56 protein-coding genes and 1 pseudogene (1 of these 57 only partly in view) are annotated in these 55,314 nt (G+C 69.6%); 15 read left to right on the top strand and 42 right to left on the bottom strand.

Translation table 11 applies throughout. The features are described 5' to 3' along the window. Positions 1–922, top strand: the 3' portion of a protein-coding gene (locus I6N91_RS06955) for an inorganic phosphate transporter (protein ID WP_198811881.1). The gene continues 89 nt to the left of window position 1, outside the view; 922 of the gene's 1,011 nt are visible here — the last part of the coding sequence; its start codon lies beyond the left edge, outside the window; its stop codon occupies positions 920–922. Between the two features lie 107 nt (positions 923–1,029). On the opposite strand, the gene pstB is transcribed toward I6N91_RS06955, so the two are convergent. From pstB to pstS, 4 genes are all read right to left on the bottom strand, one after another. Next, positions 1,030–1,809, bottom strand: a complete 780-nt coding sequence (pstB, locus tag I6N91_RS06950; protein WP_198811880.1) for a phosphate ABC transporter ATP-binding protein PstB — start codon at positions 1,807–1,809, stop codon at positions 1,030–1,032. A gap of 30 nt (positions 1,810–1,839) precedes the next feature. Further along, positions 1,840–2,943 (bottom strand): phosphate ABC transporter permease PstA, encoded by a 1,104-nt coding sequence (pstA, locus tag I6N91_RS06945; protein WP_198811879.1) that lies wholly within the window; start codon positions 2,941–2,943, stop codon positions 1,840–1,842. Continuing rightward, positions 2,943–3,875 (bottom strand): phosphate ABC transporter permease subunit PstC, encoded by a 933-nt coding sequence (pstC, locus tag I6N91_RS06940; RefSeq protein ID WP_198811878.1) that lies wholly within the window; start codon positions 3,873–3,875, stop codon positions 2,943–2,945. The genes pstA and pstC overlap by 1 nt, the downstream gene beginning before the upstream one ends. 179 nt (positions 3,876–4,054) lie before the next feature. Then, on the bottom strand, positions 4,055–5,173 hold the full coding sequence (gene pstS, locus I6N91_RS06935; RefSeq protein ID WP_198811877.1) for a phosphate ABC transporter substrate-binding protein PstS: 1,119 nt from the start codon (positions 5,171–5,173) through the stop codon (positions 4,055–4,057). 174 nt (positions 5,174–5,347) lie between these two features. On the opposite strand from pstS, the gene I6N91_RS06930 reads away from it, so the two are divergent. From I6N91_RS06930 to disA, 3 genes are all read left to right on the top strand, one after another. Beyond that, complete coding sequence (locus I6N91_RS06930; RefSeq protein ID WP_198811876.1) at positions 5,348–6,472, top strand: aromatic acid exporter family protein; 1,125 nt, start codon at positions 5,348–5,350, stop codon at positions 6,470–6,472. A gap of 87 nt (positions 6,473–6,559) precedes the next feature. Next, positions 6,560–7,942: a DNA repair protein RadA gene (radA, locus tag I6N91_RS06925; protein ID WP_159801925.1), complete on the top strand. Its 1,383-nt coding sequence runs from the start codon at positions 6,560–6,562 to the stop codon at positions 7,940–7,942. A gap of 239 nt (positions 7,943–8,181) precedes the next feature. Continuing rightward, positions 8,182–9,258 carry a DNA integrity scanning diadenylate cyclase DisA gene (gene disA, locus I6N91_RS06920; RefSeq protein WP_198811875.1) on the top strand — a complete coding sequence of 359 codons (1,077 nt, stop codon included), beginning with the start codon at positions 8,182–8,184 and terminating at the stop codon, positions 9,256–9,258. 30 nt (positions 9,259–9,288) lie between these two features. Here the strand turns inward: disA and I6N91_RS06915 are convergent, their stop codons facing one another. Further along, on the bottom strand, positions 9,289–9,924 hold the full coding sequence (locus tag I6N91_RS06915; RefSeq protein WP_198811874.1) for a hypothetical protein: 636 nt from the start codon (positions 9,922–9,924) through the stop codon (positions 9,289–9,291). An 84-nt stretch (positions 9,925–10,008) separates the two neighbouring features. Here I6N91_RS06915 and I6N91_RS06910 point away from each other — a divergent pair, with 84 nt between their 5' ends. Beyond that, positions 10,009–10,956 (top strand): A/G-specific adenine glycosylase, encoded by a 948-nt coding sequence (locus tag I6N91_RS06910; RefSeq protein WP_198811873.1) that lies wholly within the window; start codon positions 10,009–10,011, stop codon positions 10,954–10,956. A gap of 108 nt (positions 10,957–11,064) precedes the next feature. Here the strand turns inward: I6N91_RS06910 and dhaM are convergent, their stop codons facing one another. From dhaM to dacB, 23 genes are all read right to left on the bottom strand, one after another. Beyond that, complete coding sequence (gene dhaM / locus I6N91_RS06905) at positions 11,065–11,814, bottom strand: dihydroxyacetone kinase phosphoryl donor subunit DhaM (RefSeq protein ID WP_198811872.1); 750 nt, start codon at positions 11,812–11,814, stop codon at positions 11,065–11,067. Continuing rightward, complete coding sequence (gene dhaL / locus I6N91_RS06900; RefSeq protein WP_198811871.1) at positions 11,811–12,452, bottom strand: dihydroxyacetone kinase subunit DhaL; 642 nt, start codon at positions 12,450–12,452, stop codon at positions 11,811–11,813. The genes dhaM and dhaL overlap by 4 nt, the downstream gene beginning before the upstream one ends. Positions 12,453–12,454: 2 nt before the next feature. Further along, a complete protein-coding gene (gene dhaK / locus I6N91_RS06895) occupies positions 12,455–13,456 on the bottom strand; it encodes a dihydroxyacetone kinase subunit DhaK (RefSeq protein WP_133404363.1) in 1,002 nt (333 codons plus the stop codon). 219 nt (positions 13,457–13,675) lie between these two features. Further along, positions 13,676–13,858, bottom strand: a complete 183-nt coding sequence (locus tag I6N91_RS06890; RefSeq protein ID WP_120165832.1) for a CsbD family protein — start codon at positions 13,856–13,858, stop codon at positions 13,676–13,678. 130 nt (positions 13,859–13,988) lie between these two features. After that, the gene (locus I6N91_RS06885) at positions 13,989–14,498 is read right to left on the bottom strand and encodes an amino-acid N-acetyltransferase (protein WP_198811870.1); all 510 of its coding nucleotides are present in this window, start codon (positions 14,496–14,498) and stop codon (positions 13,989–13,991) included. 111 nt (positions 14,499–14,609) lie between these two features. Then, complete coding sequence (locus tag I6N91_RS06880) at positions 14,610–17,117, bottom strand: ATP-dependent Clp protease ATP-binding subunit (RefSeq protein WP_198811869.1); 2,508 nt, start codon at positions 17,115–17,117, stop codon at positions 14,610–14,612. A 98-nt stretch (positions 17,118–17,215) separates the two neighbouring features. After that, positions 17,216–17,542, bottom strand: coding sequence for an Lsr2 family protein (locus I6N91_RS06875; protein WP_120166428.1), 327 nt, complete (start codon positions 17,540–17,542; stop codon positions 17,216–17,218). A gap of 79 nt (positions 17,543–17,621) precedes the next feature. Next, positions 17,622–17,837 carry a hypothetical protein gene (locus tag I6N91_RS06870; protein WP_198812053.1) on the bottom strand — a complete coding sequence of 72 codons (216 nt, stop codon included), beginning with the start codon at positions 17,835–17,837 and terminating at the stop codon, positions 17,622–17,624. A gap of 4 nt (positions 17,838–17,841) precedes the next feature. After that, entirely contained in the window at positions 17,842–19,296 is a 1,455-nt protein-coding gene (gene lysS / locus I6N91_RS06865) for a lysine--tRNA ligase (RefSeq protein ID WP_198812038.1), read from the bottom strand. Between the two features lie 94 nt (positions 19,297–19,390). Further along, complete coding sequence (gene panC, locus I6N91_RS06860) at positions 19,391–20,323, bottom strand: pantoate--beta-alanine ligase (protein WP_198811868.1); 933 nt, start codon at positions 20,321–20,323, stop codon at positions 19,391–19,393. Then, positions 20,320–21,234: a Rossmann-like and DUF2520 domain-containing protein gene (locus I6N91_RS06855; RefSeq protein WP_198811867.1), complete on the bottom strand. Its 915-nt coding sequence runs from the start codon at positions 21,232–21,234 to the stop codon at positions 20,320–20,322. The genes panC and I6N91_RS06855 overlap by 4 nt, the downstream gene beginning before the upstream one ends. Continuing rightward, on the bottom strand, positions 21,221–22,933 hold the full coding sequence (locus I6N91_RS06850; protein ID WP_198812037.1) for a PH domain-containing protein: 1,713 nt from the start codon (positions 22,931–22,933) through the stop codon (positions 21,221–21,223). The genes I6N91_RS06855 and I6N91_RS06850 overlap by 14 nt, the downstream gene beginning before the upstream one ends. A gap of 53 nt (positions 22,934–22,986) precedes the next feature. Beyond that, complete coding sequence (locus I6N91_RS06845; protein ID WP_198811866.1) at positions 22,987–23,502, bottom strand: PH domain-containing protein; 516 nt, start codon at positions 23,500–23,502, stop codon at positions 22,987–22,989. After that, entirely contained in the window at positions 23,495–23,983 is a 489-nt protein-coding gene (locus I6N91_RS06840; protein ID WP_198811865.1) for a DUF3180 domain-containing protein, read from the bottom strand. The genes I6N91_RS06845 and I6N91_RS06840 overlap by 8 nt, the downstream gene beginning before the upstream one ends. A gap of 6 nt (positions 23,984–23,989) precedes the next feature. Continuing rightward, the gene (folK, locus tag I6N91_RS06835; RefSeq protein ID WP_198811864.1) at positions 23,990–24,520 is read right to left on the bottom strand and encodes a 2-amino-4-hydroxy-6-hydroxymethyldihydropteridine diphosphokinase; all 531 of its coding nucleotides are present in this window, start codon (positions 24,518–24,520) and stop codon (positions 23,990–23,992) included. Further along, complete coding sequence (gene folB, locus I6N91_RS06830; protein WP_198811863.1) at positions 24,517–24,894, bottom strand: dihydroneopterin aldolase; 378 nt, start codon at positions 24,892–24,894, stop codon at positions 24,517–24,519. The genes folK and folB overlap by 4 nt, the downstream gene beginning before the upstream one ends. Next, positions 24,891–25,808, bottom strand: a complete 918-nt coding sequence (gene folP / locus I6N91_RS06825; protein WP_198811862.1) for a dihydropteroate synthase — start codon at positions 25,806–25,808, stop codon at positions 24,891–24,893. The genes folB and folP overlap by 4 nt, the downstream gene beginning before the upstream one ends. Before the next feature lie 8 nt (positions 25,809–25,816). Then, positions 25,817–26,434 (bottom strand): GTP cyclohydrolase I FolE, encoded by a 618-nt coding sequence (gene folE / locus I6N91_RS06820; protein WP_120165842.1) that lies wholly within the window; start codon positions 26,432–26,434, stop codon positions 25,817–25,819. Positions 26,435–26,474: 40 nt separating this feature from the next. Beyond that, positions 26,475–28,550: an ATP-dependent zinc metalloprotease FtsH gene (gene ftsH / locus I6N91_RS06815; protein ID WP_198811861.1), complete on the bottom strand. Its 2,076-nt coding sequence runs from the start codon at positions 28,548–28,550 to the stop codon at positions 26,475–26,477. A gap of 171 nt (positions 28,551–28,721) precedes the next feature. Beyond that, positions 28,722–29,273, bottom strand: coding sequence for a hypoxanthine phosphoribosyltransferase (gene hpt, locus I6N91_RS06810; protein ID WP_159617316.1), 552 nt, complete (start codon positions 29,271–29,273; stop codon positions 28,722–28,724). 3 nt (positions 29,274–29,276) lie between these two features. Next, positions 29,277–30,383: a tRNA lysidine(34) synthetase TilS gene (tilS, locus tag I6N91_RS06805; RefSeq protein ID WP_198811860.1), complete on the bottom strand. Its 1,107-nt coding sequence runs from the start codon at positions 30,381–30,383 to the stop codon at positions 29,277–29,279. After that, positions 30,376–31,542, bottom strand: a complete 1,167-nt coding sequence (locus I6N91_RS06800) for a zinc-dependent metalloprotease (protein ID WP_198811859.1) — start codon at positions 31,540–31,542, stop codon at positions 30,376–30,378. Before I6N91_RS06800 ends, tilS begins: the two co-directional genes overlap by 8 nt. Before the next feature lie 70 nt (positions 31,543–31,612). Further along, positions 31,613–33,043 carry a D-alanyl-D-alanine carboxypeptidase/D-alanyl-D-alanine-endopeptidase gene (gene dacB, locus I6N91_RS06795; RefSeq protein ID WP_198811858.1) on the bottom strand — a complete coding sequence of 477 codons (1,431 nt, stop codon included), beginning with the start codon at positions 33,041–33,043 and terminating at the stop codon, positions 31,613–31,615. Positions 33,044–33,219: 176 nt separating this feature from the next. On the opposite strand from dacB, the gene I6N91_RS06790 reads away from it, so the two are divergent. Both I6N91_RS06790 and I6N91_RS06785 read left to right on the top strand, forming a co-directional pair. After that, positions 33,220–33,786, top strand: coding sequence for an inorganic diphosphatase (locus I6N91_RS06790; protein ID WP_198811857.1), 567 nt, complete (start codon positions 33,220–33,222; stop codon positions 33,784–33,786). Between the two features lie 65 nt (positions 33,787–33,851). Beyond that, on the top strand, positions 33,852–34,481 hold the full coding sequence (locus I6N91_RS06785; protein WP_198811856.1) for a hypothetical protein: 630 nt from the start codon (positions 33,852–33,854) through the stop codon (positions 34,479–34,481). A gap of 92 nt (positions 34,482–34,573) precedes the next feature. Here the strand turns inward: I6N91_RS06785 and I6N91_RS06780 are convergent, their stop codons facing one another. Then, positions 34,574–35,410, bottom strand: a complete 837-nt coding sequence (locus tag I6N91_RS06780) for an HAD family hydrolase (RefSeq protein ID WP_233091576.1) — start codon at positions 35,408–35,410, stop codon at positions 34,574–34,576. A 45-nt stretch (positions 35,411–35,455) separates the two neighbouring features. Beyond that, positions 35,456–36,736: a serine--tRNA ligase gene (gene serS / locus I6N91_RS06775; RefSeq protein ID WP_198811855.1), complete on the bottom strand. Its 1,281-nt coding sequence runs from the start codon at positions 36,734–36,736 to the stop codon at positions 35,456–35,458. A gap of 71 nt (positions 36,737–36,807) precedes the next feature. Here serS and I6N91_RS06770 point away from each other — a divergent pair, with 71 nt between their 5' ends. After that, entirely contained in the window at positions 36,808–37,905 is a 1,098-nt protein-coding gene (locus tag I6N91_RS06770; RefSeq protein WP_198811854.1) for a diacylglycerol kinase family protein, read from the top strand. A gap of 48 nt (positions 37,906–37,953) precedes the next feature. Here the strand turns inward: I6N91_RS06770 and I6N91_RS06765 are convergent, their stop codons facing one another. The 4 genes from I6N91_RS06765 to I6N91_RS06750 form a co-directional block, all read right to left on the bottom strand. Then, entirely contained in the window at positions 37,954–38,298 is a 345-nt protein-coding gene (locus I6N91_RS06765) for a hypothetical protein (RefSeq protein WP_198811853.1), read from the bottom strand. An 84-nt stretch (positions 38,299–38,382) separates the two neighbouring features. Next, positions 38,383–39,357 carry a DNA topoisomerase IB gene (locus I6N91_RS06760; RefSeq protein WP_198811852.1) on the bottom strand — a complete coding sequence of 325 codons (975 nt, stop codon included), beginning with the start codon at positions 39,355–39,357 and terminating at the stop codon, positions 38,383–38,385. 69 nt (positions 39,358–39,426) lie between these two features. Continuing rightward, positions 39,427–40,350, bottom strand: coding sequence for a prephenate dehydratase (gene pheA / locus I6N91_RS06755; protein ID WP_198812035.1), 924 nt, complete (start codon positions 40,348–40,350; stop codon positions 39,427–39,429). A 29-nt stretch (positions 40,351–40,379) separates the two neighbouring features. Further along, the gene (locus I6N91_RS06750) at positions 40,380–40,706 is read right to left on the bottom strand and encodes a rhodanese-like domain-containing protein (protein ID WP_198811851.1); all 327 of its coding nucleotides are present in this window, start codon (positions 40,704–40,706) and stop codon (positions 40,380–40,382) included. A gap of 143 nt (positions 40,707–40,849) precedes the next feature. Between I6N91_RS06750 and I6N91_RS06745 the strand changes: the two genes are divergently transcribed. Beyond that, positions 40,850–42,235 carry an amidase gene (locus I6N91_RS06745; RefSeq protein WP_198811850.1) on the top strand — a complete coding sequence of 462 codons (1,386 nt, stop codon included), beginning with the start codon at positions 40,850–40,852 and terminating at the stop codon, positions 42,233–42,235. Positions 42,236–42,255: 20 nt separating this feature from the next. On the opposite strand, the gene I6N91_RS06740 is transcribed toward I6N91_RS06745, so the two are convergent. Both I6N91_RS06740 and I6N91_RS06735 read right to left on the bottom strand, forming a co-directional pair. Beyond that, positions 42,256–42,423, bottom strand: a complete 168-nt coding sequence (locus I6N91_RS06740) for a hypothetical protein (protein ID WP_198811849.1) — start codon at positions 42,421–42,423, stop codon at positions 42,256–42,258. Positions 42,424–42,494: 71 nt separating this feature from the next. Continuing rightward, a complete protein-coding gene (locus I6N91_RS06735) occupies positions 42,495–43,046 on the bottom strand; it encodes a DUF4190 domain-containing protein (RefSeq protein ID WP_198811848.1) in 552 nt (183 codons plus the stop codon). 198 nt (positions 43,047–43,244) lie between these two features. Between I6N91_RS06735 and pgm the strand changes: the two genes are divergently transcribed. Then, positions 43,245–44,879, top strand: a complete 1,635-nt coding sequence (gene pgm / locus I6N91_RS06730; RefSeq protein ID WP_198811847.1) for a phosphoglucomutase (alpha-D-glucose-1,6-bisphosphate-dependent) — start codon at positions 43,245–43,247, stop codon at positions 44,877–44,879. A 97-nt stretch (positions 44,880–44,976) separates the two neighbouring features. Here pgm and I6N91_RS06725 read toward each other — a convergent pair whose 3' ends face one another. Next, on the bottom strand, positions 44,977–46,365 hold the full coding sequence (locus I6N91_RS06725; RefSeq protein WP_198811846.1) for an aldehyde dehydrogenase family protein: 1,389 nt from the start codon (positions 46,363–46,365) through the stop codon (positions 44,977–44,979). After that, on the bottom strand, positions 46,362–47,342 hold the full coding sequence (locus I6N91_RS06720; RefSeq protein WP_198811845.1) for an SDR family NAD(P)-dependent oxidoreductase: 981 nt from the start codon (positions 47,340–47,342) through the stop codon (positions 46,362–46,364). The genes I6N91_RS06725 and I6N91_RS06720 overlap by 4 nt, the downstream gene beginning before the upstream one ends. A 102-nt stretch (positions 47,343–47,444) precedes the next feature. Here I6N91_RS06720 and I6N91_RS06715 point away from each other — a divergent pair, with 102 nt between their 5' ends. Then, positions 47,445–48,773, top strand: coding sequence for a uracil-xanthine permease family protein (locus I6N91_RS06715; protein ID WP_198811844.1), 1,329 nt, complete (start codon positions 47,445–47,447; stop codon positions 48,771–48,773). Between the two features lie 55 nt (positions 48,774–48,828). After that, complete coding sequence (locus I6N91_RS06710; RefSeq protein WP_198811843.1) at positions 48,829–50,001, top strand: acyl-CoA dehydrogenase family protein; 1,173 nt, start codon at positions 48,829–48,831, stop codon at positions 49,999–50,001. Between the two features lie 45 nt (positions 50,002–50,046). On the opposite strand, the gene I6N91_RS06705 is transcribed toward I6N91_RS06710, so the two are convergent. Beyond that, positions 50,047–51,081 carry a PHP domain-containing protein gene (locus tag I6N91_RS06705; RefSeq protein ID WP_198811842.1) on the bottom strand — a complete coding sequence of 345 codons (1,035 nt, stop codon included), beginning with the start codon at positions 51,079–51,081 and terminating at the stop codon, positions 50,047–50,049. Between the two features lie 229 nt (positions 51,082–51,310). Between I6N91_RS06705 and I6N91_RS06700 the strand changes: the two genes are divergently transcribed. Genes I6N91_RS06700 through I6N91_RS06690 form a run of 3 tightly spaced genes read left to right on the top strand, consistent with a single transcriptional unit; the run spans position 51,311 to position 53,808 of the window. Continuing rightward, positions 51,311–51,730: a nuclear transport factor 2 family protein gene (locus tag I6N91_RS06700; protein ID WP_198811841.1), complete on the top strand. Its 420-nt coding sequence runs from the start codon at positions 51,311–51,313 to the stop codon at positions 51,728–51,730. Between the two features lie 4 nt (positions 51,731–51,734). Beyond that, positions 51,735–53,168, top strand: a complete 1,434-nt coding sequence (locus tag I6N91_RS06695; RefSeq protein WP_198811840.1) for a cytosine permease — start codon at positions 51,735–51,737, stop codon at positions 53,166–53,168. After that, positions 53,155–53,808 (top strand): cyclase family protein, encoded by a 654-nt coding sequence (locus I6N91_RS06690; protein WP_198811839.1) that lies wholly within the window; start codon positions 53,155–53,157, stop codon positions 53,806–53,808. Before I6N91_RS06695 ends, I6N91_RS06690 begins: the two co-directional genes overlap by 14 nt. A 22-nt stretch (positions 53,809–53,830) precedes the next feature. Here the strand turns inward: I6N91_RS06690 and I6N91_RS06685 are convergent, their stop codons facing one another. The 3 genes and pseudogenes from I6N91_RS06685 to I6N91_RS17080 form a co-directional block, all read right to left on the bottom strand. Further along, positions 53,831–54,451, bottom strand: coding sequence for a hypothetical protein (locus tag I6N91_RS06685; RefSeq protein WP_198811838.1), 621 nt, complete (start codon positions 54,449–54,451; stop codon positions 53,831–53,833). A gap of 34 nt (positions 54,452–54,485) precedes the next feature. Next, a complete protein-coding gene (locus I6N91_RS06680; RefSeq protein WP_198811837.1) occupies positions 54,486–54,776 on the bottom strand; it encodes a hypothetical protein in 291 nt (96 codons plus the stop codon). A gap of 52 nt (positions 54,777–54,828) precedes the next feature. Beyond that, positions 54,829–55,314 (bottom strand): annotated as a pseudogene (locus I6N91_RS17080) (hypothetical protein); the annotation flags it as partial.

The following is a 55,314-nucleotide window of genomic DNA, read 5'->3' as shown; positions in this document are numbered from 1 at the left end:
GACGGCGGTGCGCACCCGCGCTCTGACCCCAACGATCGCGGTGCTGCTGGCTGCGGCGTTCAGCCTCACCGGCGCGCTGCTGAGCACTTCGCTGGCGCTGTTCTTCACCGACGCGGGGCTGCGCCTGCCGCCGGGCACCACCGGCCTGGGGATCCTGCTGGCGGGACTGATCGGAGCCGGCTGCTGGGGCCTTTTCACGTGGTACCGGGGCAAGCCGTCGTCGTCGACCCATGCGCTGATCGGCGGAATCATCGGAGCCGGCGGCGCGTCACAGCTGATGAGTGGGGCGTCCGTAACGGGTTCGGAGCGGGTCTTTTTCTTTCAGATCGTCCTGCCGCTGCTGCTCTCCCCCGTGGTGGCATATCTCCTGGCATACGCCCTGGTGTTCGTGGCGACCTGGGCGCTGCGGCACAACTCGCCCCGCCGGGTCAACCGGGGGAACCGGATGGCCCAGTCCGTCCTCGCCGGCGCCTTCGCACTGGGCCACGGCCTCCAGGACGGGCAGCGCACCATGGCCGTCATCCTGCTGGCACTTGTCGCCGCCGGGGCCTCAAGCGGCGGGGAGATGCCGTTGTGGGTCCAGCTGTTCGCCGCGGCGCTGCTGGCCTGCGGCTCGGCCTTCGGCGGCTGGCGCATCACCCACACCCTGGCGAACCGGCTGGTTCGGATCGATCCGCTGCGCGGCATGAGCGCCCAGGGCGTGAGCACGGCCATGCTGTTCATCGGCGCCATCTCCCTCCAGGTGCCGCTTTCAAGCACCCACACGATGACGTCGGCGATCGTCGGGGCCGGGGCGAACCAGCGTTTCGCCTCCGTGCGGGGCACCGAGCTGCTGCGGATCCTCATCGTGTGGGTTGCCACGGCCGCCGTCGCCGGCCTGCTGGGCGCCATCTTCTTCCTGGCCCTGAGCCCGCTGCTCTAGGCTCCCGGCCCGGATCCCGGCGCCCGTCCGCCCGGGCCTTAACCGCATCGGCCCCACCGCCGTCCGGAGGGTTCCGGGCGGCGGTGGGGCCGAGGAGCGGGCCGGGCCTATCCGAAGCGGCCCGAGACGTAGTCCTCGGTGGCCTTGACGGTGGGCTTGCTGAAGATCGTCGCGGTCTCGCCGTACTCGATGAGCTTGCCGGGCTTGCCTGTGCCCGCGATGTTGAAGAACGCGGTCTTATCCGACACGCGGGCGGCCTGCTGCATGTTGTGGGTGACGATCACGACCGTGTAGTCGTTCTTGAGTTCGTTGATCAGGTCCTCGATGGCGAGGGTGGAGATGGGGTCGAGCGCCGAGCACGGCTCGTCCATAAGGATCACCTCGGGTGACACGGCGATCGCCCGGGCGATGCACAGGCGCTGCTGCTGGCCGCCGGAGAGTCCCGAGCCCGGGCGGTCCAGGCGGTCCTTGACCTCGTTCCAGAGGTTCGCACCGCGCAGGGACTTCTCGACGAGGTTATCGGCGTCGGACCTGCTGATCCGCTTGTTGTTGAGCTTCACGCCGGCCAGCACGTTGTCCCGGATGGACATAGTGGGGAACGGGTTGGGCCGCTGGAAGACCATGCCGATCTGGCTGCGGACGTTCACGGGGTCGACATTCTGGTCGTAGAGGTTGTCTCCGTCGAGGAGCACCTCACCCTCGACCCGTGCGCCGGGGATGACCTCGTGCATGCGGTTCAGGGTGCGCAGGAAGGTCGACTTGCCGCAGCCGGAGGGCCCGATGAAGGCGGTGACCGAGCGGGGCTTGATTTCAATGTTGACGCCCTCAACAGCAAGGAACTTGCTGTAGTAGACATTGAGGTCCTTGACGTCGATTCGCTTGGACATGTTTTCCTTATTCGTTTTGCCGCGAAAAGCTCAGCGGCTTGTCTTGGGGGCGAACATACGGGCGATCAGGCGGGCAGCGAGGTTCAGCAGCATGACCATCAGGATCAGCAGGAGCGCCGCCGCCCAGGCGCGCTGGGTGCTGGGATCGGTGTTGGTGGGGGAGGTCGGCGTGAGGATCTGGTAGTAGATCAGGGTGGGCAGGGTGCTCATCCAGCCGCTGAAGACGTTCCAGTTGATGGCGCTGGCAAAACCCGCCGTTACAAGGATAGGAGCCGTCTCGCCGATCACCCGCGCAATCGCGAGGGTTACGCCGGAGGCGATACCGGAGATGGCGGTGGGGATGACCACCTTCGTGATGGTGCGCCACTTCCGCACGCCCAGGGCGTAGGCCGCCTCACGCAGTTCGTTCGGCACGATCTTGAGCATTTCCTCGGTGGAGCGCACCACCACGGGGATCATCAGGACCGAGAGCGCGACGGCGGCCACGAAGCCCGTGCGGGTTCCGGGGCCGAACAGCAGCCCGAACAGGGCCGCGGCGAACAGGCCGGCGACGATCGAGGGGATGCCGGTCATCACGTCGACGAAGAAGGTGATGGCCCGGGTGAGCGGACCGCCCGTGCCGTACTCGACGAGGTACACGGCGGCGAGCAGCCCGATGGGCACCGAGATCGCCGTCGCCCACAGGGTGATCTGCAGGGTGCCGACCACCGCGTGGTAGGCACCGCCGAGCACGGGCGTGCCGTTGGCGACCGAGGCGTTGTCAACGGCGCCGGTCACCCCGTTGAGCGAGGTGAACAGGAAGTCGTAGGAGAGTCCGGGCAGGCCGCGCTCGAGCACGGTCCACAGCACCGACAGCAGCGGCAGGAGCGCCACGATAAAGGCCCCGTACACCAGGTAGGTAGCCAGCGAGTCGGTCGCCTTGCGTCCGCCTTCGACGACCGCGGTCACCGCGGTCGCAGCCAGGAGGAAGAACAGGGCGGAGAAGAGGCCCCAGGACACGGCGCTGAAGCCCACGAGGGAGGCAGCGGCCGCCCCGAAGACGAGGGCCGCACCGAGGACGAGCCACACGGCGTAGGAGGGCAGCTTCCCCTTGGTGAGGTGGGACTGCCGGCGGGCCAGGGTTGCGCTGGTCATTAGTTGGCCCCCGAGAATTCTTTGTGGCGGGTGATGATCCAGCGCGCCACCATATTGACGGCCAGGGTGATGACGAACAGCACGAGACCGGCGGCGATGAGTTCGCTGAGCCGGAGCCCGAAGGCCTCGGGGAAGTTGAGCGCGATCTCGGCGGCGATGGTCTGGTTGCCGGAGGCGATCAGGCTCGCGGTGAGCGCTCCGCCCGAAAGGACGAGGGCGACGGCCATGGTTTCACCGAGCGCACGGCCAAGGCCGAGCATCGCGGCGCTGATGATGCCGGGGCGGGCGAAGGGAAGGACCGCCATGCGGATCATTTCCCAGCGGGTGGCTCCCATGGCCAGCGCCGCCTCCTCGTGGAGGTTGGGGGTCTGGAGGAAGATTTCCCGGCTCAGGGAGGTGATGATGGGCAGCACCATGACGGCCAGGACGATCCCTGCCGTGAGCATCGTGCGACCGGTCTGGCTGGCGGGGCCCTCGAAGATGGGGATCCAGCCGAGGTTCTCAGCGAGCCATGCGTATCCCTTGGCCAGTTCCGGGGCGAGCACCGCGTAGCCCCACGCGCCGTACACCACTGAGGGGATCGCGGCGAGCAGGTCGATGACGTAGCCGAAGCTCTGTGCGAGGCGCCGGGGGGCGTAGTGGGAGATGAACAGCGCGACGCCGATCCCCAGCGGGGTGGCGATCAGCAGGGCGATGGCCGCGGCCACAACCGTTCCGATGACGATGGGGAAGATGTAGGTGGAGAACCCCTCCCCTCCGGTGATTTCGGCGGGGTCGGCGCCGGCCACGGGGAGCGCCTGCACCAGCAGGAACATCGCCACGCTGAAGAGGACGGCGAGGATGAGACAGCCGGCGGCGAGGGTGGCACCGGAGAAGATCTTGTCTCCGGACTGGCCCGCGCCGCGGGTCTCGGTCAACGTAGTGGTGGACACTGCTAAACCCTTCGGAACTGTTGTGCTGGAGTGCACTCGATGTCTCTTCTAGTGCCTTGGATAGTGTTCATCGTTCCTCCAGCCATTACAAACCGACCGCCCCAGCCGGTCTGTGCGTGAACAGCGGAGTGCCCCGCCCGGTCGTTGAACGACCGGACGGGGCAGCTGCGGAGGTGTGCCTAGGAGGCAACGGTGATCGAATCGATGGCTGTCAGGGCCTGTTCGCGGAGGGTCTCGGAGATCGGCGCGTTCCCTGCCGACTCGGAGGCATCCTGCTGGCCCTGCTCGCTGACCGCGTACGAGGCGAAGGCCTTGACCAGGTCAACCGTCTCCTGGTCCTCGTAGGTGGAGCAGTAGATGTGGTAGGACAGGAGGACGACGGGGTAGGCCCCGGACTCCTCGGTGTCGCGCTCGAGTTCGAGGGACATGTCGACCTCGGAGCGGCCCTCGATCGGCGTCGCGGCTTCGACGGCGAGCGCGGCGGCTTCGGAGCTCAGCTCGACGTACTCCTCGCCGACCAACACGTGGACCTGGCCAAGATCCCCAACGGCCGAGGCGTCAGTGTAGGTGACCGCGCCTTCGGTGGAGGAGGTCGTGGAGACGACGCCGTTGGTGCCCTGGGCGTTCTCGGCGACGATGGCCGACGGCCACTCGCCGGAGGCTTCATCGGTCCATACTTCGGGAGCCGCCTGGGCGAGGTACTCGGTGAAGTTCTCGGTCGTTCCGGATTCGTCGCTGCGGTGCACGACGGTGACCGCCGTGTCGGGGAGCTCGACGCCCTCGTTCTGCGAGGCGATTGCCTCGTCGTCCCAGGTTTCGATCTCGCCGCGGAAGATCGAGGCGATCGTGTCGGCGTCGAGGTTCAGCGATTCGATGCCGGGCAGGTTGAAGGCCACGGCGATCGGGGAGACGTAGGCGGGGATGTTGATCGCGCCGTCGGGGCCGCAGATCTCCTTGGACGCCTCGTACTCTTCGTCGTCGAGTGCGGCGTCGGATCCGGCGAACTGGACGCCCTGGGCCAGGAAGGCGTCGCGGCCGGCGCCGGAGCCGTCGGGCGAGTACTGGACCGTGGCGCCGCTCTGGGCGGTCTGGAAACCGGACTGCCAGGCCGTCATGGCGGCGTTCTGGGCGGACGAGCCGGCACCGGTGAGGGTGCCCGACACGGCGGCGGCGGTGGACTCGGCGGGGCCGGCCTCACCTGCGGGGGCGTTCGTGGCATTGTCCGAGCCACACGCGGTCAGAGCCAGGGCGGCCACGGAAATAACCGCCGCTGCACGGCCGAAGCGAAGAACCTTCACTTGATATTGCCCCTTCCAGGGTTTGAACGTCAGTGCGCAGGAGACACCCGGGAGGGGTGTACGCGTCCTTGTACATCCCTCACGGTAGGCAGGTCAGTTAACGAGACTGGCCCCAAAAGATGAACGGAAGGTGAACACGGCAGGTCCATTGGCCTCCTATGCGAAACTGAACCCATGCCCCGCCGAGGAATTTCCGCTGCAACAGCCTTCCTGGGCAACCGGAGCCGGGTCGGGTTCAAGCGAAGCTCCAACTCGGTCCTGATGGCGCTGCAGATTACGGTCTGCGCCGTGGGCGCCTACGCCTTCGCGGAGCAGGTGCTCGGCCACGACGGCCCCCTGTTCGCCGCGACCTCCTCAATGATCGCCCTCGGGTTCTCAAGCGATCCCCGCCTGCGCCGGGTGCTCGAGGTGGGGCTCGGATGCACCCTGGGCATCGCCCTGGGCGACGTGCTCCTCGCGCTGCTGGGGACCGGCATCTGGCAGGCGGCCATCGTCCTGTTCGTCTCGATCCTGCTGGCGCGGTTCCTCGACAGCGGCACCATCTTCACCACCCAGCTGGGCCTGCAGTCGCTGCTGGTCGTCCTCCTGCCCGCACCCGAGGGAGGGCCGTTCACCCGCAGCGCCGACGCCGTCGTCGGCGGGCTGTTCGCGCTGATCATCACGATGCTGGTGCCGCGGGACCCCCGCCGAGCGCCGAAATCCGAGGTGCAGGACCTCCTTGAGGAGCTGGCCGCGGTGCTGCGCGAGGACGCGGACGCGCTCTCCCGCAGCGACTCCACCCTGGCCTGGCATGCCCTGGTGCGCGCCCGGAACACCCAGCCACCCCTGGACGCGCTGATGAAGAGCCTGCGGGCAGCCCAGGAGGTCGCCCTGATCTCCCCCGTCCAGCGCCGGCACCGCGACGAACTTGGCTCCCTTGAGCGCTCAATCGAGGCGATCGACCTGGCGGTGCGCAACAGCCGCGTCTTCTCGCGGCGGCTGACCTCCGTGATCAACCACGCCGCGCTGAGCGATGAGGCCATCGCCTCCCTGAGCCACGCCCTTGAGGACACTGCGGATGCCGTCACAGTGCTCGCCCGAGGTCTTGCCGGTTCCCACCCCGCGGAGCGGCGGTTGAACCTCCGCTCCGCCCGCAACGACCTCGCGGCGGTCGCCACCCAGCTCCACCCGGCCAAGCTGAACGTGTCGCGGCTCGAGGGTGAGGGGCTGATCCTGCTGTTCCGCCCCCTCGTTGTGGACCTCCTCCAGGCGTCGGGACTCACCCACGACGAGGCGGCTGGGTACCTTCCCCGGCTCTGACCCGGAGGCGGCGCCGGTCCGAATGTCAGTGCGGGTCCGAATGTCAGTGCCGGCTCGAATGTCCGGGGGCGCCGCTAGGCTGAGGGGATGGCAACAAAGACAGCAGCTGCGCGCTCCGGACGCGGCACCACCCCCACCTACCGGTGTGCCGAGTGCGGCTGGACGACGGCGAAGTGGGTCGGCCGGTGCGGGGAGTGCCAGGCCTGGGGCACGGTCGAGGAGACCGGCCAGCCGGTGGCCCGCACCACGGCGGCGGCGGTTGTCACCCAGGTGGCCCAGCGCATCGCCGACGTCGATGCCACCACCGCCGCTTTCCAGGCCACGCGCATCGACGAGCTGGATCGGGTGCTCGGCGGCGGGCTTGTCCCCGGGGCCGTCATCCTGCTGGCCGGTGAACCCGGAGTGGGCAAGTCGACCCTGCTGCTTGACGTCGCGGCCCGGGTGGCCCGGCTGGGACGGGATGTCCTCTATGTCACCGGCGAGGAGTCAGCTGCGCAGGTGAAGCTGCGCGCCGAGCGGATAGCGGCCGTCGCCGACACCCTCTACCTCAGCGCCGAGACCGACCTTGGCCAGGCGCTGGGCCAGGTCGAGAAGATCCGCCCGGCCCTGCTGATCGTCGACTCCGTGCAGACCCTCAGCAGTGCGGCCGTCGACGGTTCCGCCGGAGGCGTGACGCAGGTTCGCGAGGTGGCCGCATCCCTGATCAACGCCGCCAAGTCAACGAATATGACCACCCTGCTGGTGGGCCATGTCACCAAGGACGGCTCGATCGCCGGGCCGCGCCTCCTTGAGCACCTCGTCGATGTTGTGTGCCAGTTCGAGGGCGAGCGGCACTCGCGCCTGAGGCTGCTGCGGGCGGTGAAGAACCGGTACGGACCAACCGACGAGGTCGGCTGCTTCGACCTGACGGACGCGGGCATCGAGGGGCTCGCCGACCCGAGCGGCCTTTTCGTCTCGCGGACCAAGGACCCGGTCTCGGGAACCTGCATCACCGTCACCCTCGAGGGACGGCGACCGCTGCTCGCCGAGGTCCAGGCGCTGCTGGCCGAATCGGCCAACGCGCAGCCGCGGCGGGCCACCAGCGGTCTTGACAGTGCCCGGGTGGCCATGCTGCTCGCCGTGCTTCAGCAGCGCGCCTCGCTCAGCCTGTCCAAGGACGACAGCTATGTGGCGACGGTCGGCGGGGTGAAACTCTCCGAGCCGGCCACCGATCTCGCCGTCGCCCTGGCCGTGGCGTCGGCCAAGACCAACCAGCCGCTGCCGGCCCGGCTGATCGCCTTCGGGGAGGTCGGGCTGGCCGGCGAGGTGCGGCCGGTGCCGGGAATCTCGCGGCGGATCCACGAGGCTGAAAGGCTCGGCTTCACCCACGCCGTCGTCCCGGCCTCCCCCAATGGACCCGGGCCGGTCCCCAAGGGCTTCACTGTGCGGGAGGTCTCTACCCTCACCGAGGCACTGGCACTGATCTTCTAGGCCGGTCCAGGCGCGCCGCTCTCACGGCTTCCTGCGCGGCGGCGCCGGGTCCCCGGACGTCCGCCGGGGCCGGCGGGAACTGGCCGCGGGCGAACACCGACACCGGAAAATCCGGGCGCGCCCACTAGTATTGTGATCGGCTGCGTGGAATTTCCGTGCCCGCCTCGGCCCGGCGCCACTTCCCGGGCCACCCCACCACGCGGTCCCCAACGGCGCGCGGACGCTGAAAGGATGGCACGATGCCCCGTAGCCCCGAGGACGCCCTCAAGGCCACCCTGGCCCGGGTCGCACCCGGAACGCAGCTGCGCGACGGACTCGAACGGATCCTCCGCGGCCGGACCGGTGCGCTGATCGTCCTGGGCTTCGACCGGACCATCGACTCCATCTGCTCCGGCGGCTTCGACATCGGCATCGACTTCTCCCCGACCCGCCTGCGCGAGCTCGCGAAGATGGATGGGGCCATTGTCTGCGACCGGGATGCGAGCAATATCCTGAGGGCCGCCGTCCAGCTCGTGCCGGACAGCACCATCCCGACTCAGGAGTCGGGCACCCGCCACCGGACCGCCGAGCGGGTGGCGATCCAGACCGGCGTTCCGGTGATTTCCGTCAGCCAGTCGATGCAGATCATCGCCCTGTACGTGAACGGGCTGAGGCACGTCCTGGAGGGGTCGGAGCCGGTGCTCGCCCGCGCCAACCAGGCCCTGGCAACCCTCGAGCGGTACCGTGCCCGCCTCGACCAGGTCACCAACTCCCTGTCGGCCCTGGAGATCGAGGCCATGGTCACCGTGCGGGACGTCGCCATCACCCTGCAGCGCCAGGAGATGGTCCGGCGGATCTCCGAGGAGATCTCCCAGTATGTCCTTGAGCTCGGGGTGGACGGACGCCTGCTGTCGCTGCAGGTGGAAGAACTCACGACGGGCCTCGGGCCGGGCAGTGAAATGGTCCTGCGCGACTACATGGATCCCAGCAGCAACGGCGCCTCCCCCGAGGAGCGGGTGGCCACCCTCCAGAATTTCAGCTCCACCGACCTGATCGACCTCGGGACAATCGCCAGCGTCCTCGGGTTCAACCCCTCGACCGATTCCCTCGACGCCGTCGTCCAGCCCAAGGGATACCGGCTGCTCTCGGGCATCAAGGCCGTGCCGCCCGCCGTAGCGACCCGGCTCGTCGACCACTTCGACGGCCTCCAGAACCTGATGGCCGCCAATATCGAGGACCTGATGGCGGTCGACGGCATCGGTGAACAGCGGGCCCGCACCGTGCGCGAGGGCCTTTCCCGCATCGCCGAGACGTCGCTGCTCGACCGGTTCATGTAGCCGGCCGGCCCGGCGCCAGTCCCGGTCGGGTTACTCGAGGACGAAGGTGGCCGGAGGGCTGGTCCGGCTCCCGAGTTTCGTGGTCAGGGTGTAGGTGCCGGGGCCGGGTGTTGCCTCGACGGCCTCGCATCCGGGCATGCTGCGGATCCGGTCCCAGGTGAAGGACGCCTTTTCCTCAGCACCGGGGGCGATGTCCTTCAGGAGGTCCTCCGAGCCGTCCTGGCAGTCGACCGACGAGAAGATTCGGTCTGAGGCGCTCGTGACCTGGAACTCCATCTGGGAGGTGCCGACATTGACCTTGCACGGCGCGTCGCCGTCATTGCGGACCACCAGGGTGAAGGCGGGTTTCTGCTCCCGCCCGTAGGTTCCCGCGTCGGTGACCGCCTCGACGGACACCGACTTCTCGTCGCATTTCGCCGCTGGGGCGGGTTTGGATGGCGCAGCGGAGGCCGTCTCCTGGGCTGCCGGGGCGGAACCGGCCTTCGCCGCCGGGGTGTTCCCGGCGAGGGCGTCGGCGACGAACTTGGCGCCGACCGCCAGCCCTGCGATCACGAGCAGTGCCAGAATTGCGGCTACCAGCCGCCGTCTGCGGTAAACGGCCGGGCTTGGTCGGCGCGGCGGGTACCCGGAGCTTCCGGAAAGGCGCTGACTGCCTGCTGATTCCATGGTCCAAGGCTAGGGATTCCGCGCCGATTGCCGGAGGCACCACGCCGGTCAGTAGAGTAGGAAGAATTGTTCTCAGGAGTTCGAATGTTTTCTCGGCGGGACCTTCCAGCCCTGCACCGGTCCGTCATTGAGTGGTTTGATTCAGCTGCCCGGGACCTTCCCTGGCGCAGCCCGGACCGCTCCGCGTGGGGCGTGCTGGTCAGCGAGGTGATGCTGCAGCAGACGCCCGTGGTGCGGGTGCTTCCCGTCTGGGAACAGTGGATGGCCCGCTGGCCCTCCCCCGCGGACCTCGCCGCCGCGGCCCCCGGTGAGGCGGTGCGGCACTGGGGACGGCTTGGATACCCGCGCCGCGCCCTGCGCCTGCATGCGGCGGCCGCGGCTCTCGTCGACCGCCACGGCGGGGCCGTCCCGGAAACCTATGGAGAACTGCTGGCACTGCCCGGAGTGGGAAGCTACACAGCCGCCGCGGTGGCGGCCTTCGCATTCGGGCAGCGCGAAAATGTCGTGGACACCAATATCCGCCGCGTGCACGCCCGCGCCGTCACCGGCAGCGCCCTGCCCGCGCGCTCCCTGACCGCAGCGGAAATGCGCCTTGCCGCCGACCTGCTCCCGGCGGAGCCCGCCGAGTCGGTGCGCTGGAACGCCGCAGTGATGGAACTCGGGGCGCTCGTGTGCACTGCGCGGAGCCCGGGGTGTGAGCAGTGCCCGCTGCGGACTTCCTGTGCCTGGCTTGCCGCGGGCCGCCCCGCCGCCGAGTATGTCCCGAAGGGCCAGGCGTGGGCGGGAACCGACCGCCAGGTCCGCGGGGCGGTCCTGGCGGTGCTGCGCGAGGCCGAAGGCCCGGTGGTTCGGGACGTGCTGCTGAGCGGGCCCGTCGACCTCGGGGTGGGCGGGGAGGGCCCCCTGTCCGCGGCGCTCTCCCGGCTGCACGGGCTGGGGGCACCCGAGAAACAGCGCGGGCGAGCCCTTGCGGGCCTGCTCGACGACGGCCTGGCCGAGGAGACAGCAGCCGGAATTCAGCTGCCCGCGTAGGAAATCCCGGCGCCGGACAGCGCCGGTCCGGTGGCGTGGGACCCGCCCTGGCGCCGGCCGCTGCCGACGCAGCCGGTCCTGACGCAGCCTGTCCCGATCCCGTGAGTCCTAGTGCTGCGGGTCCTGGTTCATTTCACCGAACCCGTCCTCCACGGCCGCTCCGATCAGTTCGATGGCCGCCTCCGCGTCAGGTCCCACCGCCCGGGCGCTCACCGTCTTGCCCTTGCCCAGCCCAAGGCTCATCAGGAGCATTACCGACTTGCCGTCGATGCCGTTGACTGTAACCTCCGCATCGAGGTCGGTCAGACCCCTGGCAAGGACCGCAGCAGGACGGGCGTGGAGGCCCATGTCGTTGGGGAGGACCCAGGATCCGCTGGCCGACGGCCCCTCGGGAGCCGGGGCCCTGGTGGCTCCGGGTGCGGCGGCCGACCGGCTCACGAAGGGTTCGAGGGCCTCGGGCCGGATGGAGACAACGGCCTCCTCGGCCGCGCGCAGGACTTCCTCGATCGAGCCGCCCGCCTGCGCCTGCACCGCTGCGGCAACCGCCCCCTCGACGAGGGCGGCGCTGGCGAGGCGCACCGTGGCGCGCTCGTCCTCATCGAGGAACTCGAGCGCCATTTCGGCGGTCATTACGGCCGAACCGAGGTCGGTGAGGATGACCACCCCGTCCCCCTGACCGGCTTTCGTGATGGCGTCCGCAACCTTTTCGAAGCTTGTCCCGATCCGTGCCGCCCCGCCGCCGGCGTCAGTTCCCCCGGCCGGGACCAGGCGGACGTCCGCGGCCATCTGGGCGGCGAGCTCGCATACCCCCTCCGCGATCTTGGCACTGTGGGAGACGATGACCAGGCCAACGCTCATCCGGGCTCCCCGGCGGCCTCGGCCGCGGCCGCGAGGATCAGGGCCGTCGACACGGCACCGGGATCGCGGTGGCCGGCGCTGCGCTCCCCGAGGTAGCTGGCCCGGCCCTTGCGCGCCACCAGCGGATCGGTGGCCACGGCACCGGCCTGCGCCGCGTTGGCGGCCGCGGCGAGGACCGCACCCGCCGCGGCACCGGCGGAGGCAGCCGTCGCCGCGGCCTCCACCGCCGGGGTCCACGCGTCGATCATTGTCTTATCGCCGCTTTCGGCCTTGCCGCGGGCGACGATTCCGTCCCGGGCGGCAGAAAGCATGGCCACGACGGCGTCGGGCTGTGCCTCCGCCGCGTCGCCGAGGGAGGTCGCCGCACGCAGCAGTGCCGTGCCGTACAACGGCCCGGATGCTCCCCCGACCGTTGACATCAGGGTCATCGCCGCGGCCTTGAGCACCTCGGCCGGAGTGGCCGGCGGCGGGCCGGCGTCGAGCTTGGCGACGACCGCGGCGAAGCCCCGATCCATGTTCTCGCCGTGGTCGGCGTCGCCGATCGCGCGGTCAAGCTCCATCAGCTTCGTCCGGTTCTCGGCGACCGCGCGCGCGGCGGCGCGCAGCCACTCCTGGGCCCATCCGGCGTCGAGCGCCACGCCTAGACCCCCCACCGCAGCGCGGCGGTGGAGACCGGGGAATCCCACAGGGTGATCATCTCGTCATCGAGCTTCAGCACCGTCAGCGAGGCGCCCTCCATCTCGAGGGCGGTGATGTAGTTGCCCACGAGGGACCGCTCCACCGTGACCCCGCGCTCCTTCAGGAGGGCGACGGCCTTGCGGTAGACGATGTAGAGCTCGCTGGCGGGGCTACCGCCCATGCCGTTGACCATCAGCAGGACCCGGTCCCCCGAGCCGAGGTTGAGGTCGGCCGTGATCGGCTCGAGCAGGCGCGTGGTGATGCCGTCGGCGTTCTCCATGGCGATGCGGTGCCGGCCCGGCTCGCCATGGATTCCAATGCCGATCTCGATCTCATCCTCGGCGAGGTCGAAGCTGGGGACCCCGGCGTGGGGGACGGTGCTCGGCGCGAGCGCGGCGCCCATGGAGCGCACATTGTCGATCACCCGCTGCGCCACCGCGGTGACCGCCTCGAGGTCGTCGCCGCGTTCGGCCGCGGCGCCGGCGATGCGCTCGACGAAGACCGTCCCGCCGACCCCGCGGCGCCCGGCGGTGTAGAGGGAGTCCTCGACCGCGACGTCGTCATTGACGAGCACGGAACGGACCTCAACGCCTTCGGCCGCTGCAAGTTCGGCGGCGGTTTCGAAGTTCAGGACGTCGCCGGTGTAGTTCTTGACGATGTGGAGCACGCCGGCCCCGCCGTTCACTGCTGTGGTCGCGGGCAGGATCTGGTCGGGCGTCGGCGAGGTGAACACCGCCCCGGGTACCGCGGCGTCGAGCATTCCGCGCCCCACGTACCCGGCGTGGAGGGGCTCATGGCCGCTGCCTCCGCCCGAGACCAGGCCCACCTTGCCTTGGACGGGCGCGTCCTTGCGCACGACGAAGAGCGGATCGGTATGGACGGTGACCAGGTCGGCGTGGGCGAGGCCGAAGCCCTCCACGGACTCGTTGACGACGGCCTTGGGGTCATTGATGAGCTTTTTCACGAGGGTACGCTCCTTCTCGGCTGGGCGAGGTTTTGGCCCGGCTGCCCCCTGTGGACCGCACCGGCCACGATGAACGATACCCGGTGGCAGGGCCCATTCCTATAGCGGTTTTTCCACTTCCCTGCCGTGAGATGCGGTTAAACAACCGCGGGAGAGGCCCCTTTGCTGGGCGCTCTCCCGTGGCCGGGCCGGATGCTGCGATCCGGGCCGTGCAGTTCTCTAGCGGTCGCCCTTCTTGAAGGCGTCCTTAATGTTCTCGCCGGCATCCTTCAGGCTTGCCTTGGTCTGGTCCTTGTGGCCTTCGGCCTCGAGGTTCTGGTCGCCCGTCGCCTTACCGAGACCTTCCTTGATCTTGCCACCCAGGCCTTCGCCTTTGTTTCCGATCTTGTCATCCAGTCCCATGATTAGACTCCTCTTCCCTCGGCATTCGGGCCCCGGTTCCGGGAAACCCAACCGCACCGCGAGCGATGCTAAGCACTCTTACTATATCGGGGTGGAGCCGCCCTGACCACCTCTAGCCGGACGGAACCGCCTAGAGCATGCGGATCATGCGCGTGTTTCCCAGGGTGTTCGGCTTCACCCGGGCCAGGTCGAGGAACTCCGCCACGCCTTCGTCGTGGGAGCGCAGGAGCTGCGAATACACCTCCGGGTCCACCGGCGACTGGTCCTTCATCACCTCGAAGCCGCGCTTGCGGAAAAACTCGACCTCGAAGGTGAGGCAAAAGACCCGCCGGACTCCGAGGTCGGCGGCATCGGCGAGGAGCCGCTCCACCAGGGCCGTTCCCACGCCGCGGCCCTTCGCCGATTCGGCGGTGGCGAGGGTGCGCACCTCGGCGAGGTCCTCCCACATCACGTGGAGCGCCCCGCAGCCGAGCACCGTGCCGTCGGGGTCTTCGGCGATGCGGAACTCCTGGAGACCCTCGTAGTAGGCCACCGTCTCCTTGGCGACCAGGACCCGCTCGTCGGCCAGCGGCGCCACCAGGGCGCGGATGGCGCCGACGTCGGAGGTGCGGGCGGGACGGATGCGGAAGGACGGGCTCACCCGCACCAGTCTACAAAGCGCCCGGCGCACCGGGGACCGATGCGGCCTGCCCCGGGCGCGCGAAAGGCCCGCCCCGGTCTCCCGGGGCGGGCCTTTCGATACTGCGGAATGTTACTCGGGGACGGTCGCCTCGATGGCGGGCGGGGCGTCCTCGATGGCCTTCGGCTCGCCGTGGCCGACGAAGGTGAACTTCGCGTCGACGCCTTCGCCCTCGACGTCGACCTCCACCCGCTCCCCCGACTTGAGGTCGCCGAACAGGATCTTCTCGGACAGCTGGTCCTCGATCTCGCGCTGGATGGTGCGGCGCAGCGGCCGCGCACCCATCGCGGGGTCGTAACCGCGCGTTGCCAGCAGCACCTTGGCCGCAGGAGTCAGCTCGATCGTCATGCCCTTGTCCGCCATGCGCTTGCCGAGGCGCTCGAGGAACAGGTCCACGATCTCCACGATCTCGCTCTGGGTCAGCTGCGGGAACACCACGGTGTCGTCGACGCGGTTGAGGAACTCGGGCCGGAAGTGCTGCTTGAGCTCCTCGGTGACCTTCGCCTTCATCCGGTTGTAGCTGGTGTTGGTGTCGGTGCCCGACTGGAAGCCGGTCATGACGCCCTTGGAGATGTCGCGGGTTCCAAGGTTAGTGGTCATGATGATCACGGTGTTTTTGAAATCCACCATGCGGCCCTGGCTGTCGGTCAGGCGGCCGTCCTCAAGGATCTGCAGCAGCGAGTTGAAGAGATCGGCATGCGCCTTCTCCACCTCGTCGAACAGCACCACGGAGAACGGCTTGCGGCGGACCTTCTCGGTCAGCTGCCCGCCCTCTTCGTATCCGACGTAACCCGGAGGGGCGCCGAAGAGGCGCGAGACCGTGTGCTTCTCGGAGTACTCGGACATATCGAGGGTGATCAGGGCATCCTCGTCGCCGAAGAGGAACTCGGCGAGCGCCTTGGCCAGCTCCGTCTTGCCGACGCCGGTGGGGCCGGCGAAGATGAAGGAACCGCCCGGACGCTTGGGATCCTTGAGGCCGGCCCGCGTACGGCGGATGGCCTGGGAGATCGCCTTGATCGCCTCGTTCTGGCCGATGACCCGCTTGTGCAGCTCATCTTCCATGTGCAGCAGGCGTGAGGACTCGGCTTCGGTGAGCTTGAAGACCGGGATGCCCGTGGAGTTCGCAAGCACTTCGGCGATCAGTTCCTCGTCGACCTCGGCGATGTCGTCGAGTCCGCCCGACTTCCAGCGGCGTTCCTTGTCGGCGCGCTGGTCGTGGAGCTTCTGCTCCTTGTCGCGCAGCGACGCGGCACCTTCGAAATCCTGGGCGTCGATCGCCGATTCCTTCTCGCGGCGCACGTCGGCGATCTTGTCGTCGATCTCCTTGAGCTCCGGCGGGGCGGTCATCCTGCGGATGCGCAGCCGGGCACCGGCCTCGTCGATCAGGTCGATCGCCTTGTCCGGAAGGAACCGGTCGGAGATGTACCGTTCGGCGAGGGTCGCCGCGGAGGCAAGGGCGCCGTCGGTGATCGAGACACGGTGGTGTGCCTCGTACCGGTCGCGCAGCCCCTTGAGGATCTCGATCGCCAGGGCCACGGAGGGCTCGGCGACCTGGATCGGCTGGAACCTGCGCTCGAGGGCGGCGTCCTTCTCGATGTGCTTGCGGTACTCATCGAGGGTCGTGGCGCCGATGGTCTGCAGCTCGCCGCGGGCGAGCATGGGCTTCAGGATCGATGCCGCGTCGATGGCGCCCTCGGCGGCACCCGCACCCACAAGGGTGTGGATCTCGTCGATGAACAGGATGATGTCGCCGCGGGTGCGGATCTCCTTGAGCACCTTCTTCAGCCGCTCTTCGAAGTCGCCACGGTACCGGGAACCGGCCACGAGCGACCCGAGGTCGAGCGTGTAGAGCTGCTTGTCGCGGATCGTCTCCGGGACGTCCCCGCGGACGATCGCCTGGGCAAGGCCCTCAACGACGGCGGTCTTGCCGACGCCGGGCTCACCGATCAGCACCGGGTTGTTCTTGGTGCGCCGGGAGAGGACCTGCATGACGCGCTCCATCTCCTTCTCGCGCCCGATCACCGGGTCGAGTTTGGATTCACGCGCGGCCTGGGTGAGATTGCGCCCAAACTGGTCGAGCACGACTGAACCCGCCGGAGTTCCCTCCTGCTGCTGGCCGCCGGCAGCGGCCGGCTCCTTGCCCTGGTAGCCCGACAGCAGCTGGATGACCTGCTGGCGGACCCGGTTGAGGTCGGCCCCAAGCTTCACCAGGACCTGGGCGGCAACGCCCTCACCCTCACGGATGAGGCCGAGCAGGATGTGCTCCGTGCCGATGTAGTTGTGGCCAAGCTGCAGCGCCTCCCGCAGGGAAAGCTCGAGCACCTTCTTGGCGCGGGGGGTGAAGGGGATATGGCCGGACGGGGCCTGCTGGCCCTGTCCGATAATCTCCTGGACCTGCTCTCGCACAGCACCCAGGGAAATGCTGAGTGACTCCAAAGCCTTGGCGGCAACACCCTCACCCTCATGGATGAGGCCAAGCAGGATGTGCTCGGTGCCGATGTAGTTATGGTTGAGCATGCGGGCCTCTTCCTGGGCCAACACGACAACTCGACGGGCACGATCTGTAAATCTCTCAAACATGAGACACACTCCTAGCTAACGCGTAACTCGATGCTACGTGTACCCGCACAGGAATTGGGGCGTGTTCGCCACAGGCGAGAATATGCGGAACGGCCCGCTCAGCGCTGGGCGGCGCGGTACGCCTCCACGATTTCGCTGTTCACGCGGCCCCGGGCGGATACGTTGTATCCGTTTTCCTTCGCCCATTCACGGATCTGCGCCGCTTCCTGGTTCCGGGCGGGGGCGGCACTGGCGCGCTGCTGCTTGGAGGAGCTGCTGCGCCGGGCCGAGGAGATGTAGGTTCCCAGCGCCGAACGCAGTTCCTTCGCGTGGGCCTCCGAGAGGTCGATCTCGTACTGGACTCCGTCGAGGCCAAACCGGACGGTTTCGTCGGCCTCGCCGCCGTCTACGTCGTCAATGAGGATGATTTTCACTTTCTGCGCCACCATGAGCTCCTGAATTAGTGCGTGTGTGCGAATATCCCCTAATTAGATTATGGCGCACGCTCAGGATGCCGTCAAAAAATTACTTCGTTGAATTAGTTCCGTCGATATCCGGCCCGGACTCCGGGCCGCTGGTTTCAGTTGGTTCATCTCGGGAACGATCTTCCTCCCCACGAAGTTCCCGGGCCCGGGACATCGCTTCCCGCTCGGACCGGTCGGCATTGAGGATGGTTCGCATCACAAAGTAGAAAAGAACGGCGAGGGTGGCCGAAGGAAGGAGCACTTCGAGGTATTCCATGGGCTCAGCCCGCTTCCGGCTTCAAAAGGGGAAAGAGGATGGATTCCCGAATTCCGGTATTGGTGAAAAGCATCACGAGGCGGTCGATGCCGAGCCCGATGCCGCCCATGGGCGGGGCGCCGTACTCGAGGGCCCGCAGGAAGTCCTCGTCGAGCTGCATGGCCTCCTCGTCGCCGGCCGCGGCCCGGCGCGACTGCTCGGTGAGCCGCTCGCGCTGGATCACCGGGTCGATCAGCTCCGAGAAGGCGGTGCCGCGTTCCATGCCGCCGATGATCAGGTCCCACGCCTCGATCAGGCGCGGGTTGCTCCGGTGGGGCCGGGCGAGCGGCTGGGCGGAGGGCGGGTAGTCGAACACGAAGGTGGGCTGGATCAGGGTCGGCTCGACGAGTTCCGAGAACAGCTCAAGGACAAGCTTTTCGGCATCCCAGGCCGGGTCGACCGACACTCCACGCTCGTCGGCGATGCGCATCAGGATCGCCGCATCGGTCTCCGGCGTGATCTCCTGCCCCACAACCTCCGACAACCCGGGGTAGACCCCGAGCCACCTCCACTCGCCGTCGAGGTCAATGGTCCCCTGGGGTGTTTCGATGGTGCGCATCCCCAGGACGTCGGCGCAATTCAGAATCATTTCCTTCATCCGCTCGGCCATTCCGAACTGGTCGGTGTAGGCCTCGTAGGATTCGAGCATGGTGAATTCCGGGCTGTGCGTCGAATCGACGCCCTCATTCCGGAAAATCCGGCCGATCTCGTACACCCGGTCAATTCCGCCCACGACCGCCCTTTTGAGATAAAGCTCGAGCGCGATGCGGAGGGTCATTTTCTGGTCGAAGGCGTTCAGGTGGGTTTCGAACGGCCGCGCGGTCGCCCCGCCGTGGACCAGCTGGACAATGGGAGTTTCAACTTCGATGTAATCGTTGGCGTGCAGGGTTTCGCGCAGGGTGCGGGTGATGGCAGCGCGGGTGCGGACCATGCTGCGGGCTTCCTCGCGGACCATCAGGTCGACGTAGCGCTGCCGGACGCGGGTCTCCTCGTTGACTCCGGCGTGAAGGGTGGGCAGGGGGCGCAGAGCCTTGGACGCCATGGCCCAGCTCTCTGCCATCACCGAAAGTTCGCCGCGCCGCGAGCTGACGACCTCCCCCTGGACCTGGACGTGGTCTCCGAGGTCGACCAGTGCCTTCCACTCGGCGAGCTGCTCTTCACCGACGACGGCGAGGCTGAGCATCACCTGCAGCCGGGTTCCGTCACCCTCCTGCAGGGTCGCGAAGGCGAGCTTGCCGGTGTTGCGGATGAAGACGACGCGTCCCACCACGGAGACCAGGGTGCCGGTGGCCTCGTCGGGTTCAAGGCCCGGGAACGCTGCGCGGATCTCGGCGAGCGAGTGGGTGCGTTCGGGCTTGACCGGATAGGGCTCCCTGCCGCTTTCGATCAGGCGGGCACGCTTCTCGAGGCGGATCCGCATCTGCTCGGTGAAGTCGTCGGCGGAGAGGCCATCAAGGGTGGGGTTTTCTTTCGTCACGGTAGCCAAGTTTACGGGGTCCGGTAATCCCCGGATTTCACCCGCCGTTCAGTTCCATGTTGTCGATGAGCCGCACCGGACCGACCCGGGCAGCGATGAGCGCCAGCGCCGTCCCCGTGAACGGGGTGTTGGCGCAGGAAAAGGCGAGCGGTTCGAGGCTGAGCGGGTCGACGACCTCGAGGTACTCGAGGCTCACGGCGGGCACGCTGGCGATCATCGCCAGCACCGAGTCCGGGTCGAGGGGCTCGTTCCGCTCCGCGCGTTCCCTCAGCATGCCCAGGGCTCGCTGCAGCACGAGGGCGGCTTCGCGTTCGGCTGCCGAGAGGAAGCGGTTGCGGCTCGACAGGGCCAGGCCGTCGGCATCCCGAACCGTGGGCACGCCGATGATGTCGACCGGGAAATTGAGGTCGCGCACCATGCGCTTCACGAGCGCCAGCTGCTGGGCGTCCTTCCGGCCGAAGTACGCGCGATAGTCGGCGGCGGCGTCGGGAGCACCGAGGTTCAGGAGCTTCGCCACGACGGTGAGCATGCCGTCGAAGTGCCCCGGCCGGAACGCCCCTTCGAGTTTCTCCCCGAGGGCGCCGGCCTGCAGCCGGACCTGCGGGGGGCCGTCGGGGTAGACCTCCCCGGCGGCCGGGGCGAACACCAGGTCCACCCCCTGGGCGCCCAGCAGTTCGAGGTCGGCCTCAAGGGTGCGGGGGTAGCGGTCGAGGTCGGCCTGTTCGCCGAACTGCAGCGGATTGACGAAGATCGTGACCACGACGACGTCGTTCTCGGCGCGGGCCGCCGCGGCCAGGGCGGCGTGGCCGGCGTGGAGCGCGCCCATCGTCGGCACCAGGCCCAGTGACGGGCGCCGCGCGGCCCCGCCCCGGGCATCTTCCGCGGCCCGGTGGAGCAGGTCGGCGCCGGCGCTGCGGAGCTCGCCGGCCGTCGTGACGAGCCGTGGGGTGCCCGGGGTGGTCTCGGTCATCGTTCGTCCTCGGTGGGGGTCGGTTCAAGGGCCGCCAGTACCGCTGCTCCCTGCTCGGCAGTAAGCAGGCCCCGGTCAAGTGCGCGCAGGGTGGTGGCCCGGGCCATGTCGCGGTAGGCAAGGGCGACGTCGGCCGCGTCGTGGCGGGCCAACGCGGCGGTGTGGGTTCGAACGGTTTCCACGTCGCCGCGGGCGACCGGGCCGGTCAGGGCCGACTCCCCCGAGCTCAGCGCGTTTTCGAGGGAGGCCTTCATGAGCGGGCCGAGCATCCGGTCGGGGCGCTGCACGCCGAGGTCGCTGAGCAGCTGCGCTGACTGCGACGCCAGGGTGACGAGGTGGTTCGAGGCATGGGCCAGTGCCGCGTGGTAGAGCGGCCGGCTCTCCTCCTCGATGATCACCGGCTCCGCGCCCATCTCCACGACGAGGGCCTGGGCGATGGGCAGGACCGCAGCGGGCGCGGTGATGCCGAAGGTGCACTCGGGGAGGCGTCCGAGGTCAAGGCTGAGTCCGGTGAACGTCATGGCCGGGTGGATGGCCAGCGGGATGGCGCCGGCACGGCGGGCCGGGGCGAGGACCTCGGTGCCGGAGCGGCCGGAGGTGTGGACCACGAGCTGTCCGGGCTGCCAGACCCCCAGGCGCGCCAGGCCTTCGACGAGCCCGGGGAGGGCGTCGTCGGGCACGGCAAGGAGCACCAGTTCGGCCCGTTCGACGATGACGGGAATATCGAGGATGGGCACCCCGGGCAGGAGTGTTTCCGCGCGTTCCCGGCTCGCTTCGGAGACCGCGGACACTCCGACCACGGCGTGTCCGGCGGTGCGCAGCGCGGCGCCGAGGACCGCGCCGACCCTGCCGGCTCCGATGACGCCCACCCCGAGGCGGCCGGGTCTGCGTGAGGCTTCAGCGTTGTTCATGGCTACCGGGTCCCTCCGGGATCTGCTGCCTGTTCGGCTGGTCAAGCGGTGGATTCAGCGGTGGCTGGTCAAGCGGTGACTGGTCCGGCGCTGGTTGGTCATTCGGTGGCTGGTCCGGCGCTACTTGATCCTGCGGAGGCGGGTCATGCTGCGGCCCGTGCGGCACTGAGCCGGGGCCGGACGGCTGCTGCGCCCCGGCGGCGGGCGGGCCGTAGCTGGGCGGCGGAGGCATGACGGCGCCGGCGGGCTGCTGGATGGGCTTCATCCACTGTTCGGGGATGCTCCGCCGGCGCGCCTCGGCCGCGCGCCGGGCCTGCCCCGAGAACAGTTCGAGCGCCGCGGTTTCGTCGATGTGGCTCAGGGAGGGCACGACCGGACCGGGCGTCGTCTGCAGCTGCAGCTCCATCACCCGCAGGGCCCGCTCCAGTGGGCCCTGGTGAAGGGACAGCGACTGCGTCCGCTCGTGGGGCACGACGGCGAGCCTGCGGTGAAAATACCCCGAGCGGACGAGCAGCGCCGTGCCGGTCACGGCGAAGCCGCTGCGCCGCCAGGTCAGCGGTGCAAGCCACCGGGCGCGCCGCGGCGCCGTGGTGAAGCCCTCGGCCGCCCCCAAGGCGTTCAGGCCGGCGGAGAAGACCTCCAACGGGCGCACAGTGCCGGGGTCGGGAAGGACGAGCGCGAGGATGGAGAACACCTCGGCGCGGGTTCCGACGGGCAGCAGCGTGGCCCGGGCCTGTCCCTCGCCCGGGGCGCCCGCCCCGTACCCGGCGACATTGGCGTTGATCCGGTACCAGCCCTTGAGCCGCCAGAGCAGCGGCTGGTCGATTCCGACGGCCTGGACCCGCCCCGGCGGGACGGTCTGCGCCCGGGTGTCGAGCAGGCCGTACCGGACCCGGATGCCGTCGGGTGAGAGGGCGGCCCGGAAGTTGTAGCCGGAGTTGAGCGCGCTCCAGTACGCGCCGGCGACACCCAGTGCCATGGGGATGAGGGTCGGTGCCGCGAACGGGGTGCGGTACACGACCGTCACCGTGGCGACGACGATCACCGCGGCCAGGAGCAGCACGGTGGTGCCAGAGAGCAGGACCGCGCCGATCACCCGGCCGGACGGCACCGCGACGACCTCGCGCTCAGGTGCCTCGGCGATGCCGCCGGAGGCATCCGGGGCCACCGCGGCGCCGGAGGCGCGGGCGAGGATGGTGGCCCGGAGCTGCTGGGCCTCGGAGAGGCGGAGGAAGGCCAGGCGGACGGCCGACTCGCCGGCATCGGCCACCTCGAACTTCAGCTCGGCCAGTCCGAAGATGCGGGCGAGGAAGGGCTGGACGACGTCGATCGCCTGGACGCGGTCGAGGCGGGCCTGCCGGTTCTGCCGGAACAGGACGCCCGAATTCACGCGCACGTACTCGGCGGTGACCTGGTAGCGGGTGAAGTACCAGGACACGAGGAACCCAAGCGCGATCAGGACGACGATGCCCAGGATGAGCGCGAGAGTCAGCCCGATTCCGATGGCACCCGGCAGCCCTTCCCGGGCACCGGGGCCGAAGAGGCCTTCGAACCAGTCCCTGCCGAAGAAGAACGCGATGGCGGCAAGCGCGATCCAGCCGCGGACCAGTGGGGAGATCACCGAGACCCGGCGCCAGCTGTCGTCACCCGTTCCGGGCGCCGGCGGGGCGCCCGGCGGGAGCCCGTCCGACCGATCCACCCCGTCGCGGGGCGGGCCGGGGTAGGGCGTTCCGGGGTGCGGGTCGGGGACGCTCACAGACCCGCCAGCCGTGCTTCCCCGCGGCTTGAAAGCTGCTCGCGGAGCCGAGCTCCCTCGGCGGCGGGAAGGCCTGGAATGGCGGCATTGGTGGCCGGGGAGGCCGTGTGGAGTTTGAGGGTGCACAGCCCGAACGCGCGCTCGAGGGGGCCCACGGCGACGTCGACGTACTGCATGCGGCCGTAGGGCACCACCAGGGTGCGCTGGAAGATGACGCCGCTGCGGATCAGCAGGTCGTCGTCGCGCTCCGCATACCCGAGGGCGCGCACCTGGCGGGGAAGCAGCAGGCCCCTCCATCCACTGATGAGGAGCACGACGGCCGGCAGGGCAATGGCGATGGCCAGCGGCGGGAAGTCCGGCCACACCCCGGCGAGCCGGAGGATCAGCGGGATGCTGAAGATCAGCAGGTAGATCACCGAGCCGACGAACCAGCCGATCAGGCGCACCCGGAGGTACTTGGGCGAGACCCTCGACCAGACAATGCCTTCAGGGTCGATCGGTTCCCTACGCATACTCTCCCTCGCTTGTTCCCGGGGTGCCGGCGCCGCCCTCGTCCTCGGGCGGGATCCTGCAGAACCCCTCGACGACCAGGCCGACGACGACCATGAGGATACCGCCCGCCATCAGTGCGAGGGTCCCCCACGCCGGTCCAAAGGTATCGCGCACGGCCAGCAGGGAGAGCTGGTCAACGAAGATGCCCGCGTGCCAGCCGAGGCTCAGGGCGCCCGCGTATGCCGTCGCCTGGGCCAGCACCAGAGTGCGGGCCGCAAGGATGGGGTTCAGCTCACGGTCCCGTTTGCCGTTGCGCCACCGCAGCACCCGCACGCCGAACACAAGCGTCACGGCGATGATCAGCGCGACCGTGAGCAGCGAACTCAGGTGGAGTGAAGGGGTGGGGTAACCGTTGCGGCCCGCCCAGAAGTTGACGGTCCAGCCAACAATGCCGGAGACGATGCCGATGCCAAGCAGCCAACTGAACCGAATGCTCATCATGTGCGCCTAGCCTTCCTGGAACAGGGCCAGGCCCGGAAGGTCGCCGGCACCGGCGGCGAGTTCGGCGACGGATACCCCGCCGAGGGTTGCCGCGGGGTCCATCAGGGACCACGGTTTCAGGACGAAGGCCCTCTCGGCGGCCCGCGGGTGGGGAACCGTCAGCCGCGGATCGGTCGAGGTCCATGCCCCGAAGGTGATGATGTCGATGTCGAGGGTCCGCGGCCCCCACCGCACGGTGCGGATCCGGAGGTGCTTCTGCTCGACCGCCTGGCAGTGTGCCAGCAGCTCATAGGGTCCGAGGTCGGTGGCGACCTCGATGACCTGGTTGAGGTAATCCGGCTGCTCCGGCCCGCCGACGGCCCGGGTGCGCACCACGGGCGAGGCGGCCGTCAGCCGCACCCGGTCACCTCCGGTGAGGTCCGCGACGGCCGAGGCCAGCGTGCCACGGCTCTCCCCCAGATTGCTGCCCAGGGCCAGGACGGCCCGGGTCCCGGGGTCCGCCGCCGGCCCCTCCGGAGTCCGGGAGGCGCTTGTCACTGCCTGCTCCTGTGGATCGTGACGGCGACGTCGCCGAAGGGCACGGGGATGGGGGCCTTCGGCTTGTGCACGGTGATGTCGACCGCCTCGACGGGGAAGCGGGCGAGGATCTCGGCTGCGATCGCTTCGGCCAGCGCCTCGATCAGCTGGAACGGCTTCCCGGCGATGATGGAGCTGACCAGCTCGGCGACCTCGCCGTAGTGGGCCGTCCGGGTGAGGTCGTCGCTGGTTCCGGCGGGGCGCAGGTCGAGGTGGAGGACCACGTCGACGAGGAAGGGCTGGCCGTCCCGCCGCTCGAAGTCGAAGACACCGTGGTGGCCGATGGCGCTGATGCCCGTAAGCGAGACTGCGTCGAGCTGCCGGAGTGCCGTCATCGGGAGCCCTGGCCCGCCCAGGCCGAGGCGACCTTGACGGCGTCGAGGGTGGGGCCGACGTCGTGCACCCGGACCGCCCAGGCGCCGTTCGCGGCGGCGAGCGCGGAGACGGCCAGGGTCGCCGCATCGCGTTCGGCCGGCACCGCCGGCCTCCCCGCCGAGGTCAGCAGGGTGCCGAGGAAGCGCTTGCGGGAGGCCGCGACGAGCACCCGGTGGCCGAGGGATCCGAGGCGGTCGAGGGAGCGCAGCAGCTCCCAGTTGTGCCCGCCGGTCTTGGCGAAGCCGAGGCCCGGGTCGAGGATGATGTTCCCGGGCTTCACGCCCGCCGCGACGAAGGTGTCGCGCACCTCGAGGAGTTCGGCGATGACCTCCTCGACGACGTTGGAGTAGGTGGCCAGGGAGTCCATCGTCTCGGCCGTCCCCCGGCGGTGCGTCAGGATGTAGGGCACGCCCAGTTCGGCGGCCAGGGCGGGCATGTCGGGGTCGAAGCCGTTCCCCGAGATGTCGTTGATGATTCCGGCCCCCGCCCGGACCGCCTGGGCGGCCGTCTCGGGGTGCATGGTGTCGATGCTGACGAGCGCGCCGGCCTTGACCAGCGCCCGCACCACGGGAAGCACGCGCTGGAGCTCCTCCTCGACCGGCACCGCGGCGGCGCCGGGGCGGGTCGATTCCCCGCCGACGTCGATGATGTCGGCCCCGGCGTAGTGCATCCGCAGCCCGTGCGCGATGGCGTCGTCGGTCGAAGAGTACTTTCCGCCGTCGCTGAAGGAGTCGGGGGTGACATTGAGGATCCCCATCACCACGGTGCGGTCAGCGGGCAGCGCCTCGAAGGTGCGCGGGACGCGCACCGGCCGGATCACCGGCAGGGGTGAGGTGGCCGGGCCGGTCCCGGGGGCTGCGGCGAGTGAATCCAAGGGGTGTCCTATCTTCCAAGTATCAGGCTCATGGCCTCGGCGCGGGTGGCCGTTTCACGGATCTGGCCGCGTACGGCCGACGTCACCGTCTTCGCACCCGGTTTCCGGATGCCCCGCATTGACATGCACATATGCTCACACTCGATGACCACGATCGCACCCTTGGGTTTGAGGTGCGTCATCAGTGCCTCGACGATCTGCGTCGTCAGCCGTTCCTGCACCTGCGGGCGGCGGGCATAGACCTCGACCAGCCGGGCCAGCTTGCTCAGGCCCGTGACCCGGCCGTCCTCCGAGGGGATGTACCCGACGTGGGCGGAGCCGTGGAACGGCACCAGGTGGTGCTCGCAGGTGGAGTAGAAGGGGATATCCTTCACCACCACCAGCTCCTGATGGTCGAGCTCGAAGGAGGTCGAGAGGACGTCGGCTGCGTCCTGGTGGAGCCCCGCGAACATTTCGGCGTAGGCCCGCGCCACGCGCCGCGGAGTCTCCACCAGGCCGTCGCGGTCGGGATCCTCTCCGATCGCGGCGAGGATCTCCCGGACGGCCCGCTGGATGCGGGGCTGGTCCACCGGGGATCCCGAGGCGGCCAGGGCGGCGTCGATCACGTCGTTATCGAAGTCAGTCACGGCTTTGATCCTATCCCTGTGCCCGCGGGCCGGCCGCCCCCTAGGGCTGCCGGGACCCGCTCCCGCCCTTGCCGTCGACGGCGGCGCCGTCGGACTCGGGCGAGGGGAGGTCGGAACCGTGGACGTCGAACTCACCAGGGATGTCGGCCTCGGCGATCTGGTCCTGCGGTGAGACGGTTTCGGGCGCGGGCCGGCCGTTCTGCGCCGCCTGGGCCCGCTCCTTGGCCGAGACGACCGGGGGCAGCGAATGCACGGGGCGGGAGTCCTTCGACAGCCACACGTTGCGCAGGCCGCGCTTGCGCACACTGGCGAAAACCTCGGCGATCTCGGCCTGGTTCAGGGTCTCCCGCTCGAGCAGTTCGAGCGCGAGGCGGTCAAGCACGTCGCGGTTCTCGGTGAGGATCTCGTAGGCCTCATCGTGGGCGTTGTCGATCAGCCGGCGCACCTCTTCGTCGACGACGAAGGCCACCTGGTCGGAGTAGTCGCGGTCGCTGCCCATGTCCCGGCCGAGGAATGGCTCCCCGGCGCCCTGGCCGAGCTTCACGGCGCCGATGCGCTCGCTCATCCCGTACTGGGTGACCATCTTCCGGGCGGTGCCGGTGGCCTTCTCGATGTCGTTCGAGGCGCCGGTGGAGGGGTCGTGGAAGACGATCTCCTCGGCGACCCGGCCGCCCATGGCGTAGGCGAGCTGGTCGAGCAGTTCATTGCGGGTGATCGAGTACTTGTCGTCCATCGGCAGCACCATGGTGTAGCCGAGGGCGCGGCCGCGCGGCAGGATGGTGATCTTCGTGACCGGGTCGGTGTTGCGCAGGGCCGCGGCGACCAGGGCGTGTCCGCCCTCGTGGTACGCGGTGATCTTGCGTTCGAGTTCCTTCATGACGCGGCTGCGCTTCTGCGGGCCGGCGATCACGCGGTCGATGGCCTCGTCGAGCGCCCGGTCGTCGATCAGCTGCGCGTTCGAACGGGCGGTGAGCAGCGCCGCCTCGTTGAGGACGTTCGCCAGGTCCGCACCGGTGAATCCGGGGGTCTTCTTGGCGACCGACTTCAGGTCCACCCCGGGTGCCATCGGCTTTCCCTTGGCGTGGACGGAGAGGATGTGCTCCCGGCCCCTCATGTCGGGGGCCTCGACGCCGATCTGGCGGTCGAAGCGGCCGGGGCGCAGCAGCGCCGGGTCCAGCACGTCCGGGCGGTTGGTGGCGGCGATGAGGATGACGTTGGTGGTTGAGTCGAAGCCGTCCATCTCCACCAGGAGCTGGTTGAGGGTCTGCTCGCGCTCGTCGTTGCCGCCGCCGACGCCGGCACCGCGGTGACGGCCCACGGCGTCGATCTCGTCGACGAAGATGATGGCCGGGGAGTTGTTCTTGGCCTGCTCGAAGAGGTCACGGACGCGGGAGGCGCCCACGCCGACGAACATCTCGACGAAGTCCGAGCCCGAAATCGAATAGAAGGGCACGCCGGCCTCGCCGGCCACGGCGCGGGCCAGCAGGGTCTTGCCCGTGCCGGGAGGCCCGTACAGCAGCACGCCCTTGGGGATCTTGGCGCCCAGGGCCTGGAACTTCGCCGGCTCCTGCAGGAACTCCTTGATCTCGAGGAGTTCCTCGACGGCCTCGTCGGCTCCGGCGACATCGGAGAAGGTGACCTGGGGCATGTCCTTGGAAATCAGCTTGGCCTTTGACTTGCCGAACTGCATCACCTTGGAGCCGCCGCCCTGCATGCGGCTGAGCAGGAACCAGAAAATCAGGCCGAGGATCAGGATCGGGAAGATCAGGCTGAAGGCGCTCACGAACCAGTTGCTCTGGACGGGCTGGTCGGTGAAGCCCTCGACGTCGGATTCGTTGACCGCCTCGACGACGTCCTCGGCACGGGCGGCGCTGAAGAAGAACTGGACGCTGCGGCCCAGGTCCTCGTAGTCGTCCCGGAGGGTCAGGTCGACGCGCTGCTCGCCATCGTGGATCTTGGCCTGCTCGACCCGATTGTCCTGCAGGAGCTCGAGGCCGACGTTGGTGTCGACCCTTCCGGAGCTGCCGCTGAACAGGCTGGGGACGATAAACAGGAGCCCGGCGATTGCCAGGACGATCCAGATGACCGGCCCCTTGAACATGTTCTTATATTTCATTCTTCTCAGGGCTGCGTGCCCTGTCCCTCCTGCTTATGCCGGAAATACGGTGTTCCGTCCGCCGTCACCTCGAAACACTCAAGATATACACGGTTTCAGATTCAACACGTCCCGTTTGGGGCATAAGTTCCCTGTGGGCGTACAGCCCGGACCCCGGCGGAGGCGCTCGGCCTACTCGTAGACGTGGGGGGCGAGGGTGCCGATGAAGTCGAGATTGCGGTACTTTTCGGCGAAGTCAAGGCCGTATCCGACGACGAATTCATTGGGGATGTTGAATCCGACATACTTCACGTCAATGTCGACCTTCGCGGCGTCGGGTTTGCGCAGCAGGGTGCAGATTTCGACCGAGGCGGGGCCGCGGGAGAGGAGGTTGGCCTTGAGCCAGGACAGCGTCAGGCCGGAGTCGATGATGTCCTCGGCGATAAGCACGTGCTTGCCCATCAGGTCGGTTTCGAGGTCCTTGAGGATCCGCACCACGCCGGAGGACTGGGTGCCCGAGCCGTAGGAGGACACCGCCATCCAGTCCATGGTGATGTGGGAGTGAAGTGCCCGGGCCAGGTCGGCCATCACCATCACGGCGCCCTTGAGCACGCCCACGAGGAGGATTTCGCGGCCCTGGTAGTCGGCGTCGATCTCGGCTGCGAGTTCGGTCACGCGCTGCTGGATCTGTTCCTTGCTGAACAGGACGTGCTTCAGGTCTGACTCGACGTCGTTGGAATCCACCAATTACTCCTGGGTTGAACGGCTCGGCGGCTCCGTGCCGGGACGGTTGTTTCTAAAGACAAGATTGCCATAGCTTGGCCCGCCCGGAAGAACCGATTTCCCCCGGACCTGCCGGTAAACGCCGACACGTCCGCCGAGCTGGACGGGACCCGCCGAGCCCCGGCGTTCGAGGAGGGTTTCGGCGGCGAGGAGGCGTTCGAAGCTGGGCTGGAAGCCGCCGACTTCAACGGCGGCCAGGGCGAGGACCCGCTGGCGCAGCGAGGCGGGCAGCTCCCGCAGTCCCTCCTCCGGCAGGAGGATGTCCCCGCCGGCCTCGGTCCGGAGCCCGGCGTAGGCCTCGGAGCTGAGCTGTTCGAGGTAGTCGGCGTCCTGGCCGAGGATCCGCGCCGACCGGTACAGCGCCTGCGCGATGCCCGGGCCGAGCTGATCCTCGAGGTAGGGCAGCACCTGCTTGCGGACCCGGGAGCGGGCGAAGGCAGGATCCGTGTTGGCGGGGTCGTGCCAGGGGTCGAGCCCGTAGAAGGTACAGATCTCCTCGGTGTCGGCCCGCCGCAGGTCGAGGAACGGCCGGCGGTAGGGGCCCCGCCGGGCCGGCATGCCGGCCAGGGAGCGCGTTCCGGAGCCGCGGGCCAGCCCCAGCAGCACCTGTTCGGCCTGGTCGTCGAGCGTGTGGCCGAGGAGGACGGCGGCGGCCCCGGACTCGCGGGCGGCGGCGTCGAGCGCGGCGTACCGGGCGGTGCGGGCGGCGGCCTCGGGGCCCATACCGGTGGCGGCGACCTCGACCGTGCGGACCTCGACCGGGGCCAGTCCCAGACCGGTGAGCTGGTCCGCGGCGCGCCGGGCGACCGCCGCGCTGTCCTCCTGCAGGCCGTGGTCGACGACGACGGCGCCGGCCCTGCACCTGCCTACCTTCGCGAAATACACCGCGGCGGCGGCCAGCGCGAGCGAATCCGGGCCGCCGCTGCACGCCACGAGCACCAGCGGTGCTGTCTCCTCCACCGGGGCGGCCCCGGATGGGGTGCCGGCGGGAAGCAGCACATCCGCCAGGGCGTCCTCCACCCGGTTCCGTGCCGCGGCGGCCACCGGGTTGAGGCGCGGGCGCCTACCCATGGCGGGTAAGGCTCATCCTGTCGATCCATTCGTCGGGGGTATGGATCTCGCGCTCCGTGGGGAGGTTGGCCTCGGCCTCCCAGACGAGGTTGAACCCTTCCATGCCGGTCTGGTCCACGACCCGGCGCACGAACTTGGCGCCGTCGCTGTACTGGCGCATCTTCGCGTCGAGGCCCAAGAGCTGGCGGATCAGTTTCTCCACCGGCCCGCGGGATTTCCCACGGGCGTTGAAGCGGCGGCGGATGGTTTTCACCGTCGGCACGATCCGCGCGTCCACGCCGTCCATGACGACGTTCGCGTGGCCCTCGAGCAGGCTCATCACGGCGGTCAGGTGGGACAGGCGGGCCTTGTCGTCGGGGTCCTGAAGCACCGACAGCAGGCCGGTGCCGTGGACCTTCCCGCCGTCGGGCCATTGCTCGACCGCGGCGGGCCGGCGGCCCGGGTGCTCTCCCTTGGGCATGCCGAGGCTCTTCGCCGCGGCGGCGAGGCGCTCGGAGAGGGTGTCGGCCTTGTCCATCATCCCGGTGGTCAGTTCCGAGATGGCCGAGGTCATGTGGTCCTTCAGCCAGGGCGCAGCGGCGAACTGGACCCGGTGGGTCTGCTCGTGGAGGCAGACCCAGAGGCGGAAGTCGGCCGGGTCGACGTTGAGTTCCCGCTCGACGGAGATGATATTGGGCGCCACGAGCATCAGGCGCCCGCCGGCGCCGTTGCGGGAGGGCACGAACGGGTCGTACTGTCCCAGCACCTTGCTGGAGAGGAACGCCAGGATGGCACCGAGCTGCGCGCCGGTGAGGTTGCCTCCGAGGCTGACGGAGGCCGCCTTGAGGATCTCCGGCTTGGACTGCGCAAGGTGGTTCAGGGCCGGCTCGACGAGCACCCGGAAGCTCTGGGTGTTGGCCTTCGCCCAGGACGCCCGGTCCACGATGAGGAGTTCGGAGTCGCGGAGGTCCCGTGCCGCATCGAGGCGGGAGATGGCATGGACGTGCGCCACGGAGGCGTCGGCCTGGGCGCGGAGGTTATCGACCGCGGCCGCGATCTCACGTGGCGTCATCGTCGGTCCGGCCGGGGCCAGACGGGCAGCGCTGCCTGCGGCGAAGTCCCAGTTCACCAGCTGGGGGCGTTGGGGGGTGGATGAAACGGTCGGCTCATTGCTCTCCATGACCTTATTCGACCACATCCGGCTTCCGGCCGCTCGGCCCTGCCCCGGCATGCACGGCCGGACGGTGCGCTCAGCGGCACCCGCAGGCCGCCAGCACGGCCGCGGCCCGGTCGACGGCGTCGCGGGCCTCCTGCGTCCGGCCCTCGATCCCGGAACCCATCAGGGAAAAGCTGAGCAGGCGCCCTTCGGCCGTGACGACGTAGCCGCTGAGCGCCGTGACGGCGCTCAGGGTGCCGGTCTTGGCCCGGACCACCCCGGCCCCGCCGGCCGCCGCGGCATCCGGAACGAATCGCTCCTCCAGGGTGCCCGACAGTCCGGCCACGGGCAGCAGGCCGGGCATCCCGGCCAGGGCGGGCCGCTTGGAGGCGGCCACGGCGGAAAGCAGCGCGGCGAGCTGGGCAGGGGTTGCTGAATTGTCGACGGAGAGTCCTGCGGCGTCCCCGACCCGGAGCCCACCGCCCGGAACGCCGAGCCGGTCGGCGGTGGCAGCGAGCAGCGCCGTGGCGCCGTCGGAACTCGCCGGCCCACCGGACGCCGCCGAGGCCAGGCGCGCCAGGGCCTCGGCGAGGTAATTGTCGGAGAGGACCAGCATGTGCTCGACCTGCTCGGCGATGGTCGCCGACGGGACCGAGGCCACCGCTTCGGCGGAGTCCGGCACCGCGGCGCGGACCGGTCCGCCGAGCACCTCGATGCCGCGTTCGGCGGCCGCAGCGGCGAGGGCGGCGGTGAAGGCCTCCGCGGCCCTCAGTGCCGGGTCGGCGTCGCGGGCCCCGGCCTGCAGGCCCTCGTCCTGCCAGGCGGAATTGACGGCCAGCGGGTACACCGGTGCCAGTTCCCCGGCGTCGAGATCCCCCTGCGCCCAGGACGGGTTGAGCGGCGGGCCCTCGAAGAGGGAGTCATCCACGGCGACGCTGTAGGGGCCCGACGCCGGATCCAGCGCCGCAGCGGTCTCCTGCGCCAGGGTGGAAAGGCCGGCGTGACCGCGCACCGCGTCGGTCTCCGACGGCCCCGAGCCCAGCAGCACATCTCCGCCGCCCCGGAGATAGAGGACACCGTCCCCGGCGGCGTGCACCGTCGTCTCGAGCCGGTCCCGGGGATCAAGGGTGTCCAGGACGGCCGCCGCCGTCAGCAGCTTGAGGTTCGACGCCGGGGCCTGCGCCTGGTCGGGGCCATTGCTGTAGAGCACCGCGCCGGTGGCGGCGTCACGCACCACCCCGGTGAACCGACCGCCGCCGCCGGGCAGGTGCAGCTCGGCATCGAGCAGCGGGGCGAGCACCTCCGGGACCGGCTGCGGCGCCGAGTCCGAAAGGGCGGAGACGACGCCGGGTTCGAGCACACCGGCCGGCGGGCGCTGGAGGGCGGGCGGCCGCACCTCCGCATCCCTGCCGCCGGCCAGCTCCTCCACGGCGGCCGGGATCACCCGGACCGAGAGGGGCAGCGCCAGCACCGCAAGGACCACCGCCAGCAGCACGGCGGTCAGCCGTCGGGCCTGGCGCTTCATGGATTCCTTCCGGAGGTTCAACGGGGACGCCGGTCCGCAGGAAATGCCGGGAAGCGGGCCGCGACCGATATGTTAGTGCAGAAGTTTAAACAGTAAACGGGCGGCCGGGCGCCGCGGACCGGGCTCGCCGGGCCCGTGCTCTCCCCACCCGCCAGCCACACCACCGAGGAGTTGCCATGAAGCTCGACGTCACCATCGAGATCCCTAAGGGATCCCGCGTCAAGTACGAGATCGACCACGACACCCACCGCCTCCGCCTGGACCGCGTGCTCTTCACGGCGATGCAGTACCCCACCCACTACGGGTACTTCGAGAACACCCTCGGCGAGGACGGCGATCCCCTGGATGCGCTGGTGCTGCTGCAGGACTTCGACCTGATCCCGGGCGTCCTGGTCGAATCACGCCCGATCGGGGTCTTCAACATGACCGACGACGGCGGCGGAGACGCCAAGGTGCTCTGCGTCCCGGTCGACCCGCGCTTCGATGACATCCAGGACCTAACGGACGTCTCGACCTTCCTCCTCGACGAGATCAAGCACTTCTTCACCCGCTACAAGGACCTCGAGCCGGGCAAGTGGGTCGAGGCCGCCGAGTGGGCAGGCCGGGAAGCGGCCGAGGCCGAGGTCGAGGCGTCGCTTGACCGGTTCAAGCGGCAGGGCGATGTCAGCGCGGCCGATGAGCCCCAGGGCCGTGGCGTCGACGTCGAAGCCGACAACGCCACGGCGGTCCCCGAAGGCCGCTAGGCACGAACAGCCCCGCCGCAGCCGGGTTTCGGTAATTCGCGCGGGGCGTGAAGCATACTTATGCAATGCAATATGTGCTCACCATCAACCAGCGCGACTCGCGTGAGGTGGGCGACCTGGTGCCGGAGCTGATCCGCGAGCTCCGGCACCTTCCCACGGTGGTGCCGTTCCAGCGTTCGGTGGGCGATGAGCTCCAGGGCGTCGTCGATTCCGCGCGCACGGCCGTGGACGCGGCGCTGCGCGCCATCCGCTTCCGCCGCTGGCATGTGGGCATCGGCGTCGGCGGGGTCCTGCCGCCGGTGCCCGAGCACATCCTCGACGCCGACGGATTCGGTTTGGTTTATGCGCGCCGTGCGGTGAACCGGGCGCAGAAGACCGGCGAACGCATCCCGCTGGCCGTCGAGGGGCCCGACGCCGAGATCGCCGGCGAGGCCGAGGCCGTGCTGCGGCTGCTGGGCCACCTCGTGTACACCCGGACGGACGCCGAGTGGAAGGTCCTCGACCTGTTGACCCCCGGCGCCCGGGGGCAGCAGAAGCTCATCGCCCAGGAACTGGGGATCAGCACCCAGGCCGTGAGCAAGGCCGTTCTCCGCTCGCACTGGATGGAGGAGTGGGCCACCCGGCCCGCCGCCGCCCGGCTGCTGGACCTGGCGCACGGCCCGGCGGTCCTGCCGCCGGCCGCCCTGGCCTACTGAGCTGGCCTACTGAGCCGGCCTACTGAGCCGGCCTACTGAACCGGCCTACTGAACCCTGACCTGACTGGCGAACCGGGACTAGCGCGCCGGGGCTACACCAGTGAGCGCAGGACCTTGGCCGCCCCGTCGTCGTAGACGGAGCCGGTGACTTCGGTGGCCGCCGAGCGTACTTCCTCGGGGGCCTGGCCCATGGCCACCCCGCGGGCCGCCCATTCGAGCATTTCAATGTCGTTGCGCCCATCCCCCACCGCCACGGTGAGGGCCGGGTCGGTGCCGATCCTGCGCCGCAGCAGCTCAAGGGCGCTGGCCTTGGTGACGCCAGCGGCGGCGATGTCCAGCCAGGCGGTCCACCCCACCGAGTAGGTCACGCCGTGCAGGCCGATCGTCTCGACGGCGTTGCCGAATTCCTCCGCCGTGCTGTCGGTGCTGAAGACAACGACGCGCACGGCGTTGGCGTCGAGCATCTGCTCGAAGTCGACGCTCTGCGCCTCGGCACCAAAACTCGCGTCCTGGAAGCTTTCAGTCGAGAGGAAACGGCCCTGGTCGTCCTCGAGGGCATACTTGGCCCCGGGCAGGCGCTCGCGCAGGGCCCGGAGGGCGGGGCTGGGGTCGAAGGTCACCTTGTCGATCACCTCGAAGCCGCGGGGAAGGTCCGGATCGATGCGGAGGGTGACCCCGCCGTTCGAGCACACCGCGTAGCCGCGGGCGAGCCCGATCTCCCGAATCACCGGCAGTGCGGCCCCAAGTGAGCGCCCGGTGGAGATGATGATGTCGTGCCCGGCCTCGATGACGGCGGCGGCCGCCGCGCGGACCTCGTCGCTCATGAAGCCGTCGTGGTCTACGAGGGTACCGTCGACGTCGAGCGCAACCATGTACTTCGTGCGGGTCTGGGGCTGGTCCTCGATGCCAGCCGAAAATGAAATAGCCATTCCATCAGTGAACCAGATCAACCCGCCGCCCGGGTAGGGCGGGCCTCACAGTACCGGCAGGACCTCGAGTCCACTAAGATACGGGCGCAGCGCCTCCGGAACCCGGACCGAGCCGTCGGGATTCTGGTGGTGTTCAAGGATCGCCACGATCCAGCGGGTGGTGGCCAGGGTGCCGTTCAGCGTCGCCACGGCCCGCGTCCCCTTCGCGCCTTCCCCGCTCTGCCGCTCCCGGATGTTCAGCCGCCGGGCCTGGAAGGTGGTGCAGTTCGAGGTGGAGGTCAGTTCCCGGTAGGCGCCCTGGGTGGGCACCCAGGCCTCGCAGTCGAACTTCCGTGCGGCGGACATGCCGAGGTCGCCGGCCGCGGTGTCGATTACCCGGTAGGGCAGTTCGACCTTCGCGAGCATCTCCTCTTCCCAGGCCAGCAGCTTCTGGTGCTCCGCGTAGGATTCCTCGACCGTGGTGTAGCTGAACATCTCCACCTTGTTGAACTGGTGGACCCGGATGATGCCGCGGGTGTCCTTGCCGTGCGAACCGGCCTCACGCCGGTAGCAGGAGGACCAGGCGGCGTACCGCATCGGTCCGCCGGTGAGGTCGAGGATCTCGTCGGAATGGTAGCCCGCCAGGGCGACCTCGGAGGTCCCCACCAGGTAGAGGTCGTCCTCGGCCAGCCGGTAGATCTCCGCGTCGTGGGCCACGTCGAAGCCTGTTCCCTGCATGATCTCGGGCCGCACGAGGGTGGGGGTGATCATGGGGGTGAACCCGGCCTGCACCGCCTGGTCCATGGCCATCTGCAGCAGGGCCAGCTCAAGGCGCGCCCCGACGCCCTTGAGGAAGTAGAACCGTGAGCCGGAGACCTTGGCCCCGCGCTCCATGTCGATCGCGCCGATGAGTTCACCGATCTCCAGGTGGTCCCGCGGCGCGAAGCCCTCGGCGTCGAAGTCCCTGGGGGTTCCCACGGTGCGCAGGACCTCGAAATCCTCTTCGCCACCCTCGGGCACCCCGTCTTCGATCCGGTTGGGGAGCCGCCGCAGCAGCCCCTCCTGCTGGGAGCGTGCCTCGTCGGCGAGCGCCGCGGCCTTCTTGACCTCGGCGGCCAGTTCCTTCACCTCGGCGAGCAGTGCCTGCTTTTCATCGCCCTTGGCCTGCGCGACCTTCTTGCCGAACGCGTTCTGGTCCGCGCGCAGGTTCTCGTGCCGGGTGACCGCTTCACGACGTGCTGTGTCCGCCGAGAGGATCTCCCCGACCAGCGACTCGTCGGCCCTGCGGGCGCGCTGGGAGGAGCGGAATTTGTCGGGGTCAGCGCGGAGCTCGTTTACGTCGATCACGCCCCCAAGCCTACCCAATGCCCTTCCCCCTCCGGGCATGGAGCCGCGCCCGGCGGTACTCTGGAAAAATCATGCGCCCTAAACTGATCGTCCTCACCGCCGCCGCGGCAGCAGCGTCGGTCCGGAGCTGGTGGCAGGTGCGGCGCCTAAAGGTCCAGGGAGCCCCCGCCGCAACGGTTCATCCGCTCGTTGCGCGGACCCCGGGGCCGCAGCGGGTCGCCCTGATCCTCAACCCGGTCAAACTGAACGCCGCCGAAACCCGCGCCCTGGTCGAGCAGGCCTGCTCCGACGCCAGCTGGGATCCGCCGCTGATCCTTGAGACGACCATCGAGGACCCGGGGACCGGTCAGGCGCATCTGGCGCTTGAGGCGGGGGCCGACGTCGTGCTGGCCGCCGGCGGCGACGGAACAGTCCGCGCCGTGGCGCAGGCGATGGCGCACGGGCCCGCCGCGCTGGGGCTGCTGCCGCTGGGCACCGGGAACCTGCTGGTGCGCAACCTGGGCCTGCCCTACAACGACATCGCCGGCTGCCTCGAGGTGGCCCTCCATGGCAGCCAGCGCCGGATCGACATGGCGACGGTGCTGCTGCGCAACGAATCCACCGGCACCGCCTCGGAGGCCCCGTTCCTCGTGATGGGCGGCGTGGGGCTTGATGCGGCGGTGGTGGCCGCGACCAAGGACGACCTCAAGGAGAAATTCGGCTGGCTCGCCTACAGCGAGGCCGGAGTGCGGCACCTCCCCGGGCGCCGGCAGCGGGTCTCGATCAGCCTCGACGGCGGAGCGCCGCAGAGCCGGAAGGTCCGCACCGTCCTCTTCGCCAACTGCGGGAGGCTGCCCGCAGGCATCGACTTCATTCCCGACTCGATCATCGACGACGGGTACCTCGACATTGTGGTCATGAGCCCCCGGAGCCTGGCCGGCTGGCTGTGGATGGCGGCGAAAATCGTGTTCCGGCACCGGGGTGAGATCCCTGTCATCAAGTATTACCGCGCCCGTGAGGTCACCGTCTGGACCGCGGAGCCCACCCACACCCAGCTCGACGGGGACCTCTCCGGTGCGGTGACCTCCCTGACGGCCCGGATCGACCCGGGCGCGCTGCTCATCCGGGTGCCCGGCGGGGAACCGGCGACCGAGTCCCCCGCCGTCGGTGTGGCCGCCGGGCGCGCCTGACCCCTCCCGGGCCGGTGCGGGCTGCGGCACGGGCGGGGTCCTGCAGGGTCAGCTCCGGTCGCGGTCCGTGTACTCGCCCTCGTCATCGGGGCTGTTCAGCCGATCCCGGTCCTTCTCGGGATATTCGCCCTCCTGCTCCGGCTTCTGCGCCCCGGTGTAGCCGCCCCCGGTATCCGCGGGCTCGGTGCTGGTGTAGCTGCCCTCGGTCTCAGTGGAGGTGCCGCCCGCGGCGGCCCCGTGCCGCTCGGACTGCTGGTTGATCAGCTGCTGCTCCTCGGCGAACCGGAGATCGTTGCCCTGATCGCCAACGTCTCCGCGGCGGTTGGGATCCGAACCGGACTCGTCCTCGCCCGCAGGATTGACGATGCGTCCTTCGCTCGCGCTGTCAGTCATGATGCTGCCTCTCGTTGAAGGTGCCGCCCCTGACGGGACGCCCACTGTAAGCGTACTTACGAAAGGGCCGCGGTGAAAGCCGCCTCAGCCCCCCAGCAGTTCACGCACCGCCCGCTCCGAGGCCGCAAAGCCGGCCACCGGGATGACCTCGCCGCTCATGAACCGGTCGACGAGCCGCGGATCGACGTAGGAGCTCCGCGCCACCGCCGGGGTATTGCCGAGGTGGTCCGCGACGGCGCGCATCGTTGCGGTGACCGCCTTCTGCCGCGCCGTCCTGCTCGTTGAGAGCAGGTCCTGCCGGGCGAGTTCCATGGCGGCGACCACGGTGGCCTGCCAGGTGCGGAAGTCCTTGGCCGTGAAGGGTCCCCCGGTGACCTGCCGCAGGAATTCATTGAGCTGCGAGCCGTCGATCGAATGCCACCTCTCGTCGGCCGACCGGTACGCGAGCACCGTGTCCGCCTCCTCCCGGCGCAGCATCGGGCGAAGGGCGGCGGCGAGGTCCTCATCTTCGAGTGTGGTGTCCCACTGCTGCCCGCTCTTGCCCGGGAAGCGGAAGGTGATGGCCGCGCCCTCGATGGTGACGTGTTCGACGCGCAGGGTGGTGACCCCGAAGGAACCGTTCTCCTCGGCGTACTGGGCGGATCCGATCCTCAGGGCGCCGGCGTCGACAATGCGCAGTGCCGCGGCGAAGGCCCGCTCCCGGGTCATCCCGTTGCTGCGCAGGTGCTGGGTGATGACGCGGCGGGCGCTGGTGAGCCGGGCCCCGAACTCAAGGGATCGGTCGAACTTCTCGCGGTCCTTCTGCTCCCGCCAGGCCGGGTGGTAGATGTACTGGCGGCGCCCGGCCTCGTCGGTGCCCAGGGCCTGGACGTGGCCGTTCGGGTAGGGCGCGATCCAGACGTCCTTCCACGCCGGCGGGATAACGAGTTCCCGCACCCGCTGCAGTTCGGCCTTGTCGGCCAGCAGGGCGCCGTCGGGTGTGCGGTAGCTGAACCCCTTCCCGGAGCGGCGCCGGGTGATGCCCGGCCTGTTCGAATTGCTGCGGCGCAGTCGTGCCATGCGGCTACCAACCTTCGACGAACGGAAGACCCTGAGATTGGTAAGCCTACTGTTCTTTCGATCCGCGCGTCAGGATCCGCCCTGCAGCCCTGCCACCCAGGACTCGGCGGCATCGAATGCGTCGTCGGAGGTCCGCGGCGCGATCGTCGAGGGACGCTTGTCGGCACGGGCATAGGAGCCGAGGAAGCGCAGGTTGGGGCTGATGCGGTGAAGGCCCTTGAGGGCGTCCGCGACCCGTGCGTCGGCGAGGTGGCCGTCGGCGTCGATGCTGAAGAAGTAGTCGCCGAGGAACTGTCCGGTGGGCCGGGACTCGATCCGGCTGAGGTTGACCCCGCGCGCGGCGAACTGGTCAAGGATCTCCATCAGCGCCCCGGGGTGGTCCTCGGGGAGGGGGATCACCAGGGAGGTCTTGTCGGCGCCGGTGGGCGGGGGCAGCACCGTGGGCTGGGTGACGAGGATGAAGCGGGTCACCGCGTCGGAGACGTCTCCGATGTCCGAAGCCAGCACCGCCAGGCCGAGGCGTTCGGCGAGCAGGGGTGAGCAGATGGCCGCGTCATAGCCGCCCTGCGCGAGGCCGTGCGCCGCGGCCGCCGTCGAGGAGGCCGGAAGGTATTCCGCATTCGGAATATTAGCGTCCACCCAGCCGCGGCACTGGGCCCAGGCATGGCCGTGGGTTGAGATCCGGCGGACGTCGCCGGGCTGGACGCCGGGCCGGGCCGCGAGGACGAACGTGATCGCGACGAGTTCCTCCCTCACGATCCGCAGAGGCTCGCCGACCGCGACGGCGTCGAGGGTGGCACTCACCCCGCCCTCGACCGAGTTCTCGATCGGCACCATGGCGGCATCAACTGCGCCGGACCGGACCTCGGCGAGCGCGGCGCCCACCGTCGCCACCGGCAGGCGGCGGGCCTCCGCCGCTCCCGGGACCTGGAGCAGGGCCGCCTCCGTGAAGGTACCCTCCGGCCCGAGGTAGGCGTACGAGGCGAAGGCCAGGGACGCCGGGGCCTGCCCCGCTCGATTGCTCACAGGACCGTCGGTCCGCTGCCCGACTCGGCAACCATGGGTTTGCCGGCCTCGAGCCAAGCTCCCATTCCGCCGGTGACATTGACCGCGGAGTAGCCGTTGGCCACAAGCCAGGTGGCGGCCCGGTGGGAGCGGCCGCCGGTCCTGCAGATCACGTGGAGGTCCTCGTCCGGATCGAGGTCGTCCAGCCGCGCGGGAAGCTCATCGAGCGGGATGTGGAGGGCACCTTCGACGTGGCCCGCCTCCCACTCGTAGTCCTCGCGTACATCGAGGATCCGGGCGTCCGGGGCAAGGGACTCCACTGAAACATTCTCAAGTTCGCTCACGTGCACTTCCCTTCGCTGCCGGGCGCCTGTGTACCGGGGCCCGGGCCCGCCGCGTTCCGGCGGTGCTCCAAGCCTATAGTGGGAGCGGGCCCGGGTGCCGCCCGGACGAATCCCCGGGACGGTCCTTCCAACGGAAGCGGTGTATGAGCGAGTTATCCAGCCTGTCGGCCCTCACCCTGCGCGATGCCCTGGCCAGCGGCGAGGTGGGGGCCAGGGAGCTGACCGAGCACTACCTGCAGCGGATCGAGGAGAGGAACCCCGCCCTCGGCGCCTTCCTCACCGTCACCGCCGGACAGGCCCTCCGGGAGGCCGATGCCGCCGACGCGCGCCGGGCCGCCGGCGGCCCGCTGCCGGTGCTCCATGGGCTACCGCTGGCACACAAGGACCTGACCGAGGTGGCCGGTGTCCCCACCACCTACGGAACGGCGGCCCTCCCGGCGGCCGTGGCGGAGGAGGACTCTCCGCTGGTGGCGGTCCTGCGGGCCGCCGGGGCGATCAGCCTCGGGAAGACGCAGGTCCCGGAGTTCGGGCTGAGCGCCTACAGCGAGAATCTCATCGGGCCGCCCGCCCGCAATCCCCTTCACCCGGAGCTGAGCCCGGGCGGATCCTCCGGCGGCAGCGCCGCCGCCGTGGCGGCCGGGCTGATCCCCTTCGCTCCCGGGACCGACGGCGGTGGGTCGGTGCGGATCCCGGCCGCCGCCACCGGACTGGTGGGACTCAAACCCAACCGGGGCCGGGTGCCCTCCGGATCCGGGCAGGCCGACCTGGGACAGTTCGTGGTGGCCGGGCCGCTGGCACGCAATGCCGCCGACGCCGCACTCCTCCTTGACGCGCTGGTGGCCGAGCCCGGCTACCGCTCCACCGCGGCCGCCGCCCCTGCGGGCTCGTTCCTCTCCGCGGCCCAGCGCGCCGAAGGCCGCTTCCGGATCGGCGTCAGCACGGTCTCGCCGTTCGAAAGCGCATTTCCCATCACCCTCGACGCCCCGGCCCGCGACGCCCTCGAGGCCGGCATCCGCGCCCTGGGCGCGGCCGGGCACGACGTCGTCGAGGCGCCCCTGACCTACGACCCCCGCTACCACGCGGCCTTCCAGACCGTCTGGACGGCAGCCCTGGCCATCGCCCCGATTGCCGAGGAGGATGAGGCGAAGCTGACCCCGCTGGCGGGGACACTGCGCCAGCGCGCTCGAACCCGTCCGGCGACGGAACTCACCGAAGCGATCGGGATCCTGCGGCAGTTCGAGTACGACACCATCCGCCAGTACGCGGACTATGACATGATCCTCACCCCGGCGCTGGGCATGACTCCGCGCCCGATCGGCTGGTACACCGACGCCGACGCCGACACCGACTACGAGCGGCAATGCCGGTATTCGCCCTTCACCTCGATGGTGAACGTGTGCGGGCTTCCTGCCCTGGTGGTTCCTACCCTGACCACCGCCGAAGGGCTGTCGATGGCCATCCAGCTCATCGGCAGGCCCAGCGCGGAGGCCGACCTCCTGGCGGTATGCGCCCAGCTCGAGGCCTTCTAGCGCCGGGAGTTCCGGCGGTGCTACTCCTGCCCGTCGGGGCCCTTGCCGCCGTCGAATCCGGGAGCGATTTCGACCTCGGGGTCGGGGCCGCCGTAGCCTCCGGCGTCAAGGTTCTCGGTGCCGCCGGCCTTTTCGGCGCCCTCCTCGTCGGGGTCGCCTTCAGGGGTGGAGTTCGTATTGTCAGTCATCGTTCAGCCTTTCGGAGGCGGAAGGCCCGGTCCGGGTCCTTTTTCTCAGCTTACTTATGATCCACCCGACCTCAAGGCCCCGTCGTCACCGAGGCGGCCGCCCCCAGGACCACGAGCAGGATGAAGCCGACGAGGAGCAGCAGCCCTACCAGCAGCATGACGTACCCCATGATGAGCCCGGTCAGGGCCAGCGGCCTGCCGGCCGGCTCACGGCGCAGGGCGAGATGGCCGAACACCACCGCGAGGATCTGCGGCAGGAGCAGCAGGCCGCCGGTGAACACGGCCGCCGCGCCGAGGATCAGTGCGGCGATGCTCATTCCCCGGGGTTCCGCGCCGTAGGGAGCCGGATAGGAGCCATACGGAAGGGTCTCCGGTTGCCGGTAGGACGTCGACCCGAACTCCTGCCCGCCGTGCGGGAAGCCGCGGCCGGGATCCGCTCCGCCGAACGGGTACGGGCGCGTTCCGTGCGGATCCGTCCCCGCGGCATGCGCTCCCGACGGCCCCTCCCCGGCCGGTCCGGCCGCGCCGGAAGCCCCGGGGCCCCGCATGCCGGGATCGGAATACCAGCGCGGATCGTGGGGATCGCTGAATGGGGGGCGCTGCTGGGGGCCGTCGTCGGCCATGGTTCCACCTTGGATCGTGCGGGAGGGTTCGGGTGTCCGGACCCCGGATCTCCTAATGGTCCCCGCCCTGGTGCGCCGACGCAATGGAATCCGTGCCGGACGGGCAAACGGCGCAGCCTCGGCCCCGCCGCGGCGCCGGCCGGTGTGCGGATGAAACCGGCGGCTGTATTTGGCGCAGTTCTTTGACATGCTGTTGCCATGGCTAACCGAGCGGGCACTGTTGCCCTACCCAGCGACCTTGTTGATGTCACGGCCCTGCTTGACGCGTATTTCGACGTCGTTCCGGACCCGTCCGATCCGGCGCAGCGCGTCGCCTTCGGCACCTCGGGCCACCGCGGCTCGTCGTTGAAGGCCTCGTTCAACGAGGCGCACATCGCGGCGATCACGCAGGCGATCGTCGAATACCGGGACCGCGAAGGGGTGACCGGCCCCCTCTTCATGGGCAAGGACACGCACGCGCTGTCCGAGCCGGCGCAGAACACTGCCCTCGAGGTGCTCGCCGCCAATGGCGTCACGGTGAGGATCGACGCCCGCGGCGCCTTCACGCCCACCCCGGCCGTGTCCCACGCCATCCTCGTGTACAACGCCACGCGCACCGACAAGGCCGACGGCATCGTCATCACCCCCTCGCACAATCCGCCGGCCGACGGCGGCTTCAAGTACAACCCGCCGCACGGCGGGCCGGCGGATTCCGATGCCACCAACTGGATCGCGGCCCGCGCCAACGAGCTGATGGAAGGGGGGCTGCGCGAGGTCCGACGGGTTCCCGCCGCGCAGGCCCAGAAGGCCGAGGGCATCGGCACCTACGACTTCCTCCAGCACTACGTCGAGGACCTGCCGGCGGTGCTGAACCTCGACGCGATCCGGGCCTCGGGCCTGTCGATCGGTGCCGACCCCATGGGCGGGGCCTCGGTCGACTACTGGGGTGCCATCGCCGAGAACCACAACCTGAACCTCACGGTGGTCAACCCGGCGGTCGACCCGCAGTTCGGGTTCATGACGCTCGACTGGGACGAAAAGATCCGGATGGACTGCTCCTCCCCCTACGCGATGGCCTCCCTCATCGCCCGGGCCTCCGAGTTCGACATCGCCACGGGCAACGACGCCGACGCCGACCGTCACGGCATCGTCACCCCCGACGGGGGCCTGATGAACCCCAACCACTACCTCGCGGTGGCAATTGACTACCTCTACCGCAACAGGCCCTCATGGCGCAGCGATGCTGTCATCGGCAAGACGCTCGTGTCCTCCTCTATCATCGACCGGGTGGCCGCCGACCTCGGCCGGGTGCTCGTCGAGGTGCCGGTCGGCTTCAAGTGGTTCGTTCCGGGGCTGCTGACGGGCGAGGTCGCCTTCGGCGGCGAGGAATCGGCCGGTGCCTCCTTCCTGCGGCAGGACGGCGGGCCCTGGAGCACCGACAAGGACGGAATCCTGCTGGCCCTTCTTGCCTCAGAGATCACCGCCGTGTCCGGGAAGAGTCCCTCCCAGCACTACGCCGCGCTCACCGAGCGGTTCGGTGCGCCGGTCTACGCGCGCATCGACGCCGCCGCGAGCCGCGAGCAGAAGGCGGCGCTGGGCAAGCTCTCGCCGTCGGACGTCACGGCCACGACCCTCGCCGGTGAGGACATCACCGCACGGCTCACCGAGGCCCCCGGCAACGGCGCGCCGGTGGGAGGGCTGAAGGTCACCACCGAAAACGCCTGGTTCGCGGCCCGCCCGTCGGGAACCGAGGACGTCTATAAGATCTACGCCGAGTCCTTCCGCGGCGAGGAGCACCTGTCGCAGGTGCAGGCGGAGGCCAAGGCGCTCGTCGACGGCGTCATCGGCGCCTGACCTACTCCGGCGAAACTGCAGCTCACCACGCTTTCCGGACCTCAAAGGGTGGTGAGCTGCACACTCACGGGTGGTCTCCCGGCGTGCACCTGCCGCGTTAGATCAGCCGGCGCAGCAGCAGGCGCTTCAGCGGGCCGAACGGCGGGTACGCGACCCGGAGCGTATCGGGGCGGGTGTCCTTGGTGAACACCGGCCGGTGCTGGCTGAAGGTGTCGAAGCCCTGCTGGCCGTGGTAGCTGCCGGAGCCGCTGGCACCCACGCCGCCGAAGGGCAGCCCCGGCACGGCGAGCTGCACCAGGCAGGCGTTGTGGGTGATCCCGCCGGCCCGGACCGCGTTCTCGAAGGCGGTGCGCCGCTCGGGGCTGTTGCTGAACAGGTACGCCGCCAGCGGCGTCGGGCGGGCCGTGATGAACCGGACGGCGGAGGTGAGGTCCGGCACCGTCAGCACGGGCAGGAGGGGACCGAAGATCTCCTCCTGCATGAGCGCCGACTCCGGTGACACCCCGGTCAGCAGGGTCGGCTCAAGGTACCGGGTAGCGCGGTCGTGCCGTCCACCGGCGGCCACCGTACCGTCCCGCAGGAGCGCGGTGAGCCGGTCGAAGTGCCCGGCGTTGACGATGCGGCCGTAGTCCGCCGAGGTGGAGGGATCGTCGCCGTAGAACTCCTTGAGCGCCCGGCGCAGGGCCTCCACCAGCCCGGGCTGGAGCGCGGGCGTGGTCAGGACATAGTCGGGCGCAACGCAGGTCTGGCCCGCATTGAGGAACTTCCCCTGGACCAGCCGTCGGGCCGCGGAGTCGAGGTCGCCGTCCATCACTACGGCCGGCGACTTTCCCCCAAGTTCAAGGGTCACCGGGGTGAGGTTCCGGGCGGCGGCCTCGGCCACGATCCGCCCCACCCGCTCTCCCCCGGTGAAGAAGATGGCGTCAAACCGCTGCTCGAGCAGCTCCGTTGTGACCTCGGGGCCCCCTTCGACCACGGCGACGGCGTCCGGGTCGAGGTACTGCGGCACCAGGCGCGCCAGCACCTTCGAAGTGGCCGGCGCCAGCTCGCTCGGCTTGAGCACCGCGCAGTTCCCGGCGGCGAGCGCGCCGACGAGCGGGGCGAGGACGAGCTGCGCCGGGTAGTTCCACGGAGCGATGATCAGGGCCACGCCCAGCGGCTGGGCGGTCACGCTGGCGGAGGCCGGACGCAGCCCGATCGGCACCGGAACCCGCACCGGGGCGGCCCAGGCCGGCAGGTGCCTCACGGCGTGCTTCGCCTCGGCGCGGACCACGGCCAGCTCGGAGATGAAGCTTTCGGTCGGACTCTTGCCCAGGTCGACGGCAAGCGCAGTGGTGAAGTCCTCGGCCCGTTCGGCGAGCATCCGCATCAGGGCGCGCAGCTGCTGTCGGCGCCACACCAGCGGGCGCGTGGTGCCCGCCTCGAAGGTGCCGCGCAGCCGCCCGACGGCGGTCCCGGCGGTCACTCGAACGGTCCCGGCGGTCATCGGGACGCCTCCGCCGCGGCGGAGGTTCCGGCGGGAGCCCCGGCGGGTGGTGGGGTTTGTGGGCGTCCGGTGAAGGTGTCCATTGAGCGGTACACGCCGAAGAGCCGCCCGGCCACGAGGTCCCACGCGGGCTGGGGCAGCACCCCGCGCAGCGCGCTGCCCAGCGCCACGGTCCACGGCAGCTGGAGGCGGGCACGGCCCTCGAGCATGGCCTGCCACGCCCGGTCCACCACCGCGCCGGGCTCGAGCAGCGGAGTGAGCAGTGGGGCGCTCACCCCGGCGAACATGGGGGTGCGGATGTAGCTGGGAATCAGGGTGGTGACCCGGATTCCGGAGTGCCCGGCCGCGAGGAGTTCGAGGCGCAGTGAGTCGCTCCAGCCGATCACCGCCCATTTCGAGGCGGTGTAGACGCTCATCCGCGGCACCGAGAGTGTTCCCGAGGCGGAGGCCACATTGAGGACCCGCGCCGGGGTGCCGCGCTCGATCATGGCCGGCAGGAATTCGCGGGTGATGTGCATCGGCGCGAGGGCGTTGACCTGGAGGGTGCGGGCGATGTCCGCCTCCTGGCGGTGCTCCCAGAAGTAGCTGCCCGTCACGATGCCGGCGTTGTTGATCAGAACGTCGGGTGCGCCGGCGTCGGCGAGGACCTCCGCCGCGGCGGCGCGCACCTGTTCCAGTGAGGAGATGTCCACGGAGTAGGCGGAAACCGCGGTGCCGGATCCGGCCAGCGCAGCGGCCGTCGCCGCAAGGGCCACCGCGTCAACATCCCACAGCACGACGGCGGCGGCGCCCTCACGCACGGCCCGTTCGGCATAGAGCCGGCCCATCCCCATGGCGGCCCCGGTCACCAGCACCGTGCGGCCGCGGGCCGTGAAGGCCGTGTTGTCCGCTGCCGTCCGGCGGGGCGCCCCCGGCACCCCGGTGCCGAAGTGCCCTACCCCAAGTCGCAGGGCCCGGGCCCGGCTGCTCAACCCCATTGGTTTATGTCCTCCTGCAATCGTCAGGACTGCAACGTAACACGGTGCCAACCGCCGGGAGATAGGATTTCCCCAGACTCCCCCTCCCTGGAAGGCACCGCCATGAGCGCGCTTGGAACCGGCTGGACCCTGCACGGCGACGGCAAGAACGTCACCCCGGGCGCCTACGTGGCCCCCGATGAGCGCCTGAGCTGGCCGCGCACCATCGGCATCGGGGCCCAGCACGTCGTCGCTATGTTCGGCGCGACCTTCCTGGTGCCCCTGATCACCGGCTTCCCGCCGTCGACCACGCTGCTTTTCTCGGGCATCGGCACGATCCTGTTCCTGGTCATCACCGCAGGACGGGTGCCCAGCTACCTCGGCTCGAGCTTCGCCTTCATTGCCCCAATCGCCGCGGCCCAGGCCCAGCACGGGCCCGCCGGAGCGCTCGGAGGCATCGTGATGGCCGGCGCCCTGCTCGCGGTCATCGGCTTCATCGTCCACCGTGCCGGCTCGCGCTGGATCCAGGCCGTGATGCCCCCGGTCGTCACCGGTTCCATCGTCGCCCTGATCGGGCTCAACCTCGCCCCGACGGCGAAGAACAGCGTCGAGCAGGGGCCGGTGACGGCGGTCGTGACGATCCTCGCCATCCTGCTGGTCACCGTGCTGTTCCGGGGCATCCTGGGGCGCCTGTCCATCCTGATCGGCGTGCTCGCCGGCTACCTCGTGGCGATGCTGCGCGGAGAGGTCGACTTCGCCGCGATCGGCGACGCCGCCTGGATCGGGCTGCCCGAGTTCTCGGCGCCCACCTTCCACCTCTCCGTCGTCGGCCTGTTCCTTCCAGTGGTGCTGGTCCTGGTCGCCGAGAACATCGGCCACGTGAAGTCGGTGGCCGCCATGACCGGGCGGGACCTCGACCCGGTGACCGGGCGGGCCCTGATGGCCGACGGCGTCGCGACCATGATCGCCGGCGCCGGCGGCGGCTCCGGCACCACGACCTACGCGGAGAACATCGGAGTGATGGCCGCCTCGCGCGTCTACTCGACGGCGGCGTACTGGGTGGCCGGTATCGTCGCCGTGCTGCTGAGCCTCTTCCCCAAGTTCGGGGCGCTCATCGCCACCGTCCCCCCGGGCGTCCTCGGCGGGGCCGGGGTGGTGCTGTACGGCATGATCGGGATCCTCGGCGTGCGGATCTGGGTCTCCAACCAGGTCAACTTCTCCAACCCCATCAACCTCTCCACCGCCGGCGTTGCGCTCGTGATCGGCATCGCCGACTTCACCTGGACGGTGGGGGACCTGACCTTCGCGGGCATCGCGCTCGGCACCGCCGCCGCCCTCCTGATCTTCCACGGCATGACCGCCATCGCCCGGGTGCGCGGCAGCGAGCACGTTGCGGGACCTGGTGAGCCCGAGGCCGCCGACACCGGAACCAAGCCTTCGAAACTGGGCTGAGCCGCACGCCCCCGCCCTCCGGCACCCGTTCAGGGGCACTGCGTACAGTAAGGGAATGACCCCGGAGACCCCCGATCCCACCGACCTTCTCGGCATCGACTCCCTCCTCTCCGCCGAGGAGGTGGCGCTGCGGGGCAGGGTCCGCGCCTTCGTCGACGCGGAGATCCGGCCGAGCATCGCCCGGTGGTACGACACCGGGGAGTTTCCACTCGACATCGTTGCGCCGATGGCAGAACTCGGGCTGCTCGGCATGCACATCGAGGGCTACGGCTGTGCGGGACGCAGCGCCGTCGAGTACGGACTGGCGGCCCTCGAGGTCGAGGCCGGCGACTCGGGCCTGCGCACCTTCCTCAGCGTCCAGGGTTCCCTGGCCATGGGCGCCATCGCCCGGCACGGCTCCGAGGAGCAGAAGAACCAGTGGCTTCCCCGCATGGCCGCAGGCAGCGTGATCGGCTGCTTCGCGCTGACCGAACCCGGCGGCGGATCCGACCCGGCGAGCATGCTGACCAACGCCCGCCGGGACGGCGGCGACTGGGTGCTCAACGGAACCAAGCGCTGGATCGGACTGGCGAGCATCGCGCAGGTGGCCGTGGTGTGGGCGCAGACCGACGACGGCATCCGCGGCTTCCTCGTGCCCACCGACACCCCGGGATTCCGGGCCACCGAGATTCCCCAGAAGCTCTCAATGCGCGCCTCCATCCAGTGCGACGTCGAACTGACGGACGTCCGGCTCCCGGCCGAGGCACTGCTGCCCGCCGCCCGGGGACTCCGGGGCCCGTTCGAATGCCTCAACGACGCGCGGTACGGCATCGCATGGGGCGCCATGGGGGCGGCGCGCGACAGCTACCTGGCGGCGCTCAACTACTCCCGGAAGCGGATGCAGTTCGGCAAGCCGCTGGCCGCCTACCAGCTCACCCAGGAGAAGCTCGTGAACATGGCCCTTGAGCTCACCAAGGGAACCCTGCTGGCGCTGCAGCTCGGGCGGCTTCACGACGCCGGAGCCCTGAAGCCGCACCAGATCTCGGTGGGAAAGCTCAACAATGTCCGGGAGGCCCTCGCCATCGCCCGGGAGGCCCGCGCCATCCTCGGCGGCAACGGCATCACGCTCGACCATTCACCGCTGCGCCACGCCAACAACCTCGAAAGCGTCCGCACCTACGAGGGCACCGACGAGGTCCACACCCTGATCCTGGGCCAGCACCTCACCGGCATTCCGGCCTTCCGGTAGGCAGGCACCGCTTCCGTCCGACAGGCCGGCCTGCCGGACGGCGGATCAGCCTCCTGGCGCCGCCGTGCCCTTTCCGGCCCACTCCAGCAGCCGTTCAAGGGGCCAGGTGGTAACGATCCGCTCTGCGGGCACGCCGTTTCGTTCGGCCCGCTCCGCCCCGTACTGAAGGTAGTCGAGCTGGCCGGGTGCATGGGCGTCGCTGTCGATGCTGAAGAGGCATCCCGCGTCGAGCGCGAGCCGGATGAGCCGGTCCGGCGGGTCCTGGCGTTCAAGCCGGGAATTGATCTCCACGGCCACGTCGTTCTCGGCGCAGGCGGCGAAGATCCGCGCCGCGTCGAACTCCGATTCGGGACGGGTGCCCCTCGAGCCCTGCACGAGGCGCCCGGTGCAGTGGCCGAGGACGTTCGTCTGCGGGTTCGCGATTGCCCCGAGCATCCGCCGGGTCATGGAGCCGCGGTCGGAGCGGAGCTTGGAGTGCACGCTCGCCACCACAATGTCGAGCCCCTCAAGCACCTCCGGCGCCTGGTCGAGGCCGCCGTCTTCAAGGATGTCGACCTCGATGCCGGTGAGCAGGCGGAACCCGTCGCTGCCGTCATTGATCGCCGCCACGACGTCGAGCTGGTTTGTAAGCCGCTCGGTGCTCAGCCCGTTCGCGATGGTGAGGCCCGGCGAGTGGTCCGTCAGGGCGAGGTATTGCCGGCCGAGCAGTCGGGCCGCCGCAACCATCTCCTCGATCGGTGATCCGCCGTCGGACCATTCGCTGTGGCTGTGCAGGTCGCCGCGCAGGGCCGCGCTGATGTCCGCGCCGCCCTCGGCGAGCGGCCGGGCGCCGCGCTCACGCAGGCCCGCCAGATAGCTGGGAACGCCACCCTCGACGGCCTCCCGGATCACCTCGAAGGTCCGCTCCCCGATCCCCTTCGTCCGCTTCAGGCGTCCACTGCGGATGCGTTCGGCCAGCTCGTCCCGGCCGAGCCCGGCGACGACCGCGGCCGCTTTGCGGAAGGCCTGAACCTTGAAGGAGGGAGCGGATTCCCGCTCAAGCCAGAAAGCAATCTCGTTGAGCGCGTCGGTGGCATCCATGGCAACATCCTGCACCACTCCACCGGGCGCGGTCTGCCGCTTGGCGGGTGTAACCCCTGCCGCCTAGGCAGGGCGCGGGCCGGATCGTTGCACTGAGGTTCCTTCCCATTCAGGATTGGAAAAAACCCGTTGACACTGTAACGGGGATCACGCATCATCATGTAAACAATTGTTTACCGCGGAGCAACCAAGCTGGGGACTGGGGTGCGCTGCCTTCCCAGGGATGGCTATGGAACAGGTAACCCTCGACGAGATTGAACGCGCAGCGGAGCGGCTCGTCGACGCTTTCGCCGCAACCGACACCGCCCGTTATTTTGCAGCCTTCGCCGAGGATGCGACCTTCGTCTTCCACACCGAGGCCAACCGGCTTGAGAGCCGCGCCGCCTACGAATCGCTGTGGAACAGCTGGATCGAGGACGGCTGGCGGGTGGTCTCGTGCACCAGCAGCAATCCGCGCATCCAGCTTCTCGGTCCGACCGCCGTCTTCACCCACGACGTCGAGACCATCACCCGGACGGGGGACGGACCCGGGGAGACCACCCGCGAACGCGAGACCATCGTCTTCCACCGTTCCGGCGGATCCGTCACGGCCGTCCATGAGCATCTTTCCCCCTCCCCCGCCGACTCAGCCCTTCCGGAAACGAGCTAGCCCCATGGCGACCGAGCAGCCCACCCAGCCCAGGACCTCCGCGTACACCCGGCTGTCGAACCACCTCGAGAAGAACTCCGAGGGTTACGGCCCGCTCCGGGGCACCCTCGGCACCGGCCGCATCGGGATGATCTGGCTTGCCGCCAACCTGGTGGTGACGACCCTGCTGACCGGGACGCTCTTCGTCCCCGGCGTGAGCTGGCCCTTGGCCATCGGCATGATCCTGCTCGGAACGCTCATCGGCGGAGCGGTCCTGGTGCTGATCGGCAACATGGGAACCCGGACCGGGCTGCCCACCATGTCCCTCACCAAGGGCTCGTTCGGGCTCCGCGGGTCTTTCCTGCCGGTGGCCGCGAACGTCGTCATCCTGATGGGCTGGAGCTGGGTCCAGGCGATGCTTGCCGGAGTGACGGTGAACTTCCTCGTGGAGCAGGCCACCGGATTCTCCAACCCCGTCCTGTTCTCAGTGCTCTGCCAGCTCCTCGTGGTGTGCCTCGCGATCTTCGGCCACGCGGGCATCGCCCGGGTCGAACCGTGGCTGGCGCTGGTGATCCTCGCCTTCATGGGCTTCATCTTCGTCTCCGCCTTCACCACCTTCACGCCGTCCGACTTTGTGACCACCCCGGTTGACCCGGAGGCCGGCTGGACGGGGGTCTCGGTACTCGACGTGGTGATCGCAACGGCGATCTCCTGGACGGTGCTCTCGGCGGAGTTCAACCGCCTGGCGAAGTCCTCGACGGCGGGAATCGTTGGCTCAGCGATCGGCTACACCCTTTCCACCGTCCTCGCCATGACGCTGGGGGCCACGGCGATCGCCTACGTCGTCCTCAACGGCGGCGAAGCGGTGCCGTTCGACCCCACAGTCATCGTCGCGGCCTTCGGGGCCCCGCTGGCCATCGTCATCTTCCTCTCGGTCATGGCCACCAACACCATGGTCGTCTACGGCATGGTGTCCTCCGTCGTGAACATGGCGCCATCGCGCCGGGTCACCTTCCTGCCCACCGCCCTGGTGCTTGGCGTGATCTCGATCCTCGGCTCCACCTGGCTGGCGCTGCTGAACCAGTTCACCTCCTTCCTGGTGCTGATCAGCTCACTCTTCATCCCGGTGTTCGCGGTGATGATCGTTGATTACTACATCGTGCGCCGGCGCCACTACGGGACGGACATCCTCCGCGCCAACGGGGGCGCCTACTGGTTCTTCAAGGGAGTCAATATCGCCGCCGTCGTCGTCTGGGCAGTCGGCGCGGCGGTGTCCCTGATCCTCACCTACTCCCTGTCGAGCCCCATCGGCGCCACCATCCCGACCTTCGTTCTCTCCGCCCTGCTGTACCTGGGCTGGGCGGCGGCCGCCGGCCGGTTGGAGCGGGGAACTCCCATCGATAAGCACCTCCTCGACCTGGCCCCGTCCCAGGAGCAGGAGCCCCGTGCGGATCGTTGATCTCTCGCAGCCCGTGGTCACGGGGATGCAGGTATATCCGGGCGATCCGGAGGTCACCCTGACTCCGGTGGCCACGCTGGCCGAGGACGGCTTCCAGGTCGCCAGCGTGCACGCCGGCACCCACACCGGCACCCACATCGACGCGCCGCTCCACTCCATCGCCGGCGGCGCCCCGGTTGACCGGATCGCGCTGGAACGGCTGGTGGGCACCGCGAGGATCGTGAGGTGCCCAGGCCTCGAACCCCACCAGCACCTGCGGTGGGCCGACGTCGAGGACGGGCTCCGGGAGCTGCAAGCCGGCTCCATCGTGCTCGTCGAGACCGGGTGGTCGAAACACTTCGGCACCGAGGACTACCTCGCGCACCCGGTCCTCTCCTCCGAGATCGCCGAAGCCCTGCTGGCCGCCGGAGCCTCGGTGGTCGGCGTGGATACGCTCAATCCGGATTCGACCCTCTCCAACGGCGGGCAGCTTCCGTTCCACGCGGCCTTCCTGGGCGCCGGCGGGGTGATCATCGAAAACCTCACAAACCTCGCGGCCGTCACCTGGGAGGATCCGCTGGTCTCGGTCCTGCCCCTGGCGCTGGCAGGCATGGACGGGTCGCCGGTGCGCGCGGTGGCTCTGGACCTGGCCGGACGCTGAGGCCCGGCCCGGCCCGGAGGAATCAGGCCGGGAGGAAGCGGAAGGTCCCGGCGATGGCGTCGAAGAGGTCGAGCACCTCTTCCTGCAGGGCGAGGTTTGGGGACAGACCGGTGACCAGGATGAACTCGTCGCCCGTTCCCGGGACCGGAACGAAGGTGTGGGAGACCAGGACGCGCACGCGCTGGGCTTCGGTCGCCTGAACCTCCTCCTGCCCGCAGACGCGGGTCGCCACCGTCCCGTCCGCCAGCCGGACAGCGGTGACCGTGCGCGGCGGGAGGTCGGCCGCGTCCCCCGTGCCGCGTCCGCCGCCGAGCGCCGCCGACATCGCGGGGGTGGTGAAGGTGGCGGGATCAGGCGCCGTGACCGCGAACAGCATCACCTGCCCGACGAAGAAGCCGTCGTCGTACACCGTCGCCGTGCCGGCGCCCCACAGCGCCCCGGCTTTCCGCGCGGCAGCCGTGACCCGCTTGGCATGGATGAAAAGCTCGTCGACCTGGAGTCGCTCCTGCGCCGAACCCGCACCGGCCATCGCCTCCCGCCTCGCGGTCACCAGCTGCTCGTGGGCTACGTCGAAGGTGGCCCAGTGCTCCGGAACGGCGACGGCGAAGCGGCCGGGGCGGGTGCGCAGATCAAAGCTTGGCATTAGGTCAACTTCCGCATCGTGGTGTTGGGGTTCGTCATTTCTTTTCCTGGTCGAGTGCCTGGGCGACGTGGTTGTCGGTGTCCACGAAGGCCCCGGTGACCTCCCGGATCTTGTCCCGGATCTTCTTGCCCTCATCGATCAGCTGTTTCCGGCCGTCCGACCACCGGCGGTCGAACGTCCGTGCCGCGCCCATCACGTCGGGGGCGTTGCCCAGCATCTGTTCAAGGTCGAGTTCCCGGGTGCCGTTCTCCAGGAGGGACAGAACGTTGTCGAGGTCCCTGGCCGCGCCCTCAAGCTCTTCCAGGGGGACCGTGATGTGTGTCATTTGGATTTCTCTTTCGTGGGTCGGGTGTCGGGCCCGGCGGGGTGGAGGCTGGTCATCGCCCAACCCGTCCGAAGCCGCCTGAACCCTTGGTGATGGGCTCGGTCCGGTTGGTCGGGCTTCCGGCGGCGAGGCCGGCCTGGCCGCCGGTGGCTTCCTGGCCCACCAGCTGCCCGCCGTGCACCTCGGAGTTCTGGGCCTCGGTGACGAGGACCTTGGTTCCGCCGTCGGCGCCGACCGAGACGCCGATGACGGTGCTGTTGGCCGCCTTGTCCACGGTGGTCGCCCCGGCGGCCGGGTTCGCGGTCGCTGCAGGGGCAGGGGCAGGGGCAGGGGCAGGGGCGGGGGCCGGAGCAGGGGCAGGTGCGGGCGCCGGAGCAGGCGCCGGCGAGGCAGGACGCGACGGACCCGGGCTGCCGGTCACGGGAGTCGACGGCGCTGTCTCAAACTCCGACTGCGTGGAGGGCGCCGGCGAGGCAGGACGCGACGGACCCGGGCTGCCGGTCACGGGAGTCGACGGCGCTGTCTCAAACTCCGACTG

The organism is Arthrobacter sp. MSA 4-2, from assembly GCF_016405885.1.
Lineage (GTDB): Bacteria > Actinomycetota > Actinomycetes > Actinomycetales > Micrococcaceae > Arthrobacter_D.
The sequence above is the reverse complement of the archived record's forward strand: the minus strand, read 5'-3'. Positions and strand labels throughout refer to the sequence as shown.

What these genes read in the sequence shown, in the direction of transcription:
- I6N91_RS06785 (WP_198811856.1), top strand. Translation starts at nt 33,852, where the DNA reads ATGCAATATGTGCTCACCATCAACCAGCGCGACTCGCGTGAGGTGGGC.
- tilS (WP_198811860.1), bottom strand. Translation starts at nt 30,383, where the DNA reads ATGGGTAGGCGCCCGCGCCTCAACCCGGTGGCCGCCGCGGCACGGAAC.
- I6N91_RS06790 (WP_198811857.1), top strand. Translation starts at nt 33,220, where the DNA reads ATGAAGCTCGACGTCACCATCGAGATCCCTAAGGGATCCCGCGTCAAG.
- I6N91_RS06695 (WP_198811840.1), top strand. Translation starts at nt 51,735, where the DNA reads ATGGCGACCGAGCAGCCCACCCAGCCCAGGACCTCCGCGTACACCCGG.
- I6N91_RS06715 (WP_198811844.1), top strand. Translation starts at nt 47,445, where the DNA reads ATGAGCGCGCTTGGAACCGGCTGGACCCTGCACGGCGACGGCAAGAAC.
- I6N91_RS06800 (WP_198811859.1), bottom strand. Translation starts at nt 31,542, where the DNA reads ATGGAGAGCAATGAGCCGACCGTTTCATCCACCCCCCAACGCCCCCAG.
- I6N91_RS06915 (WP_198811874.1), bottom strand. Translation starts at nt 9,924, where the DNA reads ATGGAATCAGCAGGCAGTCAGCGCCTTTCCGGAAGCTCCGGGTACCCG.
- disA (WP_198811875.1), top strand. Translation starts at nt 8,182, where the DNA reads ATGCCCCGTAGCCCCGAGGACGCCCTCAAGGCCACCCTGGCCCGGGTC.
- I6N91_RS06680 (WP_198811837.1), bottom strand. Translation starts at nt 54,776, where the DNA reads ATGACACACATCACGGTCCCCCTGGAAGAGCTTGAGGGCGCGGCCAGG.
- pstB (WP_198811880.1), bottom strand. Translation starts at nt 1,809, where the DNA reads ATGTCCAAGCGAATCGACGTCAAGGACCTCAATGTCTACTACAGCAAG.
- I6N91_RS06845 (WP_198811866.1), bottom strand. Translation starts at nt 23,502, where the DNA reads ATGCGTAGGGAACCGATCGACCCTGAAGGCATTGTCTGGTCGAGGGTC.
- ftsH (WP_198811861.1), bottom strand. Translation starts at nt 28,550, where the DNA reads ATGAAATATAAGAACATGTTCAAGGGGCCGGTCATCTGGATCGTCCTG.
- I6N91_RS06740 (WP_198811849.1), bottom strand. Translation starts at nt 42,423, where the DNA reads ATGACTGACAATACGAACTCCACCCCTGAAGGCGACCCCGACGAGGAG.
- I6N91_RS06855 (WP_198811867.1), bottom strand. Translation starts at nt 21,234, where the DNA reads ATGAACAACGCTGAAGCCTCACGCAGACCCGGCCGCCTCGGGGTGGGC.
- dacB (WP_198811858.1), bottom strand. Translation starts at nt 33,043, where the DNA reads ATGAAGCGCCAGGCCCGACGGCTGACCGCCGTGCTGCTGGCGGTGGTC.
- I6N91_RS06710 (WP_198811843.1), top strand. Translation starts at nt 48,829, where the DNA reads ATGACCCCGGAGACCCCCGATCCCACCGACCTTCTCGGCATCGACTCC.
- radA (WP_159801925.1), top strand. Translation starts at nt 6,560, where the DNA reads ATGGCAACAAAGACAGCAGCTGCGCGCTCCGGACGCGGCACCACCCCC.
- I6N91_RS06685 (WP_198811838.1), bottom strand. Translation starts at nt 54,451, where the DNA reads ATGCCAAGCTTTGATCTGCGCACCCGCCCCGGCCGCTTCGCCGTCGCC.
- panC (WP_198811868.1), bottom strand. Translation starts at nt 20,323, where the DNA reads ATGACCGAGACCACCCCGGGCACCCCACGGCTCGTCACGACGGCCGGC.
- I6N91_RS06745 (WP_198811850.1), top strand. Translation starts at nt 40,850, where the DNA reads ATGAGCGAGTTATCCAGCCTGTCGGCCCTCACCCTGCGCGATGCCCTG.
- I6N91_RS06840 (WP_198811865.1), bottom strand. Translation starts at nt 23,983, where the DNA reads ATGATGAGCATTCGGTTCAGTTGGCTGCTTGGCATCGGCATCGTCTCC.
- I6N91_RS06780 (WP_233091576.1), bottom strand. Translation starts at nt 35,410, where the DNA reads ATGGCTATTTCATTTTCGGCTGGCATCGAGGACCAGCCCCAGACCCGC.
- I6N91_RS06870 (WP_198812053.1), bottom strand. Translation starts at nt 17,837, where the DNA reads ATGGAATACCTCGAAGTGCTCCTTCCTTCGGCCACCCTCGCCGTTCTT.
- I6N91_RS06765 (WP_198811853.1), bottom strand. Translation starts at nt 38,298, where the DNA reads ATGACTGACAGCGCGAGCGAAGGACGCATCGTCAATCCTGCGGGCGAG.
- lysS (WP_198812038.1), bottom strand. Translation starts at nt 19,296, where the DNA reads ATGCGGATCCGCCTCGAGAAGCGTGCCCGCCTGATCGAAAGCGGCAGG.
- I6N91_RS06760 (WP_198811852.1), bottom strand. Translation starts at nt 39,357, where the DNA reads ATGGCACGACTGCGCCGCAGCAATTCGAACAGGCCGGGCATCACCCGG.
- I6N91_RS06770 (WP_198811854.1), top strand. Translation starts at nt 36,808, where the DNA reads ATGCGCCCTAAACTGATCGTCCTCACCGCCGCCGCGGCAGCAGCGTCG.
- I6N91_RS06725 (WP_198811846.1), bottom strand. Translation starts at nt 46,365, where the DNA reads ATGACCGCCGGGACCGTTCGAGTGACCGCCGGGACCGCCGTCGGGCGG.
- I6N91_RS06735 (WP_198811848.1), bottom strand. Translation starts at nt 43,046, where the DNA reads ATGGCCGACGACGGCCCCCAGCAGCGCCCCCCATTCAGCGATCCCCAC.
- I6N91_RS06880 (WP_198811869.1), bottom strand. Translation starts at nt 17,117, where the DNA reads ATGTTTGAGAGATTTACAGATCGTGCCCGTCGAGTTGTCGTGTTGGCC.
- I6N91_RS06700 (WP_198811841.1), top strand. Translation starts at nt 51,311, where the DNA reads ATGGAACAGGTAACCCTCGACGAGATTGAACGCGCAGCGGAGCGGCTC.
- pgm (WP_198811847.1), top strand. Translation starts at nt 43,245, where the DNA reads ATGGCTAACCGAGCGGGCACTGTTGCCCTACCCAGCGACCTTGTTGAT.
- I6N91_RS06890 (WP_120165832.1), bottom strand. Translation starts at nt 13,858, where the DNA reads ATGGGACTGGATGACAAGATCGGAAACAAAGGCGAAGGCCTGGGTGGC.
- I6N91_RS06720 (WP_198811845.1), bottom strand. Translation starts at nt 47,342, where the DNA reads ATGGGGTTGAGCAGCCGGGCCCGGGCCCTGCGACTTGGGGTAGGGCAC.
- I6N91_RS06705 (WP_198811842.1), bottom strand. Translation starts at nt 51,081, where the DNA reads ATGGATGCCACCGACGCGCTCAACGAGATTGCTTTCTGGCTTGAGCGG.
- pstA (WP_198811879.1), bottom strand. Translation starts at nt 2,943, where the DNA reads ATGACCAGCGCAACCCTGGCCCGCCGGCAGTCCCACCTCACCAAGGGG.
- I6N91_RS06930 (WP_198811876.1), top strand. Translation starts at nt 5,348, where the DNA reads ATGCCCCGCCGAGGAATTTCCGCTGCAACAGCCTTCCTGGGCAACCGG.
- I6N91_RS06910 (WP_198811873.1), top strand. Translation starts at nt 10,009, where the DNA reads ATGTTTTCTCGGCGGGACCTTCCAGCCCTGCACCGGTCCGTCATTGAG.
- dhaM (WP_198811872.1), bottom strand. Translation starts at nt 11,814, where the DNA reads ATGAGCGTTGGCCTGGTCATCGTCTCCCACAGTGCCAAGATCGCGGAG.
- folB (WP_198811863.1), bottom strand. Translation starts at nt 24,894, where the DNA reads ATGACGGCACTCCGGCAGCTCGACGCAGTCTCGCTTACGGGCATCAGC.